The following is a 57671-nucleotide window of genomic DNA, read 5'->3' as shown; positions in this document are numbered from 1 at the left end:
TACGCCGCGCCGCGTGATGTGCGGGAGCGTACCTGGCAGTTGGATACGCCACTGTTTACGCTGCGCTTTTTTTCACCTCAGGAAGGTGTGGTTGGCGTGCGGATTGAGCATTTTCAAGGGGCGCTGGATAACGGTCCGCACTACCCGCTTAATGTGTTGCATGACGTTCCGGTGGAGATGCAAAACACAATTGAATATGCCGAGCTGAAGAGCGGTAATTTGAGTGTTCGTGTTACCAAAGGTGAATTCTGGTCGCTCGATTTTCTGCGCAATGGTGTGCGTATTACCGGTAGCCAGTTGAAAAATAACGGCTATATACAGGACACCAACACCAACCGTAGCTACATGTTTGAGCGCCTGGATCTCGGTGTCGGTGAAACAGTATACGGTCTGGGGGAACGCTTCACCGCGCTGGTGCGTAATGGTCAGACGGTGGAAACCTGGAACCGTGACGGCGGAACCAGCACCGAACAGGCGTACAAAAACATCCCGTTCTATATCACCAACCGTGGCTACGGCGTGCTGGTTAATCATCCGCAGTGCGTCTCGTTTGAAGTGGGATCGGAGAAAGTCTCCAAAGTGCAGTTCAGCGTCGAGGGTGAATATCTCGAATACTTTGTTATCGATGGCCCGACGCCGAAAGCGGTGCTCGATCGTTATACCCGTTTTACCGGGCGTCCGGCACTGCCGCCAGCATGGTCCTTTGGTTTGTGGTTAACGACTTCATTTACCACTAATTATGACGAAGCTACGGTAAACAGCTTTATCGACGGCATGGCGGAACGTAATCTGCCGCTACATGTTTTCCACTTCGACTGTTTCTGGATGAAAGCCTTCCAGTGGTGCGATTTTGAGTGGGATCCGGTCACTTTCCCTGACCCGGAAGGGATGATTCGCCGCCTGAAAGCGAAAGGGCTGAAAATCTGCGTCTGGATTAACCCCTATATAGGGCAAAAATCGCCGGTATTTAAAGCGTTGCAAGAGAAAGGATATTTACTCAAACGCCCGGATGGCTCGTTATGGCAATGGGATAAATGGCAGCCAGGTCTGGCGATTTATGATTTTACCAACCCAGATGCCTGCAAATGGTACGCCGATAAACTGAAAGGCCTGGTAGCGATGGGCGTCGATTGCTTTAAGACCGACTTTGGCGAACGTATTCCAACAGACGTTCAGTGGTTTGACGGTTCCGATCCGCAGAAAATGCATAATCATTATGCGTACATCTACAACGAACTGGTATGGAACGTCCTGAAAGACACTGTCGGTGAGGAAGAGGCCGTCCTGTTTGCCCGTTCCGCTTCTGTGGGCGCACAGCAATTTCCCGTGCACTGGGGCGGAGACTGCTACGCCAATTACGAATCGATGGCGGAAAGCCTGCGCGGCGGGTTATCTATTGGCCTTTCCGGTTTTGGTTTCTGGAGCCACGATATCGGTGGCTTTGAGAATACCGCTCCGGCACACGTTTACAAACGCTGGTGCGCATTTGGTTTGCTCTCCAGCCATAGCCGTTTACATGGCAGCAAATCTTATCGTGTGCCGTGGGCTTATGATGATGAATCCTGCGATGTCGTGCGCCATTTCACACAGCTTAAATGCCGCATGATGCCGTATCTGTACCGCGAAGCCGTTCGTGCGAACGCGCTGGGTACGCCGATGATGCGCGCAATGGTGATGGAGTTCCCGGACGATCCAGCCTGTGATTATCTTGACCGTCAATACATGTTGGGCGACAGCGTGATGGTTGCGCCAGTGTTCTCTGAAGCGGGCGATGTACAGTTTTATCTGCCAGAAGGTCGCTGGACGCATCTGTGGCATAACGATGAAACAGAAGGCAGCCGTTGGCATAAACAGCAGCATAATTTTCTTAGTTTGCCGGTTTACGTGCGTGACAACACCTTACTGGCGCTGGGGAACAATGATCAACGCCCCGACTACGCATGGCATGAAGGCACAGCTTTCCAACTCTTTAATCTGCAAGACGGGCGTGAAGCTGTCTGTGAAGTGCCCGCCGCCGACGGTTCGGTGATCTTCACCCTGAAAGCGGCGCGTACTGAAAATACGATTATCGTGACAGGCGCGGGCGAGGCGAAGAACTGGACACTGTGCTTGCGTAATATTGCGAAAGTAAATGGTTTGCAAGGCGGTTCGCAGACCGAAACTGAGTTGGGTGTGGTGGTGTCGCCAGTGGGTAACTCACTGACAATTATGCTGTAATTTGTTGAAAAAATGCCGGGTACGGCTATGTCGTGCCCGGCGAGATTGATTTTTACTGCACTGGCTCCGTTGACGTGACTTCGCCACTGGAAACGACGCCAGCATTCATGGTTTGGGTTACCTGCTGCTTTTCTGCGTTCACAGCATGGAGTTGTCCGTTAACCGTAGGTTTTAGCGGTACATCGGTCTGAATATCGCCGCTGGCGGTGAGCTGAATATTGCCATCGCCCGTAATCGGTAACTCTGGCCATCCCCACTGTTGCAAAATGTTCATCGGCACACCGCGTCCGTTCAGGCTGATATGGGTCTGGCGCTGCGGCGTTTGTGAGACGCTGGCAGTAGCTTCAAGAATGCCTTTCTCGGTAAACGCGCTAAGTTCGCTGATATTCACCGTGCTGCTATTGGCGGTTAGCGCCAGCGACGGGCGACGAACGTCGACACGATTGAACGTTGCGGCGGCGGCATTCAGGTTCGCCGTGCCACTCCAGACGCCCCACTTATGATCGGCAACCAGCGTCAGATTCGCGCCATAACCATCCAGCGCAGTGAGCTGCCACGGGAAGTTCGGATCGATATCAATGAGCAGGTTACGGCTGGCGCTAAATCTCTTCAGTTGCAGGCGGTTTAACCAGCTTGGGGCCGCTTCCATCCACAACTGTTGCCAGTTTTTCGGCAAGGTATATTCCAGCCCGACGATTGCCGCATCATCGAGGATCAGCGTTTTCCCGTCGCGTTGCCAGTTCCCTGACGTTCGGATCATTCCGCCTTCCCAGCGGCTGGTGAACTGGCGAAGCGCCACGCCCTGTGGGGAAAACTCCGCGTTCATAATCGGGTCAAATAAATGCAGCGAACCATAAATAAACTCGCTAGCGTTCATTGACAGCTTGCCTTCCTGCGTCTGCCAGTCATCTTTAATGAAGGTCATGTTGCGCAAGCTGAGATCGAGGTCGGTCACCGCCCAGTCCGGACCTTGCAGGCGAGCGTCGATCACTTCAAGGCGACCAATCTGCAACGACGGGACAGAGCGCAAAGGTGCAAAGAAATCGGTCAGAGATTTTTCGCTTTGCAGACGGATATCAGCCAGGCGCAGATTTTCCACCTGCCAGCTACCATCGGCATTACGCTGCGCATTACCGGTTAATGAACCACGGGCGATATCGGCGCCCAGATTCGTAAGCGTGACGCGATCGTTATCAATAGTGCCTTCAATCAGTACATTGGTAGCAGCAACATCGTTGAGCGACAGAGAGCCGGCACTGAACTGAATTTGAGCCTTCGTGCCCAGAACTTTACCGGCTTCCGGCGACCACGGAACGACGCCGCCATTTACTCGCTGTGCGCTGAGATTCCACTCGCTATTGGGGCTGTTAAACGCCATATCACGCAGTTGCAGACGATCCGCTTTGAACGGTAGTGGCGCGGTCTGGCCGGTGAGATTTAGCGTCCCGTTTTCCAGCAGGATAGTATCAACATGGCGTGGCTCGCTCAGTTGCCGACTACTTAGCGCAATATCGACACTTTTCGCCACCAGAGTGGCAGGTTGACCATCGCGACCGAATGTGACGTTCTCCAGCACGATATGAGATGGCGCGGAAAAGCGGTGATCCATCGCCCCGAAGGTCAAATGATAGTCGCTATTCCTGGATATCCATGCGCTGATATGCTCTGCTCCCCAGCGGGTTTGCAGCAGGAAATAGAGGCCAGCGATCGCCACGAATAGCGCGATGAAAATGTAGAGAAGCAGCTTCCCAATAAATTTCATGGTCTTCCATCCCGTGAAATGCACATAAGGGAGTTATGCACGATTTACGCGCATTCCTCAAGGCGGGAATGGAGAAAGCGAGTTGCTACGGCGGTAAAGAATTTTACCGCCGCGAGTGGATTACTGTTTTTCTGGCGGGAAAATCAGATTCAGCACAATGGCAGTGATACCGCCAGCGGCGATCCCGGAGGAGAGCAGGTTTTTCAGCCATTCAGGGGCAAACTGCAAAATCAGCGGTTGCTGAGACACGCCCAGACCGACCGCCAGCGACAGCGCGATAATCAGAATGGCTCGACGGTTCAGTGGCTCACGAGAAACGATACGCACACCGGATGCGGCGATAGTACCAAACATCACCAGCGTAGCGCCGCCAAGTACCGGCTCCGGAATATGCTGCACAAAACCGCTCACAGCCGGGAACAGGCCGAGCACAATCAGCATCAGCGCAACGACAAAACCGACATAACGGCTGGCAACACCGGTCAACTGGATCACACCGTTGTTCTGCCCGAAGCAGGAGTTCGGGAAGGTGTTAAATACCGCCGACACAAACGAGTTCAGGCCATTCGCCAGCACGCCGCCTTTCAGACGTTTCATGTACAGCGGACCAGAAACCGGTTGTTCGGAAACGTCGGAGGTGGCGGTGATATCGCCAATAGTTTCCAGCGAGGTGATCATAAAGACCAGCATCAGCGGCAACAGCAGACTCCATTCAATACCAAGCCCGTAATAGAGCGGTGTTGGCACCATAATCAGTTCTTGCGTCATCGGCTCGTTGCTTTCTGGCAACATGCCCATAAACCACGCCAGCGCATATCCGGCTGCCATCGCAATCACCAGCGAGGCCACGCGTAAGTAAGGGTTACGTTGACGGTTAAGCAGAATGATTAAAGCTAAGACCACACCCGCCAGCAGCAGATTTTTCGGTGCGCCAAAGGTGTTATCGTTCATGGCCGCATAACCGCCGCCAATGGACGTTAACCCAACCTGTATTAGCGACAGGCCGATAATCATCACCACTACGCCAGAAACCAGCGGCGTAATAATGCGGCGCGCCAGGTGCAAAACGCGGGAGATTACCATTTCGGTGCAGCTTGCCAGCATCAGTGTGCCGAAGAGCGCCGCCATCATGGTTGGAACATCGGCGCCACCGGTCTTCAGTGCCGTTCCACCCATAATCAGCGGGGCAACGAAGTTAAAGCTGGTGCCCTGAATAGACAACAACCCGGAACCAACCGGCCCCCAGGCTTTAATCTGAATAATCGACGCCACACCGGAGGCAAACAGCGACATACTAATAATGTGTTGCGTGTCCTGTGCTGGTAAACCCAGCGCCTGGCAGATTAACAATGCTGGCGTGATTACCGCGACAAACATCGCCAGCAGATGCTGACAGGCGGCAAACAGAGTTTGAGCAAGCGGCGGACGATCTTCAAGACGATAAATCAGTTCGCTGTTTTGAGTCTGCGCAACCGGTTGCGCATTTTCTGACTCTAGGGTGGAAACAGACATCGAAAACAATCCCGTGGTGGCAAAGCGGGCATTTTAGCTGACCGAAAGGTAAAAGCAAACGTTTGCCATGCATTCTTCTAAATATTTAAATGCGATAAATGCACTTTTTTATATAACTTTTGGTTGTTTTCTGCTTAAAATCCATGCCATTTTTTTATTTTCAGCTGAGAATTCGAACCGGGATAGCATGACTCGATACTCGTCATATTTCGCCCTAATGCACATGCGCGATGAAGTATGACGAGTGTGAAAGAGTGGTGCGGACACAAAGGAGTAACTATGTTTCATCTCGATACTTTAGCAACGCTTGTTGCTGCAACGCTGACGTTGCTGCTCGGGCGCAAGTTGGTCCATTCCGTCTCCTTTCTGAAGAAATACACCATACCTGAACCAGTTGCCGGAGGGTTGCTGGTGGCACTGGCGCTGCTGGTGCTGAAAAAAAGTATGGGCTGGGAAGTCAATTTTGATATGTCCCTGCGCGATCCGTTGATGCTGGCATTCTTCGCAACCATTGGTCTGAATGCCAATATTGCCAGCCTGCGTGCCGGTGGGCGTGTGGTGGGGATTTTCCTCATCGTGGTTGTTGGCCTGTTGGTGATGCAAAATGCTATCGGCATTGGGATGGCAAGCCTGTTAGGGCTTGATCCGCTGATGGGGCTGCTGGCCGGTTCTATTACGCTTTCTGGCGGACACGGTACGGGAGCTGCGTGGAGTAAATTGTTCATTGAACGTTATGGCTTCACCAACGCGACGGAAGTGGCGATGGCCTGTGCAACTTTTGGTCTGGTGCTGGGCGGCTTGATTGGGGGGCCGGTGGCGCGGTATCTGGTGAAGCACTCCACCACGCCGAACGGTATTCCGGATGACCAGGAAGTCCCCACCGCATTTGAAAAGCCGGACGTGGGGCGCATGATCACTTCGCTGGTACTAATTGAAACCATCGCGCTGATTGCTATCTGTCTGACGGTGGGGAAAATTGTTGCGCAACTTTTGGCTGGCACCGCTTTTGAATTGCCAACCTTCGTTTGCGTGCTTTTTGTGGGCGTGATTCTGAGCAACGGTTTGTCCATGATGGGCTTTTACCGTGTCTTTGAGCGTGCGGTATCGGTTCTGGGTAACGTAAGCCTGTCGTTGTTCCTGGCGATGGCGTTGATGGGGCTGAAGCTGTGGGAGCTGGCTTCGCTGGCGCTGCCGATGCTGGCGATTCTGGTCGCACAGACTATCTTCATGGCGTTGTACGCTATCTTCGTCACCTGGCGCATGATGGGCAAAAACTACGATGCGGCGGTGCTGGCTGCGGGTCACTGTGGTTTTGGCCTTGGTGCAACGCCAACGGCAATCGCCAACATGCAGGCGATTACCGAACGCTTTGGCCCGTCGCACATGGCCTTCCTGGTGGTGCCGATGGTCGGTGCGTTCTTTATCGATATCGTTAACGCCCTGGTGATTAAGCTGTATTTGATGTTGCCGATTTTTGCGGGGTAACCGATGAAGCGGCGGTATGTGTGCCGCCGCAACAAAGACAAATGCCAGATACGCTTCGCTTATCTGGCCTGCGTAATGATTATCAATTTATTGATTTTTTTTGGTTTTTTGTAGGTCGGATAAGGCGTTCACGCCGCATTCGGCAGGAAGGTAAATCAACCTGAAACGGCGGTCTTCTCTCCGCCGTCTTTATGCATTTGAGTAGCGTTCCGTCTCCGGCATCCAGCGTTCTATCAGGGCTTTTGCCTGTTGTGGGTAACGTTCGTGAATATGCCGTGCCAGGCGCTGAACTTCTGGGATCATGGCCTGATCGCGCAATAAATCTGCCACTTTAAATTCGGCATTACCCGTCTGACGCGTACCTAACAGTTCACCAGGACCGCGAATCTCCAAATCTTTTTGTGCAATCACAAACCCGTCGCTGCTGTCACGCAGCACTTGCAGGCGAATTTGCGCCGTTTTGGAGAGCGGCGTTTTGTAGAGCAGCACGCAGTGAGAAGCCACCGCGCCACGTCCCACGCGCCCGCGAAGCTGGTGTAACTGCGCCAGACCCAGGCGCTCCGGGTTTTCGATAATCATCAGGCTGGCGTTAGGCACATCAACGCCGACTTCAATGACGGTAGTGGCAACCAACAGGTGTAACTCGCCTTGTTTAAACGACGCCATCACCGCCTGTTTCTCGGCAGGTTTCATACGCCCATGTACCAGGCCAACGTTCAGTTCCGGCAACGCCAATCTCAACTCTTCCCAGGTAGCTTCCGCTGCCTGCGCTTCCAGTAACTCTGACTCTTCAATCAACGTACAAACCCAGTAAGCCTGACGTCCTTCAGTCATGCAGGCGTGACGCACGCGGTCAATGATGTCGTTACGGCGTGTATCCGGGATAGCAACGGTAGTCACTGGTGTACGCCCTGGCGGCAGTTCATCAATGACCGAGGTATCGAGATCGGCATAGGCGGTCATTGCCAGCGTGCGGGGGATCGGCGTGGCGGTCATGATCAACTGATGAGGATGGAAGCCTTGCTGCTGGCCTTTTTCCCACAATGCCAGACGCTGATGCACACCGAAACGATGCTGTTCGTCGATGATCACCAGCGCCAGGCCGTTAAACTGTACCTGTTCCTGGAAGATGGCGTGAGTGCCGACAATCATCTGCACCTGACCGTTGGCGATGGCTTCCTGCTGCGCCAGTCGCGCTTTACCTTTCTGCTTACCAGCCAGCCAGCCCACTTCAATACCCAGCGGCTCAAACCAGTTGCGAAAGTTATTGGCGTGCTGTTCGGCGAGCAACTCGGTTGGTGCCATCAGCGCCACCTGTTTACCGTGAGCAATTGCACGCAGCGCGGCGAGGGCAGCAACCAGCGTTTTACCGGAACCTACATCGCCTTGTACCAGACGCATCATGGGAACATCCAGCGCCATATCGCGCTCGATCTCCGCCACCACACGTGCCTGAGCGCCCGTTGGTTTGAACGGTAAGGCGGCAAGGAGTTTATTTTTCAGCGCGTCATTGGCGCTAAGCGGTTGGGCATGAAAACGTTGTGCTCCAGCGCGTAACGCCAGCATACTGAGGTTGTGCGCCAGTAGTTCTTCCAGAATCAGACGACGTTGTGCCGGATGCTGCCCGCTTTCCAGATCGCTAAGTTGCAGTGTCGGCGGCGGGCGATGCAGCGTTCTCAAGGCTTCCGGCAGCGTCATCATCCCTTGTGACAGTTCCGGCGGCAACAGTTCTTCAATAGCGCAGGTGTCGAGCAGCTCCAGCGCCTGGTCGGTTAATTTACGCAGCGTTGTCTGTTTAACGCCTTCAGTCGTTGGGTAAACCGGCGTAAGCGTTTCCTGTAGCTCCGGGGTACTGAGATCACCCTGTACGCGATATTCCGGATGGATCATCTCCGCGCCATATTTGCCGCGCTTTGCTTCGCCGTAGGCCAGCACGCGGCGGCCCGTCGCCAGGCTATTTTTCATCGCCGCGCTGAAATTGAAAAAGCGCATGGTGAGAATGCCGGAACCGTCGCTAATCTGGCAGGTCATCATCCGCCGACCGCCGAAGGAGATATTACAGTTCAGCACTTCGCCTTCCACCGTGGCATAAACGCCCGGCAGTAGCTCACCGATGGGGTAGAGATGGGTGCGATCTTCGTAGCGCAGAGGAAGGTGTAACAGTAAGTCCTGCACGGTATGCAGGTTGATTTTCGCCAGCTTGTTACTTTGCGCCGCGCCAACGCCCGTTAGGGAACTGAGCGGGACAGCATCTAACAGGCGACCTTTCATGGCGCTTACCCTGCAGCCTGCATGGTGGCCCACCAGTTAGCATCGGCTTCAATTTCACCTTGCTGATTGACGTGGGGATAGGGCAGACCTTTGCGTTTTGCGACTTTCGCCAGTACCGGATAGCCGCCTTCAAACAGCAGGCGTTGTTGTTCTGCTTCCGGTAACATGCTGTTTTCACGCAGATACATGCCAGCGTTTTGCCGCTGACGCTGGGCTTCGTAAAGAATGAGTGCTGATGCGACGGAGACGTTCAGCGACTGCACCATGCCGATCATCGGAATGATGATGTCCTGATCCGCCAGTGCTAACGCTTCCTGCGTGATGCCTGTTTTCTCCTGACCCATCAAAATACAGGTCGGGCGGGTGTAATCAATTTCGCGGAAATCGACGGCGTTATCAGAAAGATGTGTAGCCAGAATCTGCATTCCCTGGCCTTTCAGATGGGCGACAGCATCGCCAATGGTGCGGTGCGTTTTCACCTGTACCCAACTGTTGCTGCCAGCCGCAGCCGAGGCCATAGTGCGCATCCGGCTGCCAGGCCAGATGGCATGAACTTCATGTACGCCAACGGCATCTGCGGTACGAATGATCGCAGAAACGTTATGGGGTTTGTGAACCTGTTCCATGCAGACGGTCAGATCAGGCTGCCGCCTGGCGAGCATTTCACAGATGCGTGCATAACGTGTTGGGTTCATAAAACATTAATTTCTGTTTCGGGTGACTTTAATCACGTCTGGCATCACACGGATTTTGCGCATGATATTTGCCAGATGTACGCGATCCCGGGCGGTCAGGCGAATAAAGGCACTGTAGACGCGACCATCTTTCTCTTCCGTATTCAAACTTTGAATATTGGAATTGGTGGTGTTGATCGCCGCTGTCAGGTTTGCCAGCGCACCCTGATGGTTGAACATTTCCACCTTGATTTCAGTAATGAACTCCTGCGCCGTCTCTTTATCCCATTCCACAGCCATAAACTTCTCTGGCTCTTTCTGGTAGCCACGGATGTTACGGCAGGACTCATGGTGGATCACCAGACCTTTACCGGGGCTAACATGGGCGATGATCGGGTCGCCGGGAATAGGGCGGCAGCATTTCGCAAAAGTGATTAACACGCCATCAGCGCCTTTAATCGGCAGATGCCCGTGGCTTTGGGTTGCTGGTGGAATGGAACCGTCTCCCTGCTGGAGATTCTTCGCTACCACTACGCTCATTGCATTGCCAAGACCGATTTCTGCCAGCAAATCGTCAAGCGTCGCCAGTTTCATGCGATCCAGTTCGCGCTGAATATTTTCCTGCGGGATTTCATTCAGCTTACGGCTGCCACCCAACGCGTGGTTGAGCAGGCGACGACCCAGGCTGACGGAATCATCACGCTTGAGGTTTTTCAGCAACTGGCGAATTTTGGCGCGTGCTTTCGAGCTGACGACAAAGTTCAGCCAGGCGGCATTCGGGCGAGCGCCCGGTGCGGTAATGATTTCAACGGTTTGTCCGCTGGAGAGTGGCTGCGACAGCGGGTAAGGCTGACGATCAACTCGCGCACCCACGCAGGCATGACCGATATCGGTATGCACCGCGTACGCGAAGTCGACAGGCGTGGCACCGGCAGGCAGTTCGACAATGCGCCCTTCCGGTGTGAAAACGTAAATCTCATCCGGGAAGAGATCGGATTTAACGCTCTCGATAAATTCAAATGAGCTACCGGCGCTCTGCTGAAGCTCCAGCAGGCTCTGCATCCAACGCTGGGCGCGGATTTGCGCAGTGGTGCTGGTCTCGCCGTGCTCTTTATAAGCCCAGTGTGCGGCAACACCCATCTCCGCCATTTGATCCATATCTTCGGTACGGATCTGGACTTCAACCGGAACGCCGTGGGGGCCAATCATTGAGGTGTGCAAAGACTGATAACCGTTCGCTTTTGGAATGGCGATGTAGTCTTTCACGCGACCTGGACGCGGCTTATACAGGCTGTGCATCTGACCGAGCACGCGATAACAGGTATCGGAATCATTGACGATCACGCGGAAGGCGTAGATATCCATGATTGAGTGAAAACGCTGCTCTTTGAGCACCATTTTGCAGTAAATCGAATAAAGATGTTTCTCGCGACCACTGACGCGACACGGTATTCCCGCTTCCTGCAAACGTCCTTCGATTTCAGAGAGGATTTTTTGGATCATCTCTTTACGGTTGCCGCGCGCGGCTTTCACCACTTCTTTAATTACGCGGTAACGGTTGGGATACAGCGCCTCAAAACCCAACTCTTCGAGTTCGGTTTTAATGTGGTGGATACCTAAACGGTGTGCCAGCGGGCTGTAAATTTCGAGAGTTTCGCGGGCGATGCGGCGACGTTTGTCTGGTCGAAGTGAGCCCAGCGTGCGCATGTTGTGGGTACGGTCTGCGAGTTTGATGAGGATGACGCGGATATCCTGCACCATCGCCATAATCATCTTGCGAAAGTTTTCGGCCTGCGCCTCTTTCTTATCGCGAAACTTGAGTTTATCAAGTTTCGACACCCCCTCTACCAGCTCGGCGACGCTTTTGCCAAAAAGCTGTTCCATGTCCTGGTAGGTGGCGGGAGTATCTTCAATCACGTCATGAAGTAGCGCCGCCATTAGCGTTTCATAGTCGAGTTTCATCTCGGCCAGAATGCAGGCAACCGCTACCGGGTGCGTGATATAGGGTTCACCGCTTGAACGTGTTTGCCCCTCGTGAGCATCACGTGCAACGAGATACGCCTGCCGCAGACGCTTAATTTGGTCTTCTGGCAGGTAGTTTTGAATCAGTTGATTCAGGCTTTCAAACAGATACAAGGGCGACCCGCTTTGTGATTAACGACGACCTTCAGCAATAGCGGTAACGGCTTGAATTTCAGCGGCTTCCTGCTCTTGCTGTTCCTGGCGTTCGCGAACATCAAGGATCTGGTTGTTGATCAGACCTTCTTCGATTTCGCGCAGCGCGATTACTGTGGTTTTATCGTTTTCTTCCGGTACTAGCGGATCCTTTCCGCCTACCTGCATCTGACGAGCGCGACGCGCGGCGACCAGTACCAGGTCAAAACGGTTACCAATTTTCTCTACAGCGTCCTGAACAGTTACGCGTGCCATACTTAAAAAGCTCCACAGGTGAAGAAATGACTGGGCATGATACTGAAAGAAGGTTCAGTCTGCCAACAATTTGCTGATTAAAGCGTCATGACGTTGCTTTTGGCGACTCATGCGCAAGCGTTCGGCGCGAATAATGGTCTTCAGATCACCCAGTGCGGTGTCAAAATCATCATTCACAATCAAATAATCATATTCGGCGTAATGGCTCATTTCTGCAACTGCTTGCGCCATACGCTTTGCAATGACCTCTTCGCTGTCCTGACCGCGACCGCGTAGACGGCGATCCAGCTCGATTTTGGACGGCGGTAAAATAAAGATACTACGCGCATGTGGCATCTTCTGGCGAATTTGTTGCGCGCCCTGCCAGTCGATATCCAGAAAAACATCTACGCCACTTGCCAGTACTTGCTCAATGGCTTCGCGCGAAGTGCCATAGTAATTACCGAACACTTCCGCGTGCTCAAGGAATGCATCTCTGCTAATCATCTCTTTAAATTCATCATGATTAACAAAGAAGTAATGCTCACCGTGTACTTCACCTGGACGCGGTGCGCGCGTGGTGTGTGAAACAGAAACCTGGGTGTCATACAACGGTTGGGTTTTTAATAAAGCCTGAATCAGGCTGGATTTACCCGCGCCACTGGGGGCAGAAACAATATAAAGCGTGCCTTGAGCCATGAGTATCTTTCGTATGTGATTAGCGAAATAAAGCCTACATACGAGCTTATTATACACGGCGCGGTCACGTGACGTAGCCCTTGCTCATACTTTTTGCGCAAAGTTGTTGCGTTTTGCGTAGCTGTTTCCGCAATTCCCTGTCATTTGCTGCAATCAGAACGATTCTCTGGAAGCGTCCTCGCACACTTCGTTTTTGCCACTCGGATTTACATTCACCACGTTGTATACCTGCCCGCCTGACTACAGCGGAGGTGATGATGAAAGTATGGATAGCGGTGTTAATGGGGATTTTGTGCTGGCAATCATCGGCGCAGGCCGTCTGCCCAGCCTGGTCGCCCGCCAGAGCGCATGAAGAAATTTCCCGCCTGCAACAACAAATAAAACAGTGGGACGATGATTACTGGAAATTAGGGAAAAGTGACGTGGAAGACAGTGTTTACGATCAGATAAGTGCCCGTCTTACGCAGTGGCAACGTTGTTTTGGTGAAGAGACGCATCGTGACGCCATGATGCCGCTTTTAAACGGCACGGTTATCCATCCGGTTGCACATACGGGCGTACGTAAAATGGCGGATAAAAATGCGTTAAACCTGTGGATGCGTGAACGCAGCGATCTTTGGGTGCAACCAAAAGTTGATGGTGTTGCGGTAACTCTGGTCTACCGTGAGGGAAAACTGATTAAAGCGATCAGTCGTGGTAATGGTCTGAAAGGCGAAGACTGGACGCAGAAAGTACGTTCGATTCCTTCTGTACCACAATCCGTCAGCGGACCTTTAGCCAACAGTACGCTGCAGGGCGAAATATTTCTCCAGCGTGAGGGGCATATCCAACAACAAATGGGGGGAATGAATGCGCGCTCGAAAGTCGCGGGCATGATGATGCGGCAGAACAATACTGACGCGCAAAATTCACTTGGCGTGTTTATCTGGGCGTGGCCGGATGGACCGCAGTTAATGACCGAGCGATTGCAACAGCTTGCAGCCGCAGGGTTTAGCCTGACGCAGGCGTACACTCGCGCAGTAAAAAATGCTGATGAGGTTGAGCGGATACGTAATGAGTGGTGGAAAACAGCGTTACCCTTTGTTACCGATGGTGTCGTTGTGCGAGCGGCGAAAGAACCCGAATCCATCCATTGGCTACCGGGTCAGGCGAACTGGTTGGTGGCGTGGAAATATCAACCCGTGGCACAGGTTGCCGAAGTGAATGCGATTCAGTTTGCAGTGGGTAAGAGCGGCAAAATATCGGTGGTGGCGTCACTCGCGCCTGTCATGCTGGATGATAAAAAAGTTCAGCGGGTGAATATTGGTTCCGTCAGGCGCTGGCAGGAATGGGATATTGCGCCTGGCGATCAAATTCTCGTCAGTCTCGCCGGTCAGGGTATTCCACGCATTGATGATGTGGTCTGGCGCGGAACGGAACGTACTAAACCAATGCCGCCAGAAAACCGCTTTAATTCGTTGACCTGCTACTTTGCTTCTGATGTTTGTCAGGAGCAATTCGTTTCACGGCTAGTCTGGCTGGGGTCAAAACAGGTTTTGGGTCTGGACGGCATTGGTGAAGCTGGCTGGCGTGCGCTGCATCAGACTCATCGTTTTGAGCATATCTTTTCATGGCTTCAGTTAACGCCAGAGCAATTACAGAACACGCCGGGGATAGCGAAAAGCAAAAGCGAGCAGTTATGGCATCAGTTTAATCTGGCACGTAAGCAGCCTTTTACCCGCTGGGTGATGGCAATGGGAATACCCTTAACCCAGGCGGCGCTTAACGCCAGCGATTCCAGCACCTGGGAGCAAGTTTTGCAGAGAAGCGAACAGCATTGGCGGCAACTGCCAGAGACAGGATCTCGTCGTGCCAGCCAACTTATTGAATGGAAAGATAATGGGCAAATCAAGATGCTGGGCAACTGGCTGGCTGCCCAGCAGATCACAGGTTTTGTACCTTAGTGACCTTCGTGGCTGTAGTAAAAGACGGGTAAACCCAGCTTAAGACGCAGCGCCAGCAAGCGAGCGAAAAAGCCAAACACCAGAGTGGAAATAATCACCACATCATGGTTAGAGACGTAGTGTTGCAACGCGATATAGAGTACGGCGGAGGCAAATGAAACCCCAGCATACAGCTCTTTCTGAAAGACCAGCGGGATGCGTTTACAGAACATATCGCGCAAAACGCCGCCAAACACACCGGTCGTCACCGCCGCGACAACGGCAATGATCGGACCGTGCCCCATATCCAGCGCGACTTGTGCACCAATAATAGAAAAAACTACCAGCCCGAGCGCATCAAGCACCAGAAAGACTTTGCGCAAATAAGGCATCACCGGGGCAACAATAGTGGTCAGTACGGCGGCTGTGGCGACAATAATCACATATTCCGGATGCTTGACCCAACCGAGCGGATAGTGGCCCAAAAGAATATCCCGCACTGAGCCACCACCGATTGCGGTGGCGGTCGCAATGATAATTACGCCAAATGTATCCATTCGGCGTCGCCCAGCCGCCAGCGCCCCCGTCATGGCTTCGGCGGTAATACCAACCAAATACAAAATGTGTAAAAGCATGGTTCTCTCCCTAAAAATCTGTCTGGCAGGGTAGCGATTTGTGCACATTGTCACGATTGAGATTTTTTAAGGTGAGTTTGGATTGATAATTTATAGTTATGTGAAATTGGTACTTTCTGCAAAGCTAATGCATTTTTCTGATGTTGTGTTAAGAAAAATGCATTAGAAAAAGTATGGGGTTTTTGACGTTTTTTGGGTAGATGTACGTAGAGCCGCTGAAATTAACAATGGCCTACAATGCGATGCCGCTTACTCGATATTCTGAATCTGTTCGCGCATCTGCTCAATCAACACCTTCAACTCAATCGCGGAGTTCGTCACTTCGGCATTGATAGACTTCGAGGCCAGGGTGTTCGACTCGCGGTTGAACTCCTGCATCATAAAGTCCAGACGACGACCAACGGCTTCTTTTTTCTTGAGAATGTTGTAGGTCTCTTTGACATGCGCTTCGAGGCGATCCAGCTCTTCAGCAACATCAATTCGTTGCGCCAGCAGCACCAGCTCTTGCTCCAGACGATTGTTCTCCAGCTGAACCTGAGCATCTTCCAGCTTCGCGACCAGACGTTCACGCTGCCATTGCAGGATTTCCGGCATATGGGCGCGCACTTTAGCCACTTCGGCGGTGACGCCTTCCAGACGCTGCTCGATCAACGCTTTCAGCGCCTGACCTTCGGTTTCGCGCGCGACGATAAAGTCGTCCAGCGTACCATCAAGAGCAGCAAGAATTTCAGCGGCAATAGCGTCGAGATCCTGTTCCTGGGCTGCCATTACGCCCGGCCAGCGCAGGATATCAACGGGGTTGATTTCCCCTTCGTCGCTCTGCATCTTTACCCAATTCGCAGCAGTTACCAGCTGTTTAGCCAGTTTTTCGTTGAGGATCAGCTCACCTTGCGCGCTGACATCTGGCTCATAGCGCAGGGTACATTCCACTTTACCGCGCGTCAGGCGAGAACGAATACGCTCACGAACGACAGGTTCCAGGCTACGGAACTGCTCCGGCAGACGAAAGTAAGTTTCCAGATAACGCTGGTTTACCGAGCGCATTTCCCAGGTTGCGCTCCCCCATTCACCCTTGATTTCACGCCGGGCGTAGGCGGTCATACTGCGGATCATAGACGTTCCTGTTTATAAAAGGAGAGGTGGAAGGATTATAGCCATCGATGCCTTGTCAGGATAGGAATAACCGCCGGAAGTCCGTATAATGCGCAGCCACATTTGTTTCAAGCCGGAGATTTCAATATGCGTCCAGCAGGCCGTAGCAATAATCAGGTGCGTCCCGTTACCCTGACTCGTAACTATACAAAACATGCAGAAGGCTCGGTGCTGGTCGAATTTGGCGATACCAAAGTGTTGTGTACCGCCTCTATTGAAGAAGGTGTGCCGCGCTTCCTGAAAGGACAGGGGCAAGGCTGGATCACCGCAGAATACGGTATGCTGCCGCGCTCTACCCACACTCGTAACGCCCGTGAAGCGGCGAAAGGTAAGCAGGGCGGACGCACGATGGAAATTCAGCGTCTGATTGCCCGTGCATTGCGTGCGGCGGTTGATTTGAAAGCGTTAGGTGAGTTCACCATTACGCTGGATTGCGACGTACTTCAGGCCGATGGTGGCACGCGCACTGCTTCAATCACCGGTGCCTGCGTGGCGCTGGCAGATGCACTGAATAAGCTGGTTGAGAATGGCAAACTGAAAACCAACCCGATGAAAGGCATGGTGGCAGCGGTTTCGGTGGGTATCGTTAACGGCGAAGCGATTTGCGATCTGGAATACGTCGAAGACTCTGCCGCAGAAACGGATATGAACGTGGTGATGACCGAAGATGGGCGCATCATTGAAGTTCAGGGAACAGCGGAAGGCGAGCCGTTCACTCACGAAGAACTCCTCACCTTGTTGGCGCTGGCCCGAGGGGGAATCGAATCCATTGTAGCGACGCAGAAGGCGGCGCTGGCAAACTGATTTTTAAGGCGACTGATGAGTCGCCTTTTTTTTGTCTGTAGAAAAGTAAGATGAGGAGCGAAGGCATGAAACCATATCAGCGCCAGTTTATTGAATTTGCGCTTAGCAAGCAGGTATTAAAGTTTGGCGAGTTTACGCTGAAATCCGGGCGCAAAAGCCCCTATTTCTTCAACGCCGGGCTGTTTAATACCGGGCGCGACCTGGCACTGTTAGGCCGTTTTTACGCTGAAGCGTTGGTGGATTCTGGCATTGAGTTTGATCTGCTGTTTGGCCCTGCTTACAAAGGGATTCCGATTGCCACCACTACCGCTGTGGCGCTGGCGGAGCATCATGACCTTGACCTGCCATACTGCTTTAACCGCAAAGAAGCAAAAGACCACGGTGAGGGCGGCAATCTGGTCGGTAGCGCGTTACAAGGACGCGTAATGCTGGTGGATGATGTGATCACCGCCGGGACGGCGATTCGTGAGTCGATGGAAATTATTCAGGCCAATGGCGCGACGCTTGCTGGTGTGTTGATTTCACTCGATCGTCAGGAACGTGGTCGCGGTGAGATTTCCGCGATTCAGGAAGTTGAGCGTGATTACAACTGCAAAGTGATTTCTATCATCACTCTGAAAGATCTGATTGCTTACCTCGAAGAGAAGCCGGAAATGGCGGAACATCTGGCGGCGGTTAAGGCTTATCGCGAAGAGTACGGGGTTTGATAAGAAACGCCGGATGGTAAGTCATCCGGCGTCATATTACTGCAACTGCGCGGCAATCAGCGGCCAGCGGGCGTCAAAGTCATCCGTCGGGCGGTATTTAAACTCGCTGCGGACAAAACGAGACAGCATACCTTCGCAGAACGCCAGAAGTTGGCTTGCCAGCAACGTTTCATCGGTGGTGTAACCTTCACCCTCACGCATTCTCTTTTCACGCAATACCTGACGCAGCTGTGCTTCAATACGCTCGAACAGTTGGTTGATGCGTCCTTGCAGACGATCCTGTTCGAACATTAGCGCATGGCCAGTGAGGATACGGGTCAGGCCTGGATTACGTTCGCCGAAACCGAGAAGCAGCAACACAATCAGGCGCAGGCGCGCGGTAGTGTCCTTTTCATCTTTGAGAATCAGGTTAATACGAGTAATCAGGCTATCTTCGATAAACTCAATCAGGCTATCGAACATGCGGGTTTTACTGGGGAAGTGGCGATACAGAGCCGCTTCGGAAACGCCGACAGAGGCGGCCAGTTTCGCCGTCGTGATACGCTGGCTTCCATCGCTGGATTCTAACATCAACGCCAGAGACTGAAGTATTTCTTCGCGACGGTTCCTTTTCGCAGTTTGTTTTTCTGCCATGTTACAAAATACCCCTGAAAATAAGCACTTGCCAGGCGGCACCCACGCTATGACCGCAAACGAAATGTTTGCGGCGATGTTATGACGTTATTTGGATGCGTATGCGTTACTGACGACCAGAGTGACCAAAACCGCCTTCACCCCGGTCGGTGGCGTCAAAATCTTCCACCAGATTAAAATCGGCCTGTACCACCGGAACAAAAATCATCTGCGCGATACGTTCGCCAGGTTGAATGGTGAAACTGTCCTGACCACGGTTCCACACGGAGATCATCAGCTGACCCTGATAGTCGGAATCGATCAATCCCACCAGGTTACCGAGCACGATACCGTGCTTATGGCCCAGCCCGGAGCGCGGCAGCATCATCGCCGCCAGTGAAGGGTCGGCAATATGAATCGCCAGTCCGGTCGGCACTAGTGTAGTGTCGCCCGGTGCCAGTTCTACGGCGTCGTCGAGACAGGCGCGCAGGTCAAGTCCGGCAGAACCAGAAGTGGCATAAGTCGGGAGTGGAAATTCCTTCCCAACGCGCGGGTCCAGAATCTTAACGTCGATTTTCTTCATCATAACGGGTCACAATCTCGTCGAGTAATAATTGGCCAAGGAGCTCTTTTCGCTCAAGCGGTAAGATTTTATCGCCATCCTGCCAGAAAAGGTGTAATGCGTTTTTGTCGCTATTAAATCCCTGATTTTTTCTGGAAACATCGTTAGCGCAGATCAGATCAAGGTTTTTGCGGATACGTTTTTGCCGGGCGTATTCTTCCACATTATTTGTTTCGGCGGCAAATCCAACAACATAAGGCCTATGGTCTTTTAATGCGGCAACACCGGCGACAATATCGGGGTTTTTAACCATTTTTATTGTTAATTCATCACCCGGCGTAGCCTGCTTTTTGATTTTTTCGCTGGCAACGGTGGCTGCGCGGTAATCCGCGACGGCAGCACAACCGATAAATATATTTTGCTGTTGCACGGATGCCTTTACTGCGGCTTCCATCTCCAGTGCGGTTACCACATCAACACGTTTAACAAACGGTGGAGTCGGTAGCGAAACCGGGCCAGAAATCAGCGTGACGTTTGCTCCACGACGTGCAGCGGCTGCGGCAATGGCGAACCCCATCTTGCCGGAGCTGTGATTGGAGATGTAACGCACCGGATCGAGTGGTTCACGCGTCGGGCCTGCGGTAATCATAATGTTCAGATGTTTCAGGTCGTTGACGGGCGAAAAATGGGCGACCGCCATATCAACAATGGTTAACGGATCGAGCATTCGCCCTGGGCCGACATCACCACAGGCCTGGCTGCCGCTATCTGGCCCCCAGATCAGCAAACCGCGCGAGGCAAGCACCTCTAAATTATGCTGGGTGGCAGCAGCACGATACATCTGCTGGTTCATCGCTGGCAGCACGGCAACAGGTGCAGGAGTCGCAAGGCAAATCGTCGATACCAAATCATTCGCCATACCGGCAGCAATACGGGCAATCAAATCTGCCGTGGCTGGGGCAAGAATCACTAAATCAGCCCATTTCCCCAACTCAATGTGGCCCATTGCCGCTTCGGCTGCCGGATCCAACAGACTGTCGGAAACGGGATACCCAGAAACCGCCTGCAAACTAAGTGGAGTGATAAAGGCTTTTGCCGCTTCGGTCATTACCACACGGACGTCGGCCCCGCGATCGCGCAAACGACGCACCAGTTCAGGGGTTTTATAGGCAGCAATACCGCCGCTGACGCCGAGAACGATTTTTTTACCGGCCAGACTCATGATGATTTTTCCTGTTGGGTGACACCAGAAGTTGGCGATTTTATCACAATACTTTTGTTGTCGTGCTTTCACCTGAGAATCACTTTGCGAGGCGCTTTCCAGTACTGAAAACTGACCGTCGATTTAATCGGTCGACCATGACAGGATGCGCTCTCCACAAAGGAGGTGAAGGTGAAAAGCAATGCAGAATTGTTGATGCCACGCGAAAAAATGCTGAAGTTGGGCATTAGCTCGTTAACGGATGTTGAACTGCTGGCGCTATTTCTGCGTACAGGAACGCGCGGTAAAGATGTGTTAACCCTGGCGAAAGAGATGCTGGAGAATTTCGGTTCTCTTTACGGATTGTTATCCTCCGAATACGAACAATTTAGTGGCGTTCATGGAATTGGTGTGGCGAAATTCGCCCAGTTAAAGGGAATTGCCGAACTGGCGCGACGTTACTACAACGTGAGGATGCGCGAAGAAAGCCCGTTACTCAGCCCAGAGATGACGAGGGAATTTTTACAAAGCCAGCTTACGGGCGAGGAGCGTGAGATCTTTATGGTGATCTTTCTCGACTCACAACACAGGGTACTTACCCACAGCAGATTGTTCTCCGGCACACTAAACCATGTAGAAGTCCATCCGCGTGAGATTGTTCGCGAAGCGATAAAAATAAACGCGTCGGCACTGATCCTTGCCCATAATCACCCTTCGGGTTGTGCTGAACCCAGTAAAGCGGATAAACTCATCACCGAACGGATAATAAAAAGTTGTCAGTTCATGGAATTACGCGTGCTCGACCATATCGTGATTGGGCGTGGAGAATATGTTTCTTTTGCCGAACGCGGCTGGATTTAACCCGCTATGCGCGATCCTTCGGGATCTTTGTCTGTTCGGGACTTGAGCACATCGCCGAGTCAGCGTATACTACGCCACCTTTGAGAATCTCGGGTTTGGCATTTGGGCCTGGCAATCGAGAGTTCACATAGAACTGCGATGACCGGGCTGTAAAGCCTGACGAGGCGCCAATACCCCATACGAAGCTCGAGCTAATTTGATTTTTGGAGAATAGACATGTCCCGAGTCTGCCAAGTTACTGGCAAGCGTCCGGTGACCGGTAACAACCGTTCCCACGCACTGAACGCGACTAAACGCCGTTTCCTGCCGAACCTGCACTCTCACCGTTTCTGGGTTGAGAGCGAGAAGCGTTTTGTCACCCTGCGCGTATCTGCTAAAGGTATGCGTGTAATCGATAAAAAAGGCATCGATACAGTTCTGGCTGAACTGCGTGCCCGTGGCGAAAAGTACTAAGTACTTAGAGGAAATAAATCATGGCTAAAGGTATTCGTGAGAAAATCAAGCTGGTTTCTTCTGCTGGTACTGGTCACTTCTATACCACTACGAAGAACAAACGTACTAAGCCGGAAAAACTGGAACTGAAGAAATTCGATCCAGTTGTTCGCCAGCACGTGATCTACAAAGAAGCGAAAATTAAATAATTCTCGCTTTAATGTAACGAAAAACCTCGCTCCGGCGGGGTTTTTTGTTATCTGTTTGCCCCCATATTGACTGCATCTGTTCATTCCCGGAGATGCTATGCCTGAATTACCAGAAGTTGAAACCAGCCGTCGCGGAATAGAACCGCATCTCGTTGGTGCGACTATTCTTCATGCGGTGGTGCGCAACGGGCGCTTGCGCTGGCCGGTTTCGGAAGAAATCTACCGTTTAAGCGACCAACCAGTGCTTAGCGTGCAGCGCCGGGCTAAATATCTGCTGCTGGAGCTGCCAGAGGGCTGGATTATCATTCATCTGGGTATGTCTGGCAGCCTGCGTATCCTTCCAGAAGAACTTCCCCCTGAAAAGCATGACCATGTTGATTTGGTGATGAGCAACGGCAAAGTGCTGCGCTATACCGATCCGCGCCGCTTTGGTGCCTGGCTGTGGACCAAAGAGCTGGAGGGGCACAATGTGCTGGCTCATCTTGGGCCTGAGCCGCTTAGCGACGATTTCAACGGTGAGTACCTGCATCAGAAGTGCGCGAAGAAAAAAACGGCGATTAAGCCCTGGCTGATGGATAACAAGCTGGTGGTGGGCGTGGGGAATATCTATGCCAGCGAATCACTGTTTGCGGCGGGGATCCATCCGGATCGGCTGGCGTCATCACTGTCGTTGGCGGAGTGCGAATTGTTAGCTCGGGTGATTAAAGCGGTGTTGCTGCGTTCGATTGAGCAGGGCGGTACAACTCTGAAAGATTTTCTACAAAGTGACGGTAAACCGGGTTATTTCGCTCAGGAATTGCAGGTTTACGGGCGTAAAGGCGAGGCGTGTCGGGTGTGTGGTACGCCGATTGTGGCGACTAAACATGCGCAACGGGCGACGTTTTATTGCCGGCAGTGCCAGAAGTAATTCATGCGAGCCGGATGGTATACCATCCGGCATAAAAGTTACGCTAATTTTGCCATCAATGCCTGATGGACATTCTCCGGCAGGAAATGGGTGACATCGCCCTGATGGCGCGCCACCTCTTTAACCAGGGATGAAGAGATAAACGACCACTCTTTTGAAGGCATCAAAAAGACACTTTCCAGTTCTGGCATTAAGTGGCGATTCATATGTGCCAGCTGCATTTCATATTCAAAATCTGCAACTGCGCGCAGGCCACGAATCAGCACCGTAGCGTGTTGATTACGCGCGAAGTTGGCCATCAAATCACTAAACCCGACCACTTCAACGTTTCCCAAATGCGCGGTTGCCTGCTGTGCCAGCGCCACGCGCTCTTCCAGGGTAAACATCGGTTTTTTACTGGGGCTGGCGGCAATCGCCAGAATAACGTGATCGAACATCTGCGTGGCGCGCGTCACGATATCGATATGACCATTAGTAATGGGATCGAAAGTACCCGGATAAATCGCCCGTTTTTGCATAACAACCTCAATGCGTTTTCGGTGGCAGGTAAGGTTCCAGCAGTTGAAGCAGACGCTGCAGCGCGCCCTGGTTTTGATACAGCACTTCAACGGCATGACGGCCATAAAAACTACGGTAATCGGCGTCGGTGAGTAAAGAGGAAATCTCTTTTTCCAGCGACGCGGCATCAGTGACGGTAATCAGCCCGCTTGCCTGCTCCAGCCGTGCGCAAATGTCTTTAAAGTTAAAGGTATGCGGCCCCATCAGTACCGGAATGGCGTGTGCAGCGGCTTCCAGCGGATTATGCCCACCGCGTTCGACCAATGAACCGCCAACAAAAGCGAGATCGGCAATGCCATATAGCAACATCAACTCGCCCATCGTATCGCCAACTACCACTTGTGTACTGGCGGAAGGGATTTCTCCGGAAGAGCGTGTGATATAGCTTAGTCCAGCCTGGCGGACCAGGTTAATCGCATCCGGGAAGCGTTCCGGATGGCGTGGAACAAGAATGAGCAATAAATTCGGGAACTGCTTTAACAGCGCCTGATGTGCGGCAATCACCACGCTTTCTTCGCCATCATGGGTACTGGTGGCAATCCATACCGGGCGATGCGGTGCCCACTGGCGGCGCAGCGTTACTGCTTTAGCAGCCAGTTGTGGCGTTACAGAGATATCGAATTTCAGGCTACCGGTAACGGTAACCTGATTGTTTTTTGCGCCCAGCGCCACAAAACGCGCGCCATCTTCTTCATTTTGGGCGGCAATCAGCGTAATACGACGCAGTAAGCGACGAACGAATTTGCCCAGTTTTGCATAACCTGCCGCAGAGCGAGCAGAAAGTCGCGCGTTGGCGATAACCAGCGGAATTTTACGTTTATGTAGCGCCGCAATCAGGTTAGGCCATAGCTCGGTTTCCATAATCAACACCAGTTTAGGGTCGACTTTATTAAGGAAACGGTTAAGCGCATCGGGCAGATCGTAAGGCAGATAAACGTGCTGAACATCCTTCCCAAACGCCGATTGTACGCGCTCTGAACCGGTTGGCGTCATGGTCGTAACAGTAATCGGCAAATCAGGGTAGCGATGACGCAGCGCGCGCACCAACGGGATCGCCGCCAGGGTTTCACCGACGGAGACGGAGTGCAGCATAATGCCGCCTGGTTTCAGCGGATGGCGGTAAAAACCGTAACGTTCACCCCAGCGTTTTCGATAGGCCGGAGCCTTACGTCCGCGCACCCAGAGCCGTATCCAGATCAACGGCTGAATAAGGTAGAGAAGGGCGGTGTAAAGCAATTCGAGCATAATAAATAGCTGACTTATGGATGTGCTGGGGATTCTATGTATTTAACTGGGGCTTTACCATTACTTTTCCCGTTTTTGACTTAAATAGCTTCTGTTTGGTCTGATCTGCCGCGACATCTTCAGTTTTTTTGTATTTTTATGCGATTCATTGAAACCCGACCCAATTTGCAACTCTATATAGGCATCGTTCGTACCAGAATTATCTGTATATTGTTTTTTATCTGTATGATTTTTATGATTAAAAACTATTTTGTGTATAAAAAACATTCGGGTCGGATTGCTGCGAAAGAAATGATACACTAGCACGCCAAAGTAAGTGCGTTATCAGTATTCAGGTAGCTGTTGAGCCTGGGGCGGTAGCGTGCTTTTTTTCTGCTTAACTTAACCAGACAATCATACAAAAGAGTCGCTAGTGGAAAAGCCATTTCGAAATATCCTGGTCATAAAGATGCGATATCACGGAGATATGTTATTAACTACTCCTGTAATCAGTACACTCAAGCAGAATTATCCCGCTGCAAAAATCGATATGCTGCTTTACCAGGATACAATTCCGATTTTATCTGAAAACCCAGAAATTAATGCACTCTACGGTATAAGCAATAAAGGTGCGGGAACATTCGATAAAATTAAAAATGTGCTTTCGTTGATAAAAACTCTGCGTGCGAATAATTATGACCTGGTCATTAATCTTACGGATCAATGGATGGTAGCACTTCTGGTACGTTGTTTACCTGCACGTATGAAAATATCGCAACTTTATGGTCATCGGCAGCATAGTATTTGGAAAAAAAGCTTTACACACTTAGCGCCAATACACGGTACACATATTGTTGAGCGTAATTTATCGGTCCTTGAGCCATTAGGTATTACCGATTTCTACACCGACACAACAATGAGTTACGCCGAGGATTGCTGGAAGAAAATGCGGCAGGAATTAGATGCTCTGGGCGTGAAAGATCATTATGTCGTCATCCAACCGACAGCTCGTCAGATATTTAAGTGCTGGGATAACGATAAGTTTTCTATGGTTATCGATGCTTTGCAACGGCGCGGTTATCAGGTTGTGCTGACCTGTGGGCCTTCGGAAGATGATCTCGCCTGTGTAGATGAAATAGCGCAAGGCTGCCAAACAAAACCTATCACTGGCCTTGCAGGTAAAACACGGTTTCCTGAACTGGGTGCGTTAATTGATCATGCCGTACTCTTTATTGGTGTGGATTCTGCGCCAGGGCATATTGCGGCGGCGGTGAAGACGCCAGTTATTAGCCTATTTGGAGCCACTGATCATGTATTCTGGCGTCCATGGACCGATAATATTATTCAATTCTGGGCGGGTAATTATCAACAAATGCCTACCCGGCACGAACTTGACCGCAACAAAAAATATCTTTCTGTTATTCCTGCGGAAGATGTCATTGCCGCTACGGAAAAGCTGTTGCCAGAAGATGCTCCTTCAGCTAACAGGAATGCATAATTATGATCGTGGCGTTTTGTTTATATAAATATTTTCCATTTGGTGGTCTACAGCGTGACTTTATGCGTATTGCGTCAACAGTTGCCGCACGGGGTCACCATGTTCGCGTATATACACAGTCGTGGGAAGGCGATTGTCCGGAAGCATTTGAGCTTATTCGCGTACCGGTTAAATCCCATACTAACCATGGACGTAATGCAGAATATTATGTCTGGGTACAAAATCATCTCAAAGCGCATCCTGCGGATCGTGTCGTTGGGTTTAATAAAATGCCTGGGCTGGATGTCTATTTTGCCGCCGATGTCTGTTATGCCGAGAAAGTGGCGCAAGAAAAGGGATTTTTCTATCGTTTAACATCACGCTATCGCCATTATGCTGCATTTGAGCGAGCGACTTTCGAACATGGTAAATCGACGAAACTTATGATGCTGACCGATAAGCAAATCGCCGATTTCCAGAAGCATTACCAGACTGAACCAGAACGTTTTCAAATTCTTCCCCCCGGCATCTATCCGGACAGGAAATACAGCGAGCAAATCCCAAACAGTCGTGAAATATATCGTCAGAAAAATGGCATAACCGAACAACAAAATTTATTGCTACAGGTTGGGTCAGATTTCGGTCGTAAAGGTGTGGATCGCTCAATTAAGGCTTTGGCATCGTTACCGGAATCATTACGCCACAATACGCTTTTGTTTGTCGTTGGTCAGGATAAACCACGCAAATTTGAAGTGCTGGCAGAAAAACTTGGGGTACGTAGCAACGTGCATTTCTTTTCCGGGAGGAATGACGTGTCTGAATTAATGGCTGCGGCAGATCTCTTACTGCATCCCGCTTACCAGGAAGCTGCAGGTATTGTTCTCCTTGAGGCGATCACCGCTGGATTACCTGTTTTGACCACCGCAGTATGTGGATACGCGCATTATATTGCAGATGCTAATTGTGGAGCGGTTATCGCGGAACCATTCCTTCAGGAAGAATTAAATGCGATCTTACGCAAAGCGTTAACACAGTATTCGCTACGAATGGCCTGGGCGGAGAATGCTCGCCATTATGCCGATACTCAGGATTTGTACAGCCTGCCAGAGAAAGCCGCAGATATCATTACAGGTGGTTTAGATGGTTGAATTAAAAGAGCCGCTTGCCACACTTTGGCGTGGTAAAGATGCTTTTACAGAAGTTAAAAAACTGAATGGCGAAGTCTTTCGCGAACTCGAGACACGTCGAACATTACGTTTTGAACTGGCTGGGAAAAGCTATTTCCTTAAATGGCACAAAGGTACGACCTTAAAAGAAATTATAAAAAACCTGCTCTCATTGCGTATGCCCGTTTTAGGCGCAGACAGAGAGTGGCACGCTATTCATCGACTGCATGATGTCGGTGTTGATACGATGCACGGTATAGGGTTTGGTGAAAAAGGGTTAAATCCATTAACCCGCACATCATTTATTATTACCGAAGATCTCACTCCTACGATTAGCCTTGAAGATTATTGTGCAGATTGGGCAATTAATCCTCCTGATATACGTGTTAAGCGTATGCTGATTACACGAGTGGCAACCATGGTGCGTAAAATGCACGCAGCAGGAATAAATCACCGTGATTGTTATATCTGCCACTTTTTGCTTCATTTACCGTTCACTGGCCGGGAAGATGAATTAAAAATTTCGGTAATAGACCTGCATCGTGCGCAGATACGGGCAAAAGTACCACGTCGTTGGCGGGATAAAGATTTGATTGGTCTATATTTTTCATCGATGAATATTGGCCTGACGCAAAGAGATATATGGCGATTTATGAAGGTTTATTTTGGGATGCCTTTACGCAAAATATTATCTCTTGAACGTAATTTATTGAACATGGCAAGTCTTAAGGCCGAGCGTATTAAAGAGCGAACTCAACGCAAAGGTTTATAAGAATATTTATCAGTATGTACTGGAACTAACTTCATTATGACTATTTATTTTATAAACTGGGTTGCAGATTATGAATTAAAAATGATCCAGTACTTGAAAAGAAAGTATAAGATAAAAAACATAACAACTCCAAAAAAATACAACTGGCTTAATAAGAAAATTTCGAAGTTAGGGATGGATAATGCATGGTTGGGGCGATTATTCATCAAACATAACCTTAATGCTGTAAAAAAGGATGATATAATTATCTTTAATGACAGTGTGATTAATAAAGGTATTAACAAACAAATATTAAAAAATATTAATTGTCATAAGGTTTTGCTGCTAAGAAATACTGTTAGCGAAGATTTTATTCTTGATAACTCTAATTATTTTGATATTATCTATGATTTTGAACATAGATTTATAGGGAATGAAAAGACCAAAGCAATAGAACAATTTTTTCCTATAGGGATGGAGGAAATCACAAGATATAGTTTATCTGACAAAAATAACAACCAGCCAATATGTTTTTTCCTTGGTCGTGATAAAGGGCGCCTTCAAATAATTAATGAATTAGCTGATAGATTAACAAAGCTAGGATGTAAGCTTGATTTTAATGTTGTGAAAGATAAGACATCCTCTCCGACTTCAAAGTATTTGATTGAAAAACAAATACCCTATGAAGAAAATATTAGAAGAACATTAAGTTCTAATATAATTGTTGATATAACTAAAGAAAACCAATCTGGCTGGACTCTTCGGATACTCGAAGCATTATTTTTCAATAAAAAATTAATTACTAATAATATAAATATACTTGGTTCAGAAATCTATAGTGAGTCTCGCTTCTTTATAATAGGTCATGATGATTGGGATACGTTAGAGTATTTTATTAACTCATCTGTTAAACCAATGGATTATGATAGTTTATATAAATTCAGTCCTGATAAAATGATGTCAATAATTGTTTCTGATTTTATAGACAAATAAAACATTAAAACAGTGAGTTTTACTCAATTAATGAGAATTTCTATGAAAATAGCGTTTATCGGCGAAGCTGTTTCAGGATTTGGCGGTATGGAAACAGTCATTCGAGATGTTATTACCACCTTCAGACAACAAAATATCCAAAGTGAAATGTTTTTCTTTTGCCGTAACGACAAAATGGATAAGGGATGGCTGGAAGGTATTAAGTACTCGTGTTCATTTTCCAACATTCGCTTAGGTTTTTTACGTCGGGCGAAGCATATTCATGCTTTAAGCAAATGGCTTCAGGATTATCAGCCAGATGTTGTTATTTGTATTGATGTCATCTCATGTTTGTATGCGGCAAAAGCTCGTAAAAAATCTGGAGTTGATGTACCTGTATTTTCATGGCCGCATTTTTCTTTAGATCATAAAAAGCATGCTGAATATATCATCTGTGCCGACTATCATTTAGCAATCAGCTCCGGTATTAAACAACAAATGATTAACCGGGGTGTACCAGAATCGACGATAAACGTTATTTTTAACCCTGTCGAAGCGAAAGATTCCGTCATTCCCGCACCCGAGGAAGGTGAAACGGCAACATTTATTTATGTTGGGCGCATGAAATTCGAAGGTCAAAAGCGCGTAAAAGATCTGCTTGATGGCTTATCACAAGTGCAAGGTGACTGGAAACTTCATGTATTGGGAGATGGTTCCGATTTCGAAAAATGCCAGGCTTATGGTAGGGAGTTAAATATTGATGATCGAATTGTCTGGTATGGTTGGCAACAACATCCCTGGGAATTAGTTCAGCAAGATATTAAAAAAGTGAGTGCGTTATTACTCACGTCATCTTTTGAAGGTTTCCCTATGACTCTACTTGAAGCCTTATCGTGGGGGATTCCTTGTATCAGTGCAGATTGTATCTCCGGGCCTGCTGACATCATCCAGCCTGATGTTAATGGTCATTTATATCAACCGGGGAATATAACCGGTTTTGTCGCTCTTCTCAATAAATACATAGCCGGCGAAATTCACATCGCACATGAAAAAATTCCGGCATCGATTGATAAGTTTTACCAGCAGAAATATTACGACAGATTACAAAATATAATTATTTCTGTTATTTCCCGGAGGAAATGATGCAGCAGGTTTTTTTCCAGGAGACTGAGTTTCTCAATTCAGTTATTGATTACAATTATAAAGTGGAAACAGAAAATCTTTGTCTGGATATTGCTTATGGAACTGACAAAAATTTTCTTTTTGGTTGCGGAATTTCGATTGCTTCAATATTAAAATATAATGAAGGAAATCGCTTATGTTTCCATATTTTCACTGATTATTTTTGTGAAGATGAACAGAAATATATTGCTGCTCTGGCTCAGCAATATAAAACCAGGATTAAGGTATATTTAATTAATGGCGATCGGCTCCGTTCATTGCCAAGTACCAAGAACTGGACTCATGCAATTTATTTTCGTTTTGTTATTGCAGATTACTTTATCAATAAAACACCTAAAGTTCTATATCTGGATGCAGATATCATTTGTCAGGGAACTATAGAACCACTTATTAATTTCACGTTTCCTGATCATACAGTCGCAATGGTTGTTACCGAAGGACAAAATGACTGGTGGGAAAAACGTGCACATTCGTTAGGTGTTGTGGGGATTGCTAAAGGTTATTTTAACTCTGGTTTTTTATTGATCAATACTAACCAATGGGCAGTTGAGCAGGTTTCTGCACGAGCCATTGCAATGTTAAATGATCCAGAAATAGTAAAAAAAATAACACATCCTGATCAGGATGTATTAAATATGCTACTGGCAGATAAACTTATTTTTGCTGATATAAAATACAATACCCAGTTTAGCTTAAATTATCAGCTCAAAGAAAGTTTTAAAAATCCAGTAACCAGCGATACTATTTTTATCCATTATATTGGTCCGACCAAGCCCTGGCATGATTGGGCCTGGGATTATCCTGTATCACAAGCCTTTATGGAGGCAAAAAATGCTTCGCCATGGAAGAATACGGCGTTGCTGAAACCAAACAATAGCAATCAATTAAGGTATAGCGCAAAACATATGCTGAAAAAGCATAGATATCTAAAAGGATTTAGCAATTATCTTTTCTATTTTGTTAAAAAGATAAAGCATTAAACTGGGAATCTATAAAGTAATGATATAAGGGTAGCCCTGTGGACTCATTTCCTGCCATAGAGATAGATAAAGTTAAAGCCTGGGATTTTAGGCTAACTAATAAAAATACTTCTGAATGTTTAAATGTTGCCTATGGTGTCGATGCTAATTATCTTGATGGTGTAGGTGTTTCTATCACATCAATTGTCCTAAATAATCGACATATTAATCTTGATTTTTATATTATTGCTGATGTTTATAATGATGATTTTTTTCAAAAGGTCGAAAAACTTGCAAGGCAGTACCAATTAAGAATCACGCTTTATAGAATTAATACTGATAAGCTTCAGTGCTTGCCTTGTACACAGGTCTGGTCAAGAGCAATGTACTTTCGTTTGTTTGCGTTTCAATTATTGGGTCTGACGCTTGATCGTTTACTTTATCTTGATGCGGATGTTGTTTGTAAGGGTGATATTAGCCAACTACTGCATCTGGATTTAAACGGAGCGGTGGCTGCTGTTGTTAAAGATGTTGAGCCAATGCAGGAAAAAGCGGTATCCAGGTTGTCTGATCCTGAACTACGGGGACACTACTTTAATTCAGGAGTAGTTTATTTAGACTTAAAGAAATGGGCTAATGCAAAACTAACAGAGAAAGCATTATCTATTCTTATGAGTAAAGATAATGTTTATAAATATCCTGATCAAGATGTTATGAATGTTTTATTGAAAGGGATGACAATATTTTTGCCTCGTGAATTCAATACTATTTATACCATTAAAAGCGAATTAAAAGATAAAACACATCAAAACTATAAAAAGTTGATTACAGAGAACACGCTTCTCATCCATTATACAGGAGCAACTAAACCGTGGCATAAATGGGCAATTTATCCATCGGTAAAATATTTTAAAATAGCGTTAGATAATTCGCCATGGAAAAATGATTCTCCCAGAGATGCAAAATCAGTTATCGAATTTAAGAAAAGATATAAGCATTTGTTAGTCCAGCATCATTACGTAACCGGTGTTATAGCAGGGGTCCGTTATCTTTACCGAAAATATTACAGTAAATAACCTTTAATTGGCTTATCATGATTCAGAAAAATAAGATTAAAGATTTTGTTGTTTTTACTGATGACAACAATTCAAAGTACCTCAATGTATTAAATGACTTTTTATCTTATAATATTAAGATCATCAAAGTGTTTCGTTCTATTGATGATACAAAAGTCATGCTTATTGACACCGATTACGGTAAGTTGGTGCTTAAGGTATTTTCTCCAAAAATTAAACGCAACGAGCGGTTTTTTAAATCTCTATTAAAAGGTGATTATTACGAACGCCTTTTTGAACAAACCCAAAAAGTGCGAAATGAAGGCTTACATACTCTCAACGATTTTTATTTATTAGCAGAGAGAAAAACCTTACGATTTGTCCATACATATATCATGCTTATCGAGTATATTGATGGCATAGAGTTGTGTGATATGCCCGATATTGATGATGTGCTAAAAAATAAAATTCAGCAATCAATTAATGCCTTGCATCAACATGGCATGGTTTCTGGTGATCCTCATCGTGGTAACTTCATTATAAAAAATGGTGAAGTTCGAATTATTGATCTCTCCGGGAAACGTGCTTCAGCGCAGCGGAAAGCGAAAGACCGTCTTGATTTAGAGCGTCATTACGGTATTAAAAATGAGATTAAGGATCTTGGTTATTATCTTTTAGTTTATCGTAAAAAAATGCGCAATATTATGCGGCGTTTGAAAGGAAAACCAGCACGCTAAAGCATAAATATCCCACAATTACGCGTCTTCGTTAGGCATTTTTATACGGAGTTATTTATTTCACAGGTTTATCATGAAGAATATTCGATACATTGACAAAACGGATGTTGAAAACCTGATTGAAAATAAAACATCTGATGATGTTATTATTTTTCTATCTGGTCCCACATCGCAAAAGACGCCTTTGTCGATATTACGGGCAAAGGATATTATTGCTGTCAATGGTTCTGCGCAATATCTGTTAAGTCATAATATTGTTCCCTTTATTTATGTACTTACAGATGTTCGTTTTTTACATCAGCGTCGTGATGATTTTTATAATTTTAGCCAGAGAAGTCGTTATACCATCGTAAACGTTGACGTTTATGAACACGCCTCCGAAGAAGATAAACTTTATATCCTCCAGAATTGTCTCGTACTACGGTCATTTTACCGTAGAGAAAAAGGTGGATTTATAAAGAAGATTAAATTCAACATATTAAGTCAGATTCATAAAGAACTGCTGATCTCTGTACCGTTATCTAAAAAAGGCCGGCTGGTCGGGTTTAGCAAGGACATTAGTCTTGGTTATTGCTCATGCCATACTATTGCTTTTGCTGCAATCCAAATCGCATATTCACTGAAGTATGCGCGGGTCATTTGTTCCGGCCTGGATTTAACGGGTAGTTGTTCGCGTTTCTATGACGAAGATAAGAATCCTATGCCTTCGGAGTTGAGTAGAGATTTATTCAAAATCTTACCGTTTTTCCGCTTTATGCGTGACAATGTAGAAGATATTAACATTTATAATTTGTCTGATGATACAGCGATTCAATATGATATTATTCCATTTATGAAAGCGTCAGAAATTGAAGAGTCTTGTAGTTTGATAAAATAAGCTAATATCTTTTATTTGTTTACGTTATTTTATAAAAATATTGGGGTTATTTAATAATGATTAAAAAAATAATATTTACCGTCACGCCAATATTTTCTATACCGCCAAAAGGAGCAGCAGCGGTAGAAACGTGGATTTATCAGGTAGCAAAAAGGCTTTCGATTCCAGCAACTATCGCCTGTATTCGAAATGATGGTTACCCGGCCTATACAAAAGTAAATGATAATTGTGATATTCATTACATTAGTTTTAGTCGAGTCTATAAACGACTTTTTCAAAAGTGGACTCGACTTGATCCTGTGCCGTATTCTCAGCGTATTTTAAATACTCAACCTAAAAATGCTGATCTGAAAGAATCTGTTATTGTTATTCACAATAGCATGAAGCTGTATAAACAGATTCGTGACAGAAGTCCTCAAGCGCAGCTAGTTATGCATCTTCATAATGCTTTCGAGCCTGGTCAGTTAGACAAAAATGCAAAGATAATTGTTCCTAGCCAGTTTCTGTTCGATTTTTATTCGGAAAAAATGCCTGATGCAACTATTGCTATTGTGCCTAATGGTTTTTGTTCTGAATCGTATAGACAAAATAATACTGAAAATTTGAGGCAGAAGCTGAACATTGATGCGAATGATACTGTGCTATTATTTGCAGGAAGGATATCGCCAGATAAAGGTTGCCTGATGCTTATGGAGGCTTTTAATCAGCTGAATAAGACACAAGATAACCTCAAACTGGTGATCGTCGGTGATCCTTTTGCCAGTAAAAAAGGTGAAAAAGCTGAATATCAGAAAAAAGTTCTGGATGCAGCGAAAGCTATTGGTGCGCAATGCATTATGGCGGGTGGACAGTCACCAGAGCAGATGCATAATTATTACCGTTTAGCTGATTTAGTTATTGTGCCTTCTCAGGTAGAAGAGGCTTTTTGTATGGTAGCTGTTGAAGCGATGGCGGCAGGTAAACCTGTACTTGCCAGTCAAAAAGGTGGAATCAGTGAGTTTGTTCTGGAAGGAATTACAGGCTATCACCTTGCAGAGCCTATGACATCTGAAAGTATTTTCGCGGATATTAAGCGAGTTTTAGCTGATGCTAACAGAGCGCAACTTGCTGAAAATGCCCGGAATTTTGTTTTCTCAAAATATAGTTGGGAACATGTAACTCAGTGCTTTGAAGCACAAATACAAGACTGGTTTGGTTAAACAATTATTTGATTTTAAGAGCCTGCCTGAAATTAATGTCAGGCAGGCTTTTTTTTATTTATTCCGCATTGCTAACAGTAAACCAACAATTAAGCCAATTGGTTTAAGATCAACTTCCTCGAAGTTTCCTCGAATAATATAAAAGCCTACAAGAGTTAAAAATAGTAGTAATTGACCATTATAAGGAGTGACCACAACTTTTTTAAAGGTTGCATTAGCTGTTTCTTTAATAATAGAGCCATACAGATAAAGCAAAGCGAGTAGTCCAGCTAAACCTGCTGCAAACCAAATTGATAAAACAACGTTGTGTGGTCCAATGGATTGCCTGAACGTCCATGACGGAAAATCTACGACACGCTGATTATATATTGCATGGTAAATATCATCGCCGTAGCCATATCCCTTAAGCGGATTTTCCATAATTAATGTCCACGCCGTACCCTGTGTACCATTGGTATAGCGATAAGAACTGTCAGTCTGTTGAAGTTTATAAATAAGTCTATCTTTATCAGCATCATCAGCTTTATAGACAAATACACACGCCGCTGCAACAGAAATGACGATGGATGTCATCATCAGTAATTTCCACTGGCGATTTAAGATTAACCATAGCAGGGTAACAATGAATACAGCCAGCCACGCACCACGGGAGAGCGTTCCTAAAAGCAGAAATAAGAAAACTGCACTAAAAATTATAAAACCTATTTTATAAGATGTTTTCTTGATAAACCAAAGGTTTAATAATGCAGGAAACAAAAATACCATTGAGTCGGAAATACTACGGTGCTCATAGGTCGTAAATGGCATTATCCCTTTATTATAATCTTGAATATAGAGAATAATTTCAACAAGGCAGCGCAACCCAAGTCCGGTAACTAATGAGTATAGTACAATTTTACCGATGCTTTCATTATCTTCATCTTTTAATAATGCGGGTATAAGTAAACTATATGCCAAAAATCCTTTAAGTACCGTGTTACTGAATTCTTTAAAACTTATTTTCAGGTCAGGTGATATGAATGTGGCATATAAAAGAATGAGCGACAGTGCTATGACACTATAAAAAAGATTATTTTTATAGAGTGTTTTAAATGTTCCTGGAGCACGAGAAACTTGATAGATTACCGTGATGATCATTAATACTGATATAATATGCTTATAACGGGTAATGCCATCAAGGAAAAAGGTTGCAATAAAGAGGAATACCAACGCTTTATTCCAGTATGGTTTCCAGTTCTCTTTATTACGCAGCGCCATCGAGGCTGTTAACATTGCTTATCCACCATCTTAAATAATATATAATGTGTTAATCAGGACTTGGTTTTTTTTAATACTGCTTCTGCAGTCAGATGAGCGAGATCTTTATCCGGCGCCCTACAAACCACCTGATTCTTCCCATATCCGCCAATTAATCCCGGATCGGTCGGTCCATATACAGTAATATTTTGTTTATCCAGAGCCGCAGTTAAATGGCTTAATCCCGTATCCACCGAAACCACGAATTTCGCCCCGGCCAGCACGCTGGCAACACCTTCCAGACTCATCTTCGGCAATACGTCGACATAATCAAATCCTTCCGCCAGCCTTTTCGCCCGCGCTTCTTCATGTGGCGCGCCCCAGGGAAGTTTAATGCGAATCCCTGAACCTGCCAGTAAACCAATTAATTCTCGCCAGTGTTCTTCCGGCCAGTGTTTATCATCACGGGTCGTCGCATGAAGAAATACGACATATTCGCCAGCATCCGTCGGCAGGTTAGCCAGGAAATGCTGCGCAATGGCATAGTCGCCCTGAGTCTGTGGTTTGCTGTAACCCAGGCTTTTGGCGAACAGCTCACGGGTGCGCTCTACGGCGTGCTGCTGCTTTGCAATATGATGCTTGCGATTGTAAAACAGGCTTGCCAGTGGTTCGCGAGCGGTTTGCCAGTCCATTCCATGCTTAATACCATGCGCCAGACGTGTCACCAGCGCGGCACTTTTTACCAGCCCTTGCGCATCAATAATCGCGTCATAGTTTTCTGCCTGTAGCGTTTCACGAAACGCTTTCCGCTCCGCTTTAATAGGGGCAGAAAACCACGCTTTACGCCAGCGACGTATCGCTACCGGAATAACCCGTTCAACGGCGGCGTGCCAGGAAGGGATCTGTGCAAAGCCTTCTTCCACCACCCAATCAAACTTTATTCCAGGGATTGCCTGCTGTGCATCGGTTAGCGCGGGCAGCGTATGGAGGACATCGCCCATCGACGATGTTTTGACGATAAGAACCCGCATCCGTCAGGCTTCCTCTTGTAACAACAGTGCGTTGAGTTCTTCCAGCACGCGCTGTGGCGTAATGTCGATCAGACTCTGGTGATACCCTTCTGCGGCATCGCCTTTACGCACTTTGTGGTAGCCAGTAATCAGACGAATTACTCGCGCTTTATGAGAAAGCGGCGGCGTAAAGTCCGGGCTGCTTGGCCCATACAGTGCGACCAGCGGACGATTCAGTGCTGCTGCGACGTGCATCAGACCGGAATCGTTGGTGACTATGGCTTTACAGGCCGCAATCAGAATAACGGCTTGATCAAGCTGTGTTTCTCCCGCCAGATTACGACACCATGCCTGCTGCTCGGTATTCAGTGCAGCGAGTATCTCATTGCCCGCTTCATGATCTTTCGCCGAACCAAACAGAACCACCTGATAACCTTCATCAATTAGCTGCTTTGCCAGCTCTGCGTAGTGGTAGTGCGGCCAGCGTTTTGCGGGGCCAAACTCCGCGCCCGGGCAAAAGCCAATCATCGGACGTTCTGATGAGAGGGAAAATTGGTTACAGGTATACGATTTTTCACCTTCGCTCACCTGCAATTGCGGCCATAACAACGGTTTTGGTAGATCTTGTGCGGTACGCATTACGCCTTTGTCATAGGCCAGCGCGACATAGCGTTCCACCATTAGCGGCCAGTCTTCTTTATCAAGCACACGCACATCGTTGAGTAAACCGTAGCGCATTTCACCGCGCCAGCCGGTGCGATGTGGAATGCCCGCGAAGAAAGGCACTAATGCGGATTTAAAGGAGTTGGGTAAGACGTAGGCGCGGTCGTAACGTTTTTCGCGCAGGCTATGTCCCAGCTTGCGGCGTTCGCTGATCTCCAGCGCCCCGTGACCGAGGGGCATAGGGATAGCTTCGTTAACTTCCGGCATCCGCGACAATAACGGACGGCACCACGCCGGTGCCATCACGTCGATTATTGCCTGGGGATAGCGCGCCTGGAGCGTGCGATAGAGACTTTGCGACATCATCATGTCGCCAACCCAAGACGGGCCTATCACCAAAATCTTCATAGTTACGCGTCGCGATTCAGCCAGGCCATATATTCCGTTACACCTTCAGCAACGGTTTTGAACGGTTTGTCGTAACCCGCCGCGCGCAGATTAGTCAGATCCGCCTGAGTAAACGCCTGATAGCGGCCTTTCAGTTTATCCGGGAACGGAATGTATTCGATCTGACCTTTCTTGTGATAAGCAAGCGTAGCATCTGCTACGGCCTGGAAGGATTCTGCACGACCAGTACCGAGGTTGAAGATGCCGGAAACGCCATTTTCCAGGAACCACAGATTCACATCTGCCACGTCGCCCACGTAGACGAAGTCGCGTTTAAAGTTCTCGCTACCTTCGAACAGTTTCGGTGATTCACCGTTGTTAAGCTGGGTGTTGAGATGGAAAGCGACGCTCGCCATGCTGCCTTTATGACCTTCACGCGGCCCATAAACGTTGAAATAACGGAAGCCAACAATCTGCGAGTTCGCTTCTGGCAGAATTTGACGAACATATTCATCAAACAGGAATTTTGAGTAACCGTAGACGTTTAGTGGTTTTTCGTATTCACGGGATTCAATAAAGTCGGAGGTGCGTCCGCCATAGGTCGCTGCGGAAGATGCATACAGGAACGGAATTTCGCGCTCCAGACAGTAGTGCAGCAGCTCTTTGGAGTATTGATAGTTGTTATCCATCATATACTTGCCATCCCACTCGGTGGTGGATGAGCACGCGCCTTCGTGGAAAATCGCTTCGACATCGCCGAACTCTTCGCCAGCCATAATCTGGATCAGGAAGTCTTCCTTATCCATATAGTCCGCGATATTCAGATCCACCAGGTTCACAAACTTGGTGCCGTCTTTCAGGTTGTCCACCACCAGAATATCGGTGATGCCTTTATCATTCAGGGCCTTAACGATGTTGCTGCCGATAAAGCCCGCGCCGCCGGTAACGATGATCATAACTGTAACCTTCGAATTATGGAGTCAGAGACAATCTCAGACACGAATACTTCTATCATATCACTACACGACGTTGGCTTCAGCCATTCGCCGAAAGTGAGAGTGATGGGCGTTATTTATTCTAAATTTTACAGAAGTGTTAACGCGTCATCTCGTCGCGACCTATAAGTTTGGGTAATATGTGCTGGAATTTGCCCTGTCTGGAGAATCGCAATGCGTGGAGAATTTTATCAGCAGTTAACCAACGACCTGGAAACCGCACGGGCGGAAGGGTTGTTTAAAGAAGAGCGCATTATCACGTCTGCGCAGCAAGCAGACATCACTGTGGCTGATGGAAGCCACGTCATCAACTTTTGTGCCAATAACTATCTTGGGTTGGCGAACCACCCAGAGCTGATTGCGGCAGCAAAAGCGGGAATGGATTCTCATGGTTTCGGCATGGCTTCAGTACGTTTTATCTGCGGCACTCAGGATAGCCATAAAGAGCTTGAGCAGAAACTGGCGGCATTCCTGGGTATGGAAGATGCGATTCTCTACTCTTCCTGTTTTGATGCCAACGGCGGCCTGTTTGAAACGCTGCTGGGCGCGGAAGACGCCATTATCTCCGACGCACTGAACCACGCGTCTATTATTGATGGTGTGCGTCTGTGCAAAGCCAAACGCTATCGCTACGCCAACAACAATATGCAGGAGCTGGAAGCGTGCCTGAAAGAGGCGCGTGAAGCCGGGGCGCGTCATGTTCTGATCGCCACCGACGGCGTGTTCTCGATGGACGGCGTGATTGCCAACCTGAAAGGCGTTTGCGATTTGGCAGATATTTACGATGCGCTGGTGATGGTGGATGACTCCCACGCGGTTGGTTTTGTCGGTGAAAACGGTCGTGGTTCCCATGAATACTGCGATGTGATGGGTCGTGTCGATATTATCACCGGCACGCTGGGTAAAGCCTTAGGTGGTGCTTCCGGCGGTTACACTGCGGCGCGCAAAGAAGTGGTTGAGTGGCTGCGCCAGCGTTCTCGTCCGTACCTGTTCTCCAACTCACTGGCACCAGCCATTGTCGCCGCTTCCATTAAAGTGCTGGAGATGGTCGAAGCGGGCAGCGAACTGCGTGACCGCCTGTGGGCTAACGCGCGTCAGTTCCGTGAGCAAATGTCGGCGGCGGGCTTTACCCTGGCGGGAGCCGATCACGCCATTATTCCGGTCATGCTTGGCGATGCGGTAGTGGCGCAAAAATTTGCCCGCGAGCTGCAAAAAGAGGGCATTTACGTCACCGGTTTCTTCTATCCGGTCGTACCGAAAGGTCAGGCGCGTATTCGAACCCAGATGTCTGCGGCGCATACCCCTGAGCAAATTACGCGTGCGGTAGAAGCGTTCACGCGTATTGGTAAACAACTGGGCGTAATCGCCTGAGTGAGGATGTGAGATGAAAGCGTTATCCAAACTGAAAGCGGAAGAGGGCATCTGGATGACCGACGTTCCTGAACCGGAACTCGGGCATAACGATCTGCTGATTAAAATCCGTAAAACAGCCATCTGCGGGACTGACGTTCACATCTATAACTGGGATGAGTGGTCGCAAAAAACCATCCCGGTGCCGATGGTCGTAGGCCATGAATATGTCGGTGAAGTGGTAGGTATTGGTCAGGAAGTGAAAGGCTTCCAGATTGGCGATCGCGTGTCTGGCGAAGGTCATATCACTTGTGGTCACTGTCGCAACTGTCGCGGCGGTCGTACCCATCTGTGCCGTAATACGGTGGGCGTTGGCGTTAACCGTCCGGGATGTTTCGCCGAGTATCTGGTGATCCCAGCCTTCAACGCCTTCAAAATTCCCGACAATATCTCCGACGACCTGGCTTCCATTTTTGATCCCTTCGGTAACGCCGTGCATACCGCGCTGTCGTTCGATCTGGTGGGTGAGGATGTGCTGGTCTCCGGTGCAGGCCCGATTGGTATTATGGCGGCGGCGGTGGCGAAACATGTCGGCGCGCGTAATGTGGTTATCACCGACGTTAATGAATATCGTCTCGAACTGGCGCGCAAAATGGGTATCACGCGCGCGGTTAACGTCGCGAAAGAAAATCTCAATGACGTGATGGCGGAGCTAGGCATGACCGAAGGCTTTGATGTCGGTCTGGAAATGTCCGGTGCGCCGCCAGCGTTTCGTACTATGCTCGACACAATGAACCACGGTGGCCGTATTGCGATGCTGGGTATTCCACCTTCTGACATGTCGATCGACTGGACAAAAGTGATCTTTAAAGGCTTGTTCATTAAAGGCATTTACGGTCGTGAGATGTTCGAAACCTGGTACAAGATGGCGGCGTTGATTCAGTCTGGTCTGGATCTCTCACCAATCATTACCCATCGTTTCTCCATCGATGATTTCCAGAAGGGCTTTGACGCCATGCGTTCGGGCCAGTCCGGGAAAGTTATCCTGAGCTGGGATTAACACGAATAAGGGCTGGTATTCCAGCCCTTTTGCCTGAGGATAATCCGTTAAATATGTAAAATCCTGTCAGTGTAATAAAGATATCGTAATTGCGCTGATCTCTTATATAGCTGCTCTCATTATCTCTCTACTCTGAAGTGACTCTCTCACCTGTAAAAATAATATCTCACAGGCTTAATAGTTTCTCAATACAAAGCCTGTACAACGTTAGGGTAACTTCAGAGGTCGTCGGTAATTTATGATGAACAGCACCAATAAACTTAGTGTTATTATTCCGTTATATAATGCGGGCGGTGATTTCCGCACTTGTATGGAATCTTTAATCGCGCAAACCTGGACTGCTCTGGAAATCATTATTATTAACGATGGTTCAACGGATAATTCTGTTGAAATAGCAAAGTATTACGCAGAAAACTATCCGCACGTTCGTTTGTTGCATCAGGCGAATGCTGGCGCATCGGTGGCGCGTAATCGCGGGATCGAGGCAGCGACGGGCAAATATGTTGCTTTTGTCGATGCTGATGATGAAGTCTATCCCACCATGTACGAAACGCTGATGACAATGGCGTTAGAGGACGATCTCGATGTGGCGCAGTGCAATGCTGACTGGTGTTTTCGTGAAACGGGAGAAACCTGGCAATCTATCCCCATCGATCGCCTTCGCTCAACCGGCGTATTAACCGGCCCGGACTGGCTGCGGATGGGACTTTCTTCTCGCCGCTGGACTCACGTTGTCTGGATGGGTATTTATCGCCGCGACGTTATTGTAAAAAATAACATTAAATTTATTGTTGGATTACATCATCAGGATATTGTATGGACAACAGAATTTATGTTTAACGCGCTGCGTGCGCGATATACCGAACAATCGTTATATAAATATTATCTGCATAATACGTCAGTGAGTCGGTTGAATCGACAAGGGAATAAAAATCTTAATTATCAACGGCACTATATTAAAATTACCCGCCTGCTGGAGAAATTAAATAGAAATTATGCCGACAAAATTACGATTTATCCGGAATTTCATCAGCAAATAACTTACGAAGCATTGCGCGTTTGCCATGCAGTGCGCAAAGAGCCGGATATTATTACCCGCCAGCGGATGATTGCCGAGATATTTACTTCCGGCATGTATAAACGTCTGATTACTAATGTCCGCAGCGTAAAGGTAGGTTATCAGGCATTACTGTGGTCTTTCCGCTTATGGCAATGGCGCGACAAAACACGGTCGCACCATCGCATTACGCGCAGCGCCTTTAATTTGCGCTAGCGTTAAACTTCGCCGCTTCGGGCTGTTTGCCCCAGCCCTGCCACTGATGCTGGAAGTAAACGATCAGCGTGCTCTGGCTGATGCTTTCGCTTAATACTTCAAAGAAGCGATTAGCATAAACAGGTTCTATCGGTTTCTTCGGTTTGCACAGCTTCACGCCACGGAACGGATTACGCGGTGCATCGGGCACAGTGTTCTTCGGCGGTGTAGACGTATCGACCTGCGGTTCATTCAGCAAGCTGCTGGCTTTCACCAGCGTAATGTCTGGCGGCAGGTTATAAACCATCTGTTGCAATACGCGAACTGTTGAAGGGTGAGGATGACCAATGGCGATGGTTGAACCGTTGCGACGCGCCAGGTCAATTGCGCGATTGAACTGCATACGGATGTCCGCTTCGTTCTGGGAATCATCGAGAAACACTTTCCGTTTGATGACTTTTACGCCAGTACCTTGTGCGGCGCGCATCGCCTGGGTATTACCGATAGTCACACTGTCGAGGAAGTAAAGATTGTAACGCTCCAGCGCCTGCATCACTTTCTGCATACCAAAAAGGTTAGAGGTCATCTTGCTGCCCATGTGGTTGTTGATCCCCACGGCATAGGGCACGTTATTGACCGCGCTGCGAATAATGCGCTCAATCTCGTCGCTGCTCATCTCCGGGCGCAGCGTATTTTTCTCCAGCGGCTGCTTACTCAGCGGTGCCATCGGTAGATGAATCAATACTTCGTGACCGCTGTTATGCGCTTTAGTCGCCATCTCTCTGGCGTGTGGCGAGTCGGGTAACACGGCGACAGAGATAGCGGAGGGCATCGCCAGCACCTGGTTTTCGTTGTGCGGGCGATAACCAAAATCATCAATGACGATGGCAAGTTTGCCAGCAAGTACAGGGGAGGAGAGAGCCAACAGAGCGGCAAATGCAAGAACGTTACGACGAAATGGAAACAAAACTTATCTTCCCAACCACGGCTGTGGATTGACCGCCTGACCCTGGCGGCGAATTTCGAAATAGAGTGAAGGCCGACCCTGACCGCCACTGCTGCCCACCAGTGCAATTGGCTGACCCGCGCGAACCTGCGAACCAACGCTCACCAGTGCGCTCTGATTATAGCCATAAAGGCTCATATCGCCTTTACCGTGCTCAACCACCACCACCAGGCCGTAGCCTTGCAGCCAGTCAGCCAGAATCACCCGACCGTCGGCAATCGCTTTAACTTCAGTACCTTCAGAGGCACCAATCACCATCCCTTTCCAGCGCAGCTCACCCTGTAGCTGTTCGCCATAGCGGTGCAGCGTCGGCCCGCGAACCGGCCAGAATGCCTGACCACGCGGCGCACCCAGACCACCGGTTCGGGACATCAGTGATTTTTCGCTTTCAGTCGGTTTGTAGGTGGTGCCTTTGCGCGTCGCTTCTTTTTGCCTGTCGCGAACAGCCTGAGCCTCACGCGCTTCTCGTTCAGCACGTGCTTTCGCTGCCGCTTCTGCACGAGCAATGCTATTGCGCAGACGAGATTCGTTGGCGCGCAGTTCACTTAGCTGCTGCTGACCTTGTTGAATGGAAGACTCCAGCCCTGCCAGCGTCTTCTTACGCTCGTTCAGCGCCTGGGTCAGCTTCGCCTGCTGAGCGCGTTGTTCGTATAACAGCGTTTGTTGCTCGCTCTGTTTCTCTTCCAGCTCGGCGCGCTGCATGGCGACTTCTGCGCGTGTTTGCTTCAGTTCGGCGATGGTTTCTTGTCGCGCCTGGTTGAGATAGCCGAAATAAGCCTGTAAACGCTGACCGCGCTGGCTTTCTTCACCGCTGAGAATGAGCTGTATACCCGTATGCTCACCCTGGCGAAATGCGGCGTCCAGTTGCGCAGCGAGACTGCGTTCCTGAGCCGCTTTTTGCTGTTCCAGTTTGGCAATCGAGGCGTTCATCTCATCAATCTGTTTATTCAGTTGATTGAGCGTATTTTGCGTTTCGCGCAGCTTACGAGTGGCTTCGGAGATCGCCTCTTCCTGCTTTTTCAATTGTGCCAGCAGGCTTGAGCGTTGTTGCTGTTGTTGGCGTACCGCACGCTCTTTGGCAGCGATATCAGCCTGAATAGACTTGAGTTGGTCACGGTCATCCGCGTGGGCAGAAAAAGTGCACAACAATACGCCAGCGCAAAGAACGCTGGCGTAAATGATGGGCCTGACTGCAAACCTGCGCGGTTTCGTGGCCCGTGTCATGGTATTAATCGCCTTTCCCCTCATGGGGAGGGATTATTCCACGATGAACAGCGGCTTACCAGTCATCTCTTGCGGGATTTCCATACCCATTAAAGAGAGCATGGTCGGCGCGATGTCAGAAAGTTTGCCACCTTCAACTGCTTTCACGTTCTTATCGCCAACGTAAATCAGCGGAACAGGCAGGTTGGTATGCGCCGTGTGAGCCTGACCAGTAGCCGGATCGCGCATCTGTTCAGCGTTACCGTGGTCAGCGGTGATCAGCAGTTGTCCACCCACGGACTCAACAGCTTTGGTCACTTCTTCCACGCAGTGATCCAGTGCTTCAACCGCTTTAACCGCAGCTTCCATCACCCCGGTGTGACCTACCATGTCGCCGTTCGGATAGTTACAGATGATGGTGTCGTATTTGCCGCTCTTAATTGCCGCAACCAGCTTCTCGGTCAGTTCAGCGGAGCTCATTTCCGGCTGCAAATCGTAGGTAGCCACTTTCGGCGAGTTGATCAGAATGCGATCTTCGCCTTTGAACGACTCTTCTACGCCACCGTTAAAGAAGAAAGTGACGTGGGCATATTTTTCGGTTTCGGAAATACGCAGCTGAGTTTTGTCGTTTTTCGCCATCCACTCGCCGAAGGTGTTAACCAGAGAGGCTGGTGGGTAAGCAACGGCGGTTTTGATGTCGGCGGCGTATTCGGTCAGCATCACGAAATCGATGTTAACCACTTTCTTACGCGCGAAGCCGTCGAAATCAGCGTTTACAAATGCACGAGTGATTTCACGCGCGCGGTCAGCGCGGAAGTTCATGAAAATCAGCGCATCGCCGTCTTCCATCGCTGCATCTGGCTGGCCTTCAGCACGAATAACGGTCGCTTTCACGAACTCGTCGTTTTCGTCGCGAGCATAAGCGGCCTGCAAACCAGCAACGGCGGTATCAGCCTGGAACTCACCCTGCGCCAGAGTCAGCAGGTCATAAGCTTTTTCAACGCGATCCCAACGGTTATCGCGATCCATCGCGTAGTAACGACCAATAATGGACGCTACGCGGCCTTTACCCAGCGCGGCAAATTTCTCTTCGAATTTTTTCAGCGAGGATTCAGCACTGCGCGGCGGGGTGTCACGACCGTCAAGGAATGCGTGCAGGTAGATTTTCTCTGCACCACGTTCAGCTGCCAGCTCTACCATTGCCATGATGTGATCTTCGTGGCTGTGTACACCGCCTGCGGAGAGCAGACCCATGATGTGTACCGCTTTGCCCGCGTTCTTCGCTTTATCTACCGCGCCAGTCAGCGTCGGGTTGGCGAAGAAAGCGCGATCTTTGATTTCAACATCCAGACGAGTCAGGTCCTGATACACGATGCGGCCGGCACCCAGGTTAACGTGACCTACTTCGGAGTTACCCATCTGACGGTCAGGCAGACCGACTTCCAGACCGGAAGCGTCGATCAGGGTATGCGGACGATTGGCCCACAGTGCATCCATTACCGGGGTTTTAGCACTAAAAATGGCGTTATCCTGCTGTTCTTCGCGATAGCCATAGCCATCCAGAATCACCAGTACCATAGGTTTTTTAGAAACCGACATTGCGACAACCTCATACTCAAGAGTCAAAATTTGCGTAATTTTACTACAGCTGAATCGATAAAATAGCCTCTGAAGATCAAAATATACGACCGCTCGCGGCAAGCTGATGCCAGATTTGCGATTTTTTTTCGTAGCGTGCCGCAAAATTGCATTCCAGTGCACGCGCTGGCTGTATTTGCCGCAACGCGCAGGTATACTCCTTCCCTGGTTTTTAATCACTACGTCGGGAGTTATTACCCCCCATGCAAGAAATTATGCAATTTGTTGGCCGTCATCCCATACTGAGTATCGCCTGGATCGCGTTACTGGTGGCGGTTCTTGTTACTACGTTTAAGAGCCTGACCTCGAAAGTGAAGGTAATTACTCGTGGTGAAGCTACGCGTCTGATCAACAAAGAAGACGCAGTGGTTGTGGATTTACGTCAGCGTGATGACTTCCGTAAAGGCCATATCGCAGGTTCTATCAATCTGTTGCCGAGCGAAATCAAAGCCAACAATGTTGGTGAACTTGAGAAGCACAAAGACAAACCGGTTATCGTGGTAGACGGTTCTGGTATGCAGTGCCAGGAGCCTGCAAACGCGCTGACGAAAGCAGGGTTTGCGCAAGTATTCGTGCTGAAAGAAGGCGTCGCTGGCTGGGCTGGTGAAAACTTGCCTCTGGTGCGCGGCAAATAATTTACCTGTCGTCTTTCATGCCGCAGGCAGTTAGCTGTAATTAGACCCCCAGCGACTTATTGATATAAGCTTCTGGGGACACACTATTTGTCGCTACCCTGCAACATAAAACTACAGGTAAAAAAACAGGAGCTAAGTTATGGCCAATGTTGAAATCTATACCAAAGAAACCTGCCCGTATTGCCATCGTGCGAAAGCACTGCTGAGCAGCAAGGGCGTGAGTTTCCAGGAGCTACCGATTGATGGCAACGCCGCTAAGCGTGAAGAGATGATCAAACGCAGTGGTCGCACCACGGTTCCGCAGATTTTTATTGACGCACAGCACATTGGCGGCTGTGACGACTTGTATGCATTGGATGCACGTGGTGGACTGGATCCCCTGCTGAAATAACGTATTAACGTTGGCATTACACTGCGCAGTATTTAAGGACAACACTTAAGGGTTTTCTACACATGTCAGAACAAAACAACACCGAAATGACCTTCCAGATCCAGCGTATTTATACCAAGGATATTTCTTTCGAAGCGCCGAACGCGCCGCACGTTTTCCAGAAAGATTGGCAGCCAGAAGTTAAACTTGATCTGGATACGGCATCTTCTCAACTGGCAGATGACGTTTACGAAGTGGTACTGCGTGTTACCGTAACGGCATCTCTGGGTGAAGAAACCGCGTTCCTGTGCGAAGTTCAGCAGGGCGGTATTTTCTCCATCGCGGGTATCGAAGGCACCCAGATGGCACATTGCCTGGGCGCATACTGCCCGAACATTCTGTTCCCGTATGCTCGTGAGTGCATCACCAGCATGGTATCTCGCGGTACGTTCCCGCAACTGAACCTTGCGCCGGTTAACTTCGATGCGCTGTTCATGAACTATTTACAGCAGCAGGCTGGCGAAGGTACTGAAGAACATCAGGATGCCTGATGAACCAACGTAATGCTTCAATGACTGTGATCGGTGCCGGCTCGTACGGCACCGCTCTTGCCATTACCCTGGCAAGAAATGGCCACGAGGTTGTCCTCTGGGGCCATGACCCTGAACATATCGCGACGCTTGAACGTGACCGCTGTAACGCCGCGTTTCTCCCCGATGTGCCTTTTCCCGATACGCTTCACCTTGAAAGCGATCTCGCCACCGCACTGGCAGCCAGCCGTAATATTCTCGTCGTCGTACCCAGCCATGTCTTTGGTGAAGTGCTGCGCCAGATTAAACCGCTGATGCGCCCTGATGCGCGCCTGGTGTGGGCGACAAAAGGACTGGAAGCGGAAACCGGACGTCTGTTACAGGACGTAGCGCGCGAGGCGTTAGGCGATCAAATTCCACTGGCGGTTATCTCTGGCCCAACTTTTGCGAAAGAACTGGCGGCAGGTTTACCGACGGCCATTTCGCTGGCTTCCACCGATCAAACCTTTGCTGATGACCTCCAGCAACTGTTGCACTGTGGCAAAAGTTTCCGTGTTTACAGCAACCCGGATTTCATTGGTGTCCAGCTTGGCGGCGCGGTGAAAAACGTCATTGCCATTGGCGCGGGCATGTCCGACGGTATCGGCTTCGGGGCGAATGCGCGAACGGCGCTGATCACCCGTGGTCTGGCTGAAATGTCGCGTCTGGGCACGGCGCTGGGCGCCGATCCTGCCACCTTTATGGGCATGGCAGGTTTGGGCGATCTGGTGCTTACCTGTACCGACAACCAGTCGCGTAACCGCCGTTTTGGCATGATGCTCGGTCAGGGCATGGATGTACAAAGCGCGCAGGAGAAGATTGGTCAGGTGGTTGAAGGCTACCGCAATACGAAAGAAGTCCGCGAACTGGCACATCGCTTCGGCGTTGAAATGCCAATAACCGAGGAAATTTATCAAGTATTATATTGCGGAAAAAACGCGCGCGAGGCAGCATTGACTTTATTAGGTCGTGCACGCAAGGACGAGCGAAGCAGCCACTAAACCCAGGGAACCTTTGTTACCGCTATGACCCGGCTCGCGCAGAACGAGCCGGTCATTATCTCATCGTGTGGAGTAAGCAATGTCGTGTGAAGAACTGGAAATTGTCTGGAACAATATTAAAGCGGAAGCCAGAACGCTGGCGGACTGTGAGCCAATGCTGGCCAGTTTTTACCACGCAACGCTACTCAAGCATGAAAACCTTGGCAGTGCATTGAGCTACATGCTGGCGAACAAGCTGTCATCGCCGATTATGCCTGCTATTGCTATTCGTGAAGTCGTTGAAGAAGCCTACGCCGCCGACCCTGAAATGATCGCTTCTGCGGCCTGCGATATTCAGGCGGTGCGCACCCGCGACCCGGCAGTCGATAAATACTCAACCCCCTTGTTATACCTGAAAGGTTTTCATGCCTTGCAGGCGTATCGCATCGGTCACTGGCTGTGGAATCAGGGGCGTCGCGCACTGGCTATTTTTCTGCAAAATCAGGTGTCTGTGACTTTTCAGGTCGATATTCACCCAGCGGCAAAAATTGGTCGCGGTATCATGCTCGACCACGCGACAGGCATCGTCGTTGGTGAAACAGCGGTGATTGAAAACGACGTGTCGATTCTGCAATCCGTCACTCTTGGCGGTACGGGCAAAACCAGCGGCGACCGTCACCCAAAAATTCGTGAAGGCGTGATGATTGGCGCGGGCGCGAAAATCCTTGGCAATATTGAAGTCGGGCGCGGTGCGAAGATTGGCGCGGGTTCTGTAGTGCTGCAACCAGTGCCGCCGCATACCACCGCTGCTGGCGTTCCGGCACGCATTGTCGGTAAACCAGACAGCGATAAGCCATCAATGGATATGGATCAGCATTTCAACGGCATTCACCATACGTTTGAGTATGGGGATGGGATCTGACGTCCTGCGATCGTGCCGGATGCGATGCTAACGCATCTTATCCGGCCTGGCGAAACTAATCTCTTAATACAGCTCCCGGATACCCCAACTGCCGCCAGGCTTCATACACCACGACCGACACCGCATTGGACAGGTTCATGCTGCGGCTGTCCGGCACCATCGGAATCCGAATTTTTTGTTCAGCGGGCAGGGCATCAAGAATGCTCGCTGGCAGACCGCGTGTTTCCGGACCGAACATCAGATAGTCACCATCCTGATAGCTTACGGCGCTATGGGTGGGCGTACCTTTCGTGGTGAGGGCAAACAGACGCTGGGGATTTTCTGCTTCGAGGAACGCGCTATAGTCATGATGACGCGTAACGGCGGTAAACTCGTGATAGTCCAGCCCCGCGCGGCGCAGGCGCTTATCGTCCCAGGCAAATCCCATCGGTTCGATGATATGCAGACGAAAGCCGGTATTGGCGCAAAGACGGATGATGTTGCCAGTGTTTGGCGGAATTTCTGGTTCGTAAAGTACGATGTTTAGCATACTGCCCCCTTAGTGCGGGGGCAGGATAGCAGATATTCATCTAACCCTTAAGCTGCATTCCCTTTCGCCATCGGAGCCAGCGCCGTCGGCAACTCTTTGCCCAACCCCTGCACCAGCGAATCTTGCGTAATTTCACCGATCGATTTCGCGCCAGTCAGTGTCATTGCCACTTTCATCTCTTTCTCGATCAGGTTCAGCAAGTTCGCCACGCCCGCCTGGCCCGCTGTTGCCAGCGCATACAGGAAAGCACGACCCAGCAGTACGGTATCGGCACCGAGCGCGATCATACGCACAACATCAAGCCCGTTACGAATGCCGCTATCTGCCAGAATGGCGATATCGCCTTTCACCGCATCCGCAATAGCAGGCAGCGCACGGGCAGAAGAGAGTACGCCATCTAACTGGCGGCCGCCGTGGTTAGAAACCACAATCCCGTCAGCGCCAAAACGCACTGCATCACGCGCATCTTCCGGGTCGAGGATCCCTTTGATCACCATCGGACCATCCCAGAAATCGCGGATCCACTCAAGGTCTTTCCATGAGATGGACGGATCGAAGTTATTTCCCAGCCAGCCGATGTAATCTTCCAGTCCGGTCGGTTTGCCGAGGTAAGCCGAAATATTACCTAAATCATGCGGACGACCGTTCAGGCCGACATCCCACGCCCATTGCGGATGCGTCACCGCCTGCAAGTAGCGGCGCATTGCGGCATTCGGGCCGCTCATACCAGAGTGTGCGTCACGATAACGTGCGCCCGGCGTCGGCATATCCACGGTGAAAACCAGTGTCGAGCAACCCGCTGCTTTTGCCCGTTCCAGCGCGTTACGCATAAAGCCGCGATCGCGCAGCACATAAAGCTGGAACCACATCGGACGTTTGATAGCTGGAGCGACTTCTTCAATCGGGCAAACTGAAACCGTTGAGAGAGTAAACGGAATGCCGTGAGCATCAGCCGCTTTGGCAGCCTGAACTTCACCGCGACGTGCATACATGCCGCACAAACCCACCGGAGCCAGCGCCACCGGCATCGACAGCTTTTCATTAAACAGCGTCGTTTCCAGGCTTAAGTCGGACATGTTTTTCAGAATGCGTTGGCGCAGCGCCACTTCTGACAAATCCTCCACGTTGCGGCGCAGCGTGTATTCAGAATATGCACCACCATCCATATAGTGGAACAGGAACGGCGGCAGAATGCGTTGCGCTGCGGCGCGATAATCGCTGGCTGCGGAAATAATCATGCGTTTTTCTCCCTCGAATGCTCATTATGCTCACCGGGCAGGCGGGTAATGCGTGCACGGCGAGCCTGATCTTCATCGAATCGTTTCATGGTGGTGTGGACAAAGCTGAGGTGCGCCATCATTGCTTTACGCGCACCGTCGGCATCACCGGCAAAAATGGCGTTAATGACTGCCTGATGCTGTTCAGTCAGTTGCGAAAAAACGGGCGGCACCAGATACATCCGCTGACGACTTTGCATCACTGAAGATTGCAGGACATCAAAGAAACCGCGCATGGTTTGCAGCAGCACGATGTTATGTGAGGCTTCGGCAATTGCCAGATGAAAACGAACGTCCGCTTGCGAGGCGAGATCCGGGTCTTCACTCAGCGTCGCTTCAAAGCATAGCTGTATCTTTTCTTTATCGGCTTGTGTGGCGCGCATTGCTGCGTGCCAGGCGGTGCTGGCCTCAATGGCGTAGCGGGCTTCCAGAATATCGAAGCTGTAATCCGGATCATCAGCCATCAGCGTTTTCAGCGGCTGGACGATGTTTTGCTCCGACCACGCGTCATGACGCCAGCGAATAAACGTCCCGCCACCGCGACGACTAAGAAGCACACCTTCACTGACCAGTTTCGCCAGCGCCTCGCGCAGCGAATTACGCGACACGCCGAGCTGCATCGCCAGTTGGCGTTCAGCGGGCAACTTCATGCCCGGTTCCAGATTTTGTTCATCAATCAGCGCCCGCACACGGGAAGCAACCTCGTCTGACAGGCGTCTGGGTATAACCATCATTACGGAATCATCCACGTTAAGACGTAGGCCTGAAGCGTGGTAATCACGCCCACCATACAGGTGAATATCAGGCTGTGTTTGACAGTAAAGCGGAACAGATCTGACTCTTTGCCCACGAGTCCTACCGCCGCACAGGCAATGGCGATGGACTGCGGAGAGATCATCTTGCCGGTGACTCCGCCGGTGGTGTTGGCAGCAACCAGCAACAGATCAGAGACGCCAATTTGTTGTGCTGCGGTGGCTTGCAGCGCGGCAAACAGGGCGTTAGATGACGTATCCGACCCGGTCAGGAATACCCCCAGCCAGCCGAGGAACGGCGAGAAGAAGGTGAATGCATGACCGGTGTGCGCCAGTGCCAGCGCCAGCGTTGACGACAGCCCGGAATAGTTTGAGATAAAGGCGAAAGCCAGCACCATGCCGATGGAGTAGATGGGTAGCGCCAGTTCTTTCAGTGTGCTGCCGAAGGTGCTGATGGCGTCAGAGGGTTTCATCTTCAGCCAGACGATAGAGAGCAGCGCAGCAAACAGAATGGCGGTTCCGGTGGCAGAGAACCAGTCAAACTTAAATACGGCGGCGTAGGCAGTGGCTTCGCTGACCACCGGCGGCATACGGGCAACCAGTTTGTCGAGATACGGCACCGGAATGTTGATGACCCACTCATACAGCGCGCCACCCGAAGCGAACAGGGCTTTAAACGGTGGAATACTCCACAGCGTTACGGTGGCGGTCAGGAACAGGAACGGTGTCCAGGCACGCAACACCTGACCCGCCGTATAACCGGTATGAGCCAGCGTCATATCAACTTGCGATGCACCCAGATCGCCGAAGCGGAAAACGCGCACCGGCTGCCAACGTTTCAGGAACAGTGTCAGGCAGAGCAGCGATACCAGCGAAGAGATAATGTCCGGCAGTTCTGGCCCAATAAAGTTAGAGCTAAGGTACTGTGCGATGGCAAACGAGCCACCCGCAACCACGACCGCAGGCCACGTCTCTTTGATACCGCGCCAGCCATCCATAATCGCCATGATCCAGAACAGGACGATAATGGTCATAAACGGTAGCTGACGACCCACCATCTGGCCAATCTCAAAGCTGTCGATGCCTGTCACCTGTCCGGCAACCAGAATCGGAATGCCCATCGCGCCAAATGCCACCGGCGCGGTGTTAACAATCAGGCACAGCCCGGCGGCGTACAGCGGTTTAAAGCCCAGCCCGACCAGCAATGCGGCGGTAATTGCCACTGGTGCGCCAAAGCCTGCGGCACCTTCGAGAAATGCGCCGAAACAGAAACCGACGATCAGCATTTGCAGGCGCTGGTCAGGGGTTATTGAAAGAATAGACGAGCGGATGATGTCAAACTGTCCGGTTTTCACCGAGATCTTATAGACGAACACCGCTGCAATAATGATCCACGCGATGGGCCACAAACCGTAGAAGAAGCCATAAACCACTGAGGCCAGCGCATTGGCGACCGGCATTTTGTAGAACAATAGCGCGACGGTCAGAGCGATAACGACTGTCCATGTGGCGGCGACATAGCCTTTTAGTTTGAGCTTAATAAGCGCAAAGAAAAAAAACAGGATGGGAAGCGATGCTATCAGGCTGGAAAGCCAGATGTTCCCGGCAGGATCGTAGTTTTGTTGCCAGAGATTCATTGCAGGTCTCCTGGAGGCCACGCACATTGTGTGATGAGTCTGTTGCTCATCTGCTTGTCACACGTTGTGTAAAAGTGGCACTGCCAATTTTGTTGTGTAGGGATAATGACAATGAATGGTTAACTAAATGTTATGCATTGGCAACATTGATGTGAGTTTTAATTGGGGAACTGTGAACCAGAGGTCAGATAAGCGAAGAATTGGTAGGGCCAATTCCTGGTGGAGGGAGATGTCTGGTAAAGAAAAGGGCAATCCTCATCAGAGAATTGCCCTTAGATTGTTGACCCGGAGCGCCTTATCTTGCCGGATGCGGCGTGAACACCTTACTCGGCCTATAGGAATGTGCAGAATCACCCTGTAGGCCTGATAAGCGTAGCGCATCAGGCAATTTGGCGTTTGCCCTTCGTCACACTAACTTAATGAGTCATTACCACTGAATACCGGCACCGAGTGCGGCGGAGTATTCACCCTGGCTATTGGTACTACCTTGTAATTTGTAGACCCAACGACCGTTGGCGCTCACCATCGACACACCTAAAGCAACTGCCGATTCACCGTTGTAAGTACCGCCACCAATGGAGGCCATGCTGGCACCCGGCGTGTAAGCCTGCGGCAGACCGGTCATCGCCATTGCAGAAGCGATACCACCGCTCAACTTGCTTTCGGTTTTAGACAGTTTGTTATCCATCTCAACCATGCGCTGATCGGTGTATTGCTTCGTTTCCTGCACGCTTTGCTTCAACTGCGCGTAGTTCACCGCGTCGTTGTTTTCCACGCCAGCGGAAACGTTGCTGATGCGAGTTGTACCGCCCTTGCCACCACCGAGAGTGATGTTGCTGTAGTCTACAGAGCCGTCAGCGTTGGTGTTATAGCGCACACCGCCTGCTTCAGAAGACTTCAACTGCGCAACGTTAACCGCGTCGGTAGCATTTTTACCAGCGGCAACGTTGGTGATACGGCGTTGGTTAGTGGAAGAACCTACGGAGATCGTATTTTCTTCGTTTGCCACAGAGCCAGTGCCCAGCGCGACGCTGTTATCAGCGGCAGCAATAGAGCCAGAGCCAATCGCGACACTATCTTTACCCTGCGCGTTAGCATCTACGCCATCGGTGTTGGTCTTGAAGTACTTGGTGCTACCGGTAGTTACGATATCGGCAACGCCATTCTCAAGGGTAGTCACACGAGAATCGAGATTAGTTACCTGATTGTTCAGGTTAGTTATGCTCTGGGTGTTCTGGGAAACCTGCGCGTCTGTCACTTTCAACTGACCCACGTTAACCGCATCGGTATCCGCTGAACCCGCTGCGACATTGGTGATCTGACGTTGACCATCGTCACTGCCAACAGAGAACTCACCCACAGAGTTCTGCGGTGCGTCCATGTTGTAGGCGGTGTAGCCAGTCTGTGCGCCGCGAGTGGTCTGAGAACCATTACCCATTGCAATACTGTTTGCATGGTTGGCGCGTGCGTTAGAACCGATAGCAATACCGTTGATGGCATCTGGCAGAACCAGAGTGTTCAGGCCGATACCAATACCCGCGTCAGCATTAACGATAGTTTTCGCGCCCATCGCCAGCGAGTCAGTACCTACCGCCAGTGAATCTTCTTCCGTTGAGTTGGCATGGTAGTACTTGGTCGGCGTAGTGGCGACCGCACCAATGGCGTTTTGCAATTGGCGTACAGTCACGGCGTCATGGGATTCAGTACCATCAGCAACGTTGATGATTTGACGATATTTACCATCATCGCCAATCGACAATGCGCCAAGCAGTTCGCCGTCTGTGGTGTCGTAACCAATCACAACGCCTTCTTCGGTTACGCTGGTGTTACGAGAACCTTTAACAATCACACGACTGGAGACGGATTCGCTACCCAGCGCGATACCAGTATCAACGCTGCTGCTGCTATTCTGACCAATTGCGACACTGCTTTCGCCGGAAGCGACAGCGTTATAGCCCACCGCTGTAGCGCCAGTACCTGATGCGCTCGCATCAATAAAGGTTAAGCCGGTGTCATTAGTACGCGCATAGTTCAGACCCGCACCGTTCTCTTCGATGTAGTCTATGCTGGTATTACCGGCAATCTGGTTGATGATCTCATTTTGCTGATTGATCAACGTGTTGGTGGCGAACAACTGTGAACCATTAATTGCATCAGTACTGGTTTCAGAAATATCACCATTAGCAACATTAGTGATTACGCTGGCTTTGCCGTCGCGGCTGGCGCTGAACGCACCATCTTCACCGGCGGTTGCGTCCCAGAGCAGTGCATCATCCAGGGTTGAGTCGATCGCGTCCAGAGCATCACCGACGTTATTGTAATCGGTGTTGGCAATGGAGTACGTCGGCGCACTGATGCTACCGTCAGCATTTACTGCGGCACCACCGCCCAGAGCATCAACAACAGAGTTGCTCACACCGTAGAGTTGTCCACCATTGATGGCATCGGTACTGGTTTCAGAAACGACACCGCTTGCGACATTGGTAATTTTGCTGGCATTGCCACCGTGACCGGCGCTGAATGCACTTGCAGTTTCATCCCACAGCAGAGCGTCGCCCAGTGAAGTGCTAAATGATGTGTTAATCGCCGACAGGGCATCACCTACGTTATCGTAGCTGGTGTTACCGATAGTGTACGACGGGCCAGTAAATACACCGTTTTCATCAACTGAGGCGTTACCGCCAAAATAGTCTGCCAGTGAATCACTTAGGCTAAACAGTTGCCCACCGTTAACGGCGTCAGTACTGGTAGACGATATTGTTCCAGCGGTGACATTAGTGATTTTGTTGGTGGCTTCGGTGCCGTGTGCGGCAGTAAATGCGCCTGTGGTGTCATCCCATTTCAGCGCATCTTCACCGAGGTTGTTCACTGTATCGGTCAGGTTGTTGATGTTGGTGGTGTTAGCAGCGATGTTAGTGGTGTTGGTTGCCACGTTGTCGTTAGTGGTTTTCAACTGAGAGCCGTTAACGGCATCTTTACTGTCAACAGTCAAATCACCGTCTTTAACGTT

At 49.5% G+C, this 57671-nt stretch carries 53 protein-coding genes (1 of these 53 running past the window's edge); 27 read left to right on the top strand and 26 right to left on the bottom strand.

Annotation, left to right across the window (positions count from 1 at the left end; genetic code table 11):
* Positions 1 to 2217 carry the 3' portion of an alpha-xylosidase gene (gene yicI, locus WES_RS00480; protein ID WP_016159937.1) on the top strand. Its footprint begins 102 nt before the window's first position, so 2217 of the gene's 2319 nt are visible here — the last part of the coding sequence; its start codon lies off the left edge, out of view; its stop codon occupies positions 2215 to 2217.
* A 52-nt stretch (positions 2218 to 2269) separates the two neighbouring features.
* Here yicI and WES_RS00485 read toward each other — a convergent pair whose 3' ends face one another.
* On the bottom strand, positions 2270 to 3979 hold the full coding sequence (locus WES_RS00485; protein ID WP_016159938.1) for an AsmA family protein: 1710 nt from the start codon (positions 3977 to 3979) through the stop codon (positions 2270 to 2272).
* Between the two features lie 120 nt (positions 3980 to 4099).
* A complete protein-coding gene (gene xanP / locus WES_RS00490) occupies positions 4100 to 5491 on the bottom strand; it encodes a xanthine/proton symporter XanP (RefSeq protein WP_016159940.1) in 1392 nt (463 codons plus the stop codon).
* A 279-nt stretch (positions 5492 to 5770) separates the two neighbouring features.
* On the opposite strand from xanP, the gene gltS reads away from it, so the two are divergent.
* Positions 5771 to 6976, top strand: a complete 1206-nt coding sequence (gene gltS / locus WES_RS00495) for a sodium/glutamate symporter (protein ID WP_000468835.1) — start codon at positions 5771 to 5773, stop codon at positions 6974 to 6976.
* Positions 6977 to 7165: 189 nt separating this feature from the next.
* Here gltS and recG read toward each other — a convergent pair whose 3' ends face one another.
* Genes recG through gmk form a run of 5 tightly spaced genes read right to left on the bottom strand, consistent with a single transcriptional unit; the run spans position 7166 to position 13029 of the window.
* The gene (gene recG / locus WES_RS00500) at positions 7166 to 9247 is read right to left on the bottom strand and encodes an ATP-dependent DNA helicase RecG (protein ID WP_016159941.1); all 2082 of its coding nucleotides are present in this window, start codon (positions 9245 to 9247) and stop codon (positions 7166 to 7168) included.
* Between the two features lie 5 nt (positions 9248 to 9252).
* On the bottom strand, positions 9253 to 9942 hold the full coding sequence (gene trmH, locus WES_RS00505; protein ID WP_016159942.1) for a tRNA (guanosine(18)-2'-O)-methyltransferase TrmH: 690 nt from the start codon (positions 9940 to 9942) through the stop codon (positions 9253 to 9255).
* A gap of 6 nt (positions 9943 to 9948) precedes the next feature.
* Complete coding sequence (spoT, locus tag WES_RS00510; protein WP_000280472.1) at positions 9949 to 12057, bottom strand: bifunctional GTP diphosphokinase/guanosine-3',5'-bis pyrophosphate 3'-pyrophosphohydrolase; 2109 nt, start codon at positions 12055 to 12057, stop codon at positions 9949 to 9951.
* 18 nt (positions 12058 to 12075) lie between these two features.
* The gene (gene rpoZ / locus WES_RS00515) at positions 12076 to 12351 is read right to left on the bottom strand and encodes a DNA-directed RNA polymerase subunit omega (RefSeq protein WP_000135057.1); all 276 of its coding nucleotides are present in this window, start codon (positions 12349 to 12351) and stop codon (positions 12076 to 12078) included.
* A 54-nt stretch (positions 12352 to 12405) separates the two neighbouring features.
* Complete coding sequence (gmk, locus tag WES_RS00520; protein WP_010344504.1) at positions 12406 to 13029, bottom strand: guanylate kinase; 624 nt, start codon at positions 13027 to 13029, stop codon at positions 12406 to 12408.
* A gap of 257 nt (positions 13030 to 13286) precedes the next feature.
* On the opposite strand from gmk, the gene ligB reads away from it, so the two are divergent.
* On the top strand, positions 13287 to 14972 hold the full coding sequence (gene ligB / locus WES_RS00525; RefSeq protein ID WP_016159943.1) for an NAD-dependent DNA ligase LigB: 1686 nt from the start codon (positions 13287 to 13289) through the stop codon (positions 14970 to 14972).
* Here the strand turns inward: ligB and WES_RS00530 are convergent.
* Both WES_RS00530 and WES_RS00535 read right to left on the bottom strand, forming a co-directional pair.
* A complete protein-coding gene (locus tag WES_RS00530) occupies positions 14969 to 15586 on the bottom strand; it encodes a trimeric intracellular cation channel family protein (RefSeq protein WP_000924289.1) in 618 nt (205 codons plus the stop codon). The genes ligB and WES_RS00530 overlap by 4 nt on opposite strands.
* A 249-nt stretch (positions 15587 to 15835) precedes the next feature.
* Positions 15836 to 16699, bottom strand: a complete 864-nt coding sequence (locus tag WES_RS00535) for a YicC/YloC family endoribonuclease (protein ID WP_000621334.1) — start codon at positions 16697 to 16699, stop codon at positions 15836 to 15838.
* Positions 16700 to 16825: 126 nt separating this feature from the next.
* Between WES_RS00535 and rph the strand changes: the two genes are divergently transcribed.
* Both rph and pyrE read left to right on the top strand, forming a co-directional pair.
* Positions 16826 to 17542, top strand: coding sequence for a ribonuclease PH (gene rph / locus WES_RS00540; protein WP_001247086.1), 717 nt, complete (start codon positions 16826 to 16828; stop codon positions 17540 to 17542).
* A 65-nt stretch (positions 17543 to 17607) separates the two neighbouring features.
* On the top strand, positions 17608 to 18249 hold the full coding sequence (gene pyrE, locus WES_RS00545) for an orotate phosphoribosyltransferase (RefSeq protein WP_000806178.1): 642 nt from the start codon (positions 17608 to 17610) through the stop codon (positions 18247 to 18249).
* A gap of 36 nt (positions 18250 to 18285) precedes the next feature.
* On the opposite strand, the gene slmA is transcribed toward pyrE, so the two are convergent.
* From slmA to coaBC, 3 genes are all read right to left on the bottom strand, one after another.
* Positions 18286 to 18882 (bottom strand): nucleoid occlusion factor SlmA, encoded by a 597-nt coding sequence (gene slmA / locus WES_RS00550; protein ID WP_000818603.1) that lies wholly within the window; start codon positions 18880 to 18882, stop codon positions 18286 to 18288.
* A gap of 106 nt (positions 18883 to 18988) precedes the next feature.
* Positions 18989 to 19447: a dUTP diphosphatase gene (gene dut / locus WES_RS00555; RefSeq protein ID WP_000976068.1), complete on the bottom strand. Its 459-nt coding sequence runs from the start codon at positions 19445 to 19447 to the stop codon at positions 18989 to 18991.
* Positions 19425 to 20645, bottom strand: a complete 1221-nt coding sequence (coaBC, locus tag WES_RS00560; protein WP_016159944.1) for a bifunctional phosphopantothenoylcysteine decarboxylase/phosphopantothenate--cysteine ligase CoaBC — start codon at positions 20643 to 20645, stop codon at positions 19425 to 19427. Before coaBC ends, dut begins: the two co-directional genes overlap by 23 nt.
* 171 nt (positions 20646 to 20816) lie before the next feature.
* On the opposite strand from coaBC, the gene radC reads away from it, so the two are divergent.
* The 4 genes from radC (at position 20817) to mutM (ending at position 23033) form a co-directional block, all read left to right on the top strand.
* Entirely contained in the window at positions 20817 to 21485 is a 669-nt protein-coding gene (radC, locus tag WES_RS00565; protein WP_010356042.1) for a RadC family protein, read from the top strand.
* Between the two features lie 216 nt (positions 21486 to 21701).
* Positions 21702 to 21938, top strand: a complete 237-nt coding sequence (gene rpmB, locus WES_RS00570) for a 50S ribosomal protein L28 (protein WP_000091955.1) — start codon at positions 21702 to 21704, stop codon at positions 21936 to 21938.
* Between the two features lie 20 nt (positions 21939 to 21958).
* Positions 21959 to 22126 carry a 50S ribosomal protein L33 gene (rpmG, locus tag WES_RS00575; RefSeq protein WP_001051798.1) on the top strand — a complete coding sequence of 56 codons (168 nt, stop codon included), beginning with the start codon at positions 21959 to 21961 and terminating at the stop codon, positions 22124 to 22126.
* 97 nt (positions 22127 to 22223) lie between these two features.
* Positions 22224 to 23033, top strand: a complete 810-nt coding sequence (gene mutM, locus WES_RS00580; RefSeq protein WP_016159945.1) for a bifunctional DNA-formamidopyrimidine glycosylase/DNA-(apurinic or apyrimidinic site) lyase — start codon at positions 22224 to 22226, stop codon at positions 23031 to 23033.
* Between the two features lie 38 nt (positions 23034 to 23071).
* On the opposite strand, the gene coaD is transcribed toward mutM, so the two are convergent.
* Positions 23072 to 23551 carry a pantetheine-phosphate adenylyltransferase gene (gene coaD / locus WES_RS00585; protein ID WP_001171866.1) on the bottom strand — a complete coding sequence of 160 codons (480 nt, stop codon included), beginning with the start codon at positions 23549 to 23551 and terminating at the stop codon, positions 23072 to 23074.
* A gap of 7 nt (positions 23552 to 23558) precedes the next feature.
* Positions 23559 to 24836 carry a lipid IV(A) 3-deoxy-D-manno-octulosonic acid transferase gene (gene waaA, locus WES_RS00590; protein WP_000891555.1) on the bottom strand — a complete coding sequence of 426 codons (1278 nt, stop codon included), beginning with the start codon at positions 24834 to 24836 and terminating at the stop codon, positions 23559 to 23561.
* Between the two features lie 412 nt (positions 24837 to 25248).
* On the opposite strand from waaA, the gene rfaQ reads away from it, so the two are divergent.
* The 10 genes from rfaQ (at position 25249) to WES_RS00640 (ending at position 35190) form a co-directional block, all read left to right on the top strand.
* Entirely contained in the window at positions 25249 to 26313 is a 1065-nt protein-coding gene (gene rfaQ, locus WES_RS00595) for a lipopolysaccharide core heptosyltransferase RfaQ (RefSeq protein ID WP_016159946.1), read from the top strand.
* 2 nt (positions 26314 to 26315) lie between these two features.
* Complete coding sequence (gene rfaG / locus WES_RS00600; RefSeq protein ID WP_016159947.1) at positions 26316 to 27440, top strand: lipopolysaccharide glucosyltransferase I; 1125 nt, start codon at positions 26316 to 26318, stop codon at positions 27438 to 27440.
* Positions 27433 to 28230 (top strand): lipopolysaccharide core heptose(I) kinase RfaP, encoded by a 798-nt coding sequence (gene rfaP, locus WES_RS00605; protein WP_016159948.1) that lies wholly within the window; start codon positions 27433 to 27435, stop codon positions 28228 to 28230. The genes rfaG and rfaP overlap by 8 nt, the downstream gene beginning before the upstream one ends.
* Before the next feature lie 36 nt (positions 28231 to 28266).
* Entirely contained in the window at positions 28267 to 29202 is a 936-nt protein-coding gene (gene rfaS / locus WES_RS00610) for an LPS core biosynthesis protein WaaS (protein ID WP_016159949.1), read from the top strand.
* Positions 29203 to 29244: 42 nt separating this feature from the next.
* The gene (waaB, locus tag WES_RS00615) at positions 29245 to 30324 is read left to right on the top strand and encodes a lipopolysaccharide 1,6-galactosyltransferase (RefSeq protein WP_016159950.1); all 1080 of its coding nucleotides are present in this window, start codon (positions 29245 to 29247) and stop codon (positions 30322 to 30324) included.
* Entirely contained in the window at positions 30324 to 31343 is a 1020-nt protein-coding gene (gene waaO, locus WES_RS00620; protein ID WP_016159951.1) for a lipopolysaccharide 3-alpha-galactosyltransferase, read from the top strand. The genes waaB and waaO overlap by 1 nt, the downstream gene beginning before the upstream one ends.
* 38 nt (positions 31344 to 31381) lie before the next feature.
* On the top strand, positions 31382 to 32398 hold the full coding sequence (gene rfaJ, locus WES_RS00625; protein ID WP_016159952.1) for a lipopolysaccharide 1,2-glucosyltransferase RfaJ: 1017 nt from the start codon (positions 31382 to 31384) through the stop codon (positions 32396 to 32398).
* 17 nt (positions 32399 to 32415) lie between these two features.
* A complete protein-coding gene (gene rfaY / locus WES_RS00630) occupies positions 32416 to 33114 on the top strand; it encodes a lipopolysaccharide core heptose(II) kinase RfaY (protein WP_000615157.1) in 699 nt (232 codons plus the stop codon).
* A 73-nt stretch (positions 33115 to 33187) separates the two neighbouring features.
* On the top strand, positions 33188 to 33991 hold the full coding sequence (gene waaZ / locus WES_RS00635; RefSeq protein ID WP_016159953.1) for a 3-deoxy-D-manno-oct-2-ulosonate III transferase WaaZ: 804 nt from the start codon (positions 33188 to 33190) through the stop codon (positions 33989 to 33991).
* A 56-nt stretch (positions 33992 to 34047) separates the two neighbouring features.
* Positions 34048 to 35190: a lipopolysaccharide N-acetylglucosaminyltransferase gene (locus WES_RS00640; protein ID WP_016159954.1), complete on the top strand. Its 1143-nt coding sequence runs from the start codon at positions 34048 to 34050 to the stop codon at positions 35188 to 35190.
* A gap of 54 nt (positions 35191 to 35244) precedes the next feature.
* Here WES_RS00640 and rfaL read toward each other — a convergent pair whose 3' ends face one another.
* The 4 genes from rfaL to rfaD are packed head-to-tail and all read right to left on the bottom strand — an operon-like array spanning position 35245 to position 39442.
* A complete protein-coding gene (gene rfaL / locus WES_RS00645; RefSeq protein WP_016159955.1) occupies positions 35245 to 36462 on the bottom strand; it encodes an O-antigen ligase RfaL in 1218 nt (405 codons plus the stop codon).
* A 38-nt stretch (positions 36463 to 36500) separates the two neighbouring features.
* Positions 36501 to 37457: a lipopolysaccharide heptosyltransferase RfaC gene (gene rfaC, locus WES_RS00650; RefSeq protein ID WP_016159956.1), complete on the bottom strand. Its 957-nt coding sequence runs from the start codon at positions 37455 to 37457 to the stop codon at positions 36501 to 36503.
* Positions 37458 to 37460: 3 nt separating this feature from the next.
* Positions 37461 to 38507: an ADP-heptose--LPS heptosyltransferase RfaF gene (gene rfaF / locus WES_RS00655; protein WP_000699257.1), complete on the bottom strand. Its 1047-nt coding sequence runs from the start codon at positions 38505 to 38507 to the stop codon at positions 37461 to 37463.
* 2 nt (positions 38508 to 38509) lie between these two features.
* Positions 38510 to 39442 (bottom strand): ADP-glyceromanno-heptose 6-epimerase, encoded by a 933-nt coding sequence (gene rfaD, locus WES_RS00660; RefSeq protein ID WP_000587764.1) that lies wholly within the window; start codon positions 39440 to 39442, stop codon positions 38510 to 38512.
* 213 nt (positions 39443 to 39655) lie between these two features.
* Between rfaD and kbl the strand changes: the two genes are divergently transcribed.
* From kbl to waaH, 3 genes are all read left to right on the top strand, one after another.
* Positions 39656 to 40852 (top strand): glycine C-acetyltransferase, encoded by a 1197-nt coding sequence (kbl, locus tag WES_RS00665; protein ID WP_016159957.1) that lies wholly within the window; start codon positions 39656 to 39658, stop codon positions 40850 to 40852.
* Between the two features lie 13 nt (positions 40853 to 40865).
* Positions 40866 to 41891: an L-threonine 3-dehydrogenase gene (tdh, locus tag WES_RS00670; RefSeq protein WP_000645984.1), complete on the top strand. Its 1026-nt coding sequence runs from the start codon at positions 40866 to 40868 to the stop codon at positions 41889 to 41891.
* A gap of 238 nt (positions 41892 to 42129) precedes the next feature.
* Positions 42130 to 43164, top strand: coding sequence for a UDP-glucuronate:LPS(HepIII) glycosyltransferase (waaH, locus tag WES_RS00675; RefSeq protein WP_000982120.1), 1035 nt, complete (start codon positions 42130 to 42132; stop codon positions 43162 to 43164).
* Here waaH and WES_RS00680 read toward each other — a convergent pair.
* The 3 genes from WES_RS00680 to gpmM are packed head-to-tail and all read right to left on the bottom strand — an operon-like array spanning position 43151 to position 46951.
* Complete coding sequence (locus WES_RS00680) at positions 43151 to 44110, bottom strand: divergent polysaccharide deacetylase family protein (RefSeq protein ID WP_000483845.1); 960 nt, start codon at positions 44108 to 44110, stop codon at positions 43151 to 43153. The genes waaH and WES_RS00680 overlap by 14 nt on opposite strands.
* A gap of 3 nt (positions 44111 to 44113) precedes the next feature.
* Entirely contained in the window at positions 44114 to 45373 is a 1260-nt protein-coding gene (gene envC / locus WES_RS00685) for a murein hydrolase activator EnvC (protein WP_016159958.1), read from the bottom strand.
* Between the two features lie 33 nt (positions 45374 to 45406).
* Positions 45407 to 46951: a 2,3-bisphosphoglycerate-independent phosphoglycerate mutase gene (gene gpmM / locus WES_RS00690; RefSeq protein ID WP_010349900.1), complete on the bottom strand. Its 1545-nt coding sequence runs from the start codon at positions 46949 to 46951 to the stop codon at positions 45407 to 45409.
* 242 nt (positions 46952 to 47193) lie between these two features.
* Between gpmM and WES_RS00695 the strand changes: the two genes are divergently transcribed.
* From WES_RS00695 to cysE, 5 genes are all read left to right on the top strand, one after another.
* A complete protein-coding gene (locus WES_RS00695) occupies positions 47194 to 47625 on the top strand; it encodes a rhodanese-like domain-containing protein (protein WP_001156181.1) in 432 nt (143 codons plus the stop codon).
* A 139-nt stretch (positions 47626 to 47764) separates the two neighbouring features.
* A complete protein-coding gene (gene grxC / locus WES_RS00700) occupies positions 47765 to 48016 on the top strand; it encodes a glutaredoxin 3 (RefSeq protein WP_000024392.1) in 252 nt (83 codons plus the stop codon).
* A gap of 62 nt (positions 48017 to 48078) precedes the next feature.
* Positions 48079 to 48546, top strand: a complete 468-nt coding sequence (gene secB, locus WES_RS00705) for a protein-export chaperone SecB (protein WP_000003377.1) — start codon at positions 48079 to 48081, stop codon at positions 48544 to 48546.
* The gene (gene gpsA, locus WES_RS00710; protein ID WP_001076199.1) at positions 48546 to 49565 is read left to right on the top strand and encodes an NAD(P)H-dependent glycerol-3-phosphate dehydrogenase; all 1020 of its coding nucleotides are present in this window, start codon (positions 48546 to 48548) and stop codon (positions 49563 to 49565) included. The genes secB and gpsA overlap by 1 nt, the downstream gene beginning before the upstream one ends.
* A gap of 79 nt (positions 49566 to 49644) precedes the next feature.
* The gene (gene cysE, locus WES_RS00715) at positions 49645 to 50466 is read left to right on the top strand and encodes a serine O-acetyltransferase (RefSeq protein ID WP_001277564.1); all 822 of its coding nucleotides are present in this window, start codon (positions 49645 to 49647) and stop codon (positions 50464 to 50466) included.
* A 55-nt stretch (positions 50467 to 50521) separates the two neighbouring features.
* Here the strand turns inward: cysE and trmL are convergent, their stop codons facing one another.
* The 5 genes from trmL to WES_RS00740 form a co-directional block, all read right to left on the bottom strand.
* Complete coding sequence (trmL, locus tag WES_RS00720; protein WP_000932356.1) at positions 50522 to 50995, bottom strand: tRNA (uridine(34)/cytosine(34)/5-carboxymethylaminomethyluridine(34)-2'-O)-methyltransferase TrmL; 474 nt, start codon at positions 50993 to 50995, stop codon at positions 50522 to 50524.
* Positions 50996 to 51042: 47 nt separating this feature from the next.
* Entirely contained in the window at positions 51043 to 52233 is a 1191-nt protein-coding gene (lldD, locus tag WES_RS00725) for a quinone-dependent L-lactate dehydrogenase (RefSeq protein WP_016159959.1), read from the bottom strand.
* Positions 52230 to 53006 carry a transcriptional regulator LldR gene (gene lldR, locus WES_RS00730; RefSeq protein WP_010349909.1) on the bottom strand — a complete coding sequence of 259 codons (777 nt, stop codon included), beginning with the start codon at positions 53004 to 53006 and terminating at the stop codon, positions 52230 to 52232. Before lldR ends, lldD begins: the two co-directional genes overlap by 4 nt.
* Positions 53006 to 54661, bottom strand: coding sequence for an L-lactate permease (gene lldP, locus WES_RS00735; RefSeq protein ID WP_016159960.1), 1656 nt, complete (start codon positions 54659 to 54661; stop codon positions 53006 to 53008). Before lldP ends, lldR begins: the two co-directional genes overlap by 1 nt.
* Before the next feature lie 427 nt (positions 54662 to 55088).
* Positions 55089 to 57671 (bottom strand): YadA family autotransporter adhesin (locus tag WES_RS00740; RefSeq protein WP_016235267.1); only part of this gene is annotated, 2583 nt, incomplete at its 5' end.

It is taken from the genome of Escherichia sp. KTE31, assembly GCF_000407925.1.
In the GTDB taxonomy this organism is placed as follows: domain Bacteria; phylum Pseudomonadota; class Gammaproteobacteria; order Enterobacterales; family Enterobacteriaceae; genus Escherichia; species Escherichia ruysiae.
This window is presented reverse-complemented; position numbering and strand designations above follow the sequence as displayed.

Coding starts and splice junctions, on each gene's coding strand:
- rpmG (WP_001051798.1), top strand. CDS start 21,959: ATGGCTAAAGGTATTCGTGAGAAAATCAAGCTGGTTTCTTCTGCTGGT.
- gpmM (WP_010349900.1), bottom strand. CDS start 46,951: ATGTCGGTTTCTAAAAAACCTATGGTACTGGTGATTCTGGATGGCTAT.
- rpoZ (WP_000135057.1), bottom strand. CDS start 12,351: ATGGCACGCGTAACTGTTCAGGACGCTGTAGAGAAAATTGGTAACCGT.
- waaZ (WP_016159953.1), top strand. CDS start 33,188: ATGAAGAATATTCGATACATTGACAAAACGGATGTTGAAAACCTGATT.
- grxC (WP_000024392.1), top strand. CDS start 47,765: ATGGCCAATGTTGAAATCTATACCAAAGAAACCTGCCCGTATTGCCAT.
- rfaL (WP_016159955.1), bottom strand. CDS start 36,462: ATGTTAACAGCCTCGATGGCGCTGCGTAATAAAGAGAACTGGAAACCA.
- waaH (WP_000982120.1), top strand. CDS start 42,130: ATGATGAACAGCACCAATAAACTTAGTGTTATTATTCCGTTATATAAT.
- mutM (WP_016159945.1), top strand. CDS start 22,224: ATGCCTGAATTACCAGAAGTTGAAACCAGCCGTCGCGGAATAGAACCG.
- rfaC (WP_016159956.1), bottom strand. CDS start 37,457: ATGCGGGTTCTTATCGTCAAAACATCGTCGATGGGCGATGTCCTCCAT.
- dut (WP_000976068.1), bottom strand. CDS start 19,447: ATGATGAAGAAAATCGACGTTAAGATTCTGGACCCGCGCGTTGGGAAG.
- rfaG (WP_016159947.1), top strand. CDS start 26,316: ATGATCGTGGCGTTTTGTTTATATAAATATTTTCCATTTGGTGGTCTA.
- waaB (WP_016159950.1), top strand. CDS start 29,245: ATGAAAATAGCGTTTATCGGCGAAGCTGTTTCAGGATTTGGCGGTATG.
- trmL (WP_000932356.1), bottom strand. CDS start 50,995: ATGCTAAACATCGTACTTTACGAACCAGAAATTCCGCCAAACACTGGC.
- gmk (WP_010344504.1), bottom strand. CDS start 13,029: ATGGCTCAAGGCACGCTTTATATTGTTTCTGCCCCCAGTGGCGCGGGT.
- envC (WP_016159958.1), bottom strand. CDS start 45,373: ATGACACGGGCCACGAAACCGCGCAGGTTTGCAGTCAGGCCCATCATT.
- gpsA (WP_001076199.1), top strand. CDS start 48,546: ATGAACCAACGTAATGCTTCAATGACTGTGATCGGTGCCGGCTCGTAC.
- coaBC (WP_016159944.1), bottom strand. CDS start 20,645: ATGAGTCTGGCCGGTAAAAAAATCGTTCTCGGCGTCAGCGGCGGTATT.
- rfaS (WP_016159949.1), top strand. CDS start 28,267: ATGACTATTTATTTTATAAACTGGGTTGCAGATTATGAATTAAAAATG.
- lldD (WP_016159959.1), bottom strand. CDS start 52,233: ATGATTATTTCCGCAGCCAGCGATTATCGCGCCGCAGCGCAACGCATT.
- rfaD (WP_000587764.1), bottom strand. CDS start 39,442: ATGATCATCGTTACCGGCGGCGCGGGCTTTATCGGCAGCAACATCGTT.
- waaA (WP_000891555.1), bottom strand. CDS start 24,836: ATGCTCGAATTGCTTTACACCGCCCTTCTCTACCTTATTCAGCCGTTG.
- cysE (WP_001277564.1), top strand. CDS start 49,645: ATGTCGTGTGAAGAACTGGAAATTGTCTGGAACAATATTAAAGCGGAA.
- slmA (WP_000818603.1), bottom strand. CDS start 18,882: ATGGCAGAAAAACAAACTGCGAAAAGGAACCGTCGCGAAGAAATACTT.
- gltS (WP_000468835.1), top strand. CDS start 5,771: ATGTTTCATCTCGATACTTTAGCAACGCTTGTTGCTGCAACGCTGACG.
- WES_RS00640 (WP_016159954.1), top strand. CDS start 34,048: ATGATTAAAAAAATAATATTTACCGTCACGCCAATATTTTCTATACCG.
- xanP (WP_016159940.1), bottom strand. CDS start 5,491: ATGTCTGTTTCCACCCTAGAGTCAGAAAATGCGCAACCGGTTGCGCAG.
- WES_RS00485 (WP_016159938.1), bottom strand. CDS start 3,979: ATGAAATTTATTGGGAAGCTGCTTCTCTACATTTTCATCGCGCTATTC.
- WES_RS00535 (WP_000621334.1), bottom strand. CDS start 16,699: ATGATCCGCAGTATGACCGCCTACGCCCGGCGTGAAATCAAGGGTGAA.
- rpmB (WP_000091955.1), top strand. CDS start 21,702: ATGTCCCGAGTCTGCCAAGTTACTGGCAAGCGTCCGGTGACCGGTAAC.
- rph (WP_001247086.1), top strand. CDS start 16,826: ATGCGTCCAGCAGGCCGTAGCAATAATCAGGTGCGTCCCGTTACCCTG.
- kbl (WP_016159957.1), top strand. CDS start 39,656: ATGCGTGGAGAATTTTATCAGCAGTTAACCAACGACCTGGAAACCGCA.
- lldP (WP_016159960.1), bottom strand. CDS start 54,661: ATGAATCTCTGGCAACAAAACTACGATCCTGCCGGGAACATCTGGCTT.
- pyrE (WP_000806178.1), top strand. CDS start 17,608: ATGAAACCATATCAGCGCCAGTTTATTGAATTTGCGCTTAGCAAGCAG.
- rfaY (WP_000615157.1), top strand. CDS start 32,416: ATGATTCAGAAAAATAAGATTAAAGATTTTGTTGTTTTTACTGATGAC.
- tdh (WP_000645984.1), top strand. CDS start 40,866: ATGAAAGCGTTATCCAAACTGAAAGCGGAAGAGGGCATCTGGATGACC.
- waaO (WP_016159951.1), top strand. CDS start 30,324: ATGCAGCAGGTTTTTTTCCAGGAGACTGAGTTTCTCAATTCAGTTATT.
- rfaP (WP_016159948.1), top strand. CDS start 27,433: ATGGTTGAATTAAAAGAGCCGCTTGCCACACTTTGGCGTGGTAAAGAT.
- coaD (WP_001171866.1), bottom strand. CDS start 23,551: ATGCAAAAACGGGCGATTTATCCGGGTACTTTCGATCCCATTACTAAT.
- recG (WP_016159941.1), bottom strand. CDS start 9,247: ATGAAAGGTCGCCTGTTAGATGCTGTCCCGCTCAGTTCCCTAACGGGC.
- WES_RS00530 (WP_000924289.1), bottom strand. CDS start 15,586: ATGCTTTTACACATTTTGTATTTGGTTGGTATTACCGCCGAAGCCATG.
- rfaF (WP_000699257.1), bottom strand. CDS start 38,507: ATGAAGATTTTGGTGATAGGCCCGTCTTGGGTTGGCGACATGATGATG.
- WES_RS00695 (WP_001156181.1), top strand. CDS start 47,194: ATGCAAGAAATTATGCAATTTGTTGGCCGTCATCCCATACTGAGTATC.
- trmH (WP_016159942.1), bottom strand. CDS start 9,942: ATGAACCCAACACGTTATGCACGCATCTGTGAAATGCTCGCCAGGCGG.
- ligB (WP_016159943.1), top strand. CDS start 13,287: ATGAAAGTATGGATAGCGGTGTTAATGGGGATTTTGTGCTGGCAATCA.
- secB (WP_000003377.1), top strand. CDS start 48,079: ATGTCAGAACAAAACAACACCGAAATGACCTTCCAGATCCAGCGTATT.
- lldR (WP_010349909.1), bottom strand. CDS start 53,006: ATGATGGTTATACCCAGACGCCTGTCAGACGAGGTTGCTTCCCGTGTG.